Here is a 57,671-nt window from a genome sequence, read left to right as displayed (position 1 = left end):
ATTCACGCTCAACTATTTCTTTACCCAATACGTTCAGATTAAACACATCTCATTGGAACTACCTGTCTCTTTTCAACCAAGAAAAATACAATTCATTCTCAGTGGTTTCTAGCTATAATCTATGCTGTTCCACTTAATCTGGTAATCGGATATGACCCTAAAATTTGCAGATTGGCAAATTCACCAAAGTATCCCGATATCGTCGGGTTACAAGATGCAAAACAACTCCTATTCCAACTACTGTGGAATAAGAGCTCTAGTCTTTTTTATGTTAAGGGTCTTCTCTTGTTGATTCTTAAGTTATATATCTTTCTCCACTTTAATCTTCTGCTCCGGTCCCTTCAGTAACGGTTGATACATCATAATTGCATGATTCTCGGTAATGAATTGATCATCTATTAACTCTCTATGCTCATTGTACTTTTTACGATGAATAATATTATGCCGCATATACCCCCCCCACGGCTCAAGCGTAATCCGATGATCTCTCTCGTACACTTCATATGTATAAGGCTCCGGCTTCATTGCTCTCCATTCCCCTACTAAATCGTTAGCGTCCATGTATAGGCATAGTTGATATGGAACGTCAGTATCATTACGAATCTGAAGATCCAAATAATTATATGCACAAGTCGCGCCACTACCGAAAGGCTGCGTCCTTCTCGCATCTGGGAACACATCGTAACTATGTCGGTGTCTTTCCGTTATCGTTAACGAAGTATGTAATGTAATCCAGTAAATAAGGTTCGAGCATTGGCATAGTCCACCACCTACACCTGCTTTGAAATCCCCATAGAATAGTACCATTCCCTCTTGATAGCCCTTACGCTTGGTAGGTTTGCCAATCCGCTTCCAATAAGAGAATGTCTCTCCAGGCTGTAGGATAATGCCATTTAATTGCTTCAATGCAATCTTCAAGTTAATCACTTTATTATGCTGCAACCACATATCCACGTTCTTCAATTCTCTTAGTAATGGTGTGTTATGCGAACTCACTATGTATTCTAATCGTTGTAGAGATATCTTCTTTGCATATATTTCTCTTCCACACACCCACTTTAGATACCTTCGATAGACGAAATAGTGTTTCCCTACAAAAACTCTCAGTGGCGATCTTTTCTTGGGCTTCATCAGAGATCCTCCTCAGTTTAAAGTTTCCCTTTCTTCTCGCAACATCCCTATCATTCTCTACTCATCTTCCTACTAGAACTCATAAAAAATACTTTGATGATCTATATAAGGAAGGCAGTACTTCTTGCAAAATATCGGCATCCGTTCTCTCATCCAAGTATGCTTATCTTCATTTTCCATATGAAAGGCATAAAATCCAAGGATAAATAATATCATGAACCCTTCCAACAACTTCATATCCTTCTCGGTAAATACGGATGAGTTACTAGTGTACCCTGCTATAAAGTGATCTCGCTCTTCCGGCTTAAAGCTTAGCACACCTCCCGCTACATCAAAGAGATAATAGCCATAACCAAATAGACAAAAATCAATCATACCTATCCCATCTTGTGTTACAAGGAGATTACCTTTATTAATATCCGCGTGAATGATTCCCCAAGTATCCGAAGTCTGAGGGTAATTCTCTAATCTATTATTAAGGAGCTCAAAGAATCTTTTTAGATTTTTTAAATCATTCTTCTCAAAAATCCCCAACGAAACGCCCACTTCAAGTTGCTCCAGCATTGATACATTGTCCGAAATACTAGAGTACTTTGGTCGGAACTCGCACGTATTCACCCCTATTGTTCTTCCGAATTGATGCAATGCGCGCACCTGTTCTCCCAAATGAGTAATGTGTTCTTGGGAGATCACTTCATCCTTCTGTATATCCCTGCCTTCGATCCATTGTAACACCGTACATTGAATAACCTCATCTACTACTGTCACTGGAGTAACCCAATCTCCCGCAATGTTACGAACTGGAGTCTGCACAAGGATATCTGTTTCTCCACTCAATTCATCTAATAACATCATCTCCAGCTTAAGTCCTTCATAAGTATGTTGTATACCGCTCATAGCAGAAGTAACTGCTTTATGAATTCTTAAAAGATATGACATCTCACTTAATTCATCCGTCACTTTATAGGTCAGATTCTCGTTATGACGAATAAATACTATTGACGAAGCATGTATGGAATAGTGATCTAATATTTCACTAAGCATCTTGTCATTCAATTCTTATCACCTCCTGGTTTGTTTATTTACAATTTTACCATATAGCTTTGATTGTGCATCCATTTCATTCTTATAAGGTGCTAGAGGGTTATATTTTATTTAAAAAGAAGAAAATGGACTCTCCCATCAATCAGGAAAGCCCATTCATCTCATTCATTTATTTAAGGGTTGGTAAAGCAATTCATACTATTTTTTATTAGCTGAATTAATTGCTAGTTCCCACCGATTATCCCCTGGATAGGGGCACCTCTTATCCTTAAATTTAGCAATGACCGGTACAATACAACCACATAACGTACACGTATGATTATTCATCAACTTCGTACATTGATCACAGATTTGCAATCTTTCTTCGTAAACCGAATCGGTCACACATTGTTCCACCGTTAATTTCATTGAAGATAATATACGTTGAATTTGCTGGTCGGTTACTTGGTATTCTTCTCGGCATCCTTTACAAGTTGCGTCTTGTTCATTCATTCTGCAATGAGTTCCAACACCGTCACAGACATCGGTGCTAACTTCACTTGAATAGCTGTCTCCATTAAATCGAATGCCGTGAATTCAGATGGTGCTACGTTCTCAGGATGATCAAACGTATTATGCGCATCCATTGTTGAAGCTTTTAACTCTGTTCCAGTAACCTTCACCTGACTATCGGTTAATCCCCTCAGGTCAATCTTTAGATCCGCTTCGTCTTGATGGCTTAAGTTACACATACTAATGTGAATGACGCCGTTCTTATCTCTGGAAGCAGATACGGTCACTTGCGGAATTCTGTTACCATCCATCTCATAATCCGATGTCACTGTGTGGCTATATAAAAGTTCTGCATCTTGATGGACCTTGTACATATCAAATACGTGATACGTAGGTGTATGAATCATTTTCTCGCCTTCCGTCAATATCACAGATTGCAATACGTTCACGACTTGAGCAATATTCGCCATCTCCACTCGATCACAATGCTCATGGAAAATGTGCAACGTAAGACCTGCAACCAACGCGTCTCGAATGGTATTCTGCTGATACAAGAACCCTGGATTTGTTCCTGGCTCGACATCGAACCAAGTCCCCCACTCATCTACAATAAGACCGACGCGCTTCTCAGGATCGTGACGATCCATAATGGTTGAGTGTTTCGTTATGAGTTCATCCATCCATAGCGCTTTCTTTAAGGTGCTGAACCACTCTGACTCTTTAAATCCCGTAGCAGCTCCCTTTTCAGCCCATGATTCACTCGGAATGGTATAGTAATGCAAGCTAATAGCGTCCATATGACGATGTGCAGAAGACATCACTGCGTCCATCCAATGGTAGTCATCGACATTCGGACCACAGGCGATTTTGTGAATGCGATTCTCTCCATAATTACGAACATAGGTCTGGAATTGACGGTACAGGTCAGCATAATACTCTGGACGCATATTCCCACCGCAGCCCCAGTTCTCATTCCCAACTCCAAAGTATTTCACTTTCCATGCTTTCTCTTGACCATTCTCTCTGCGTAATTCTGCCATTGGAGATACGCCGTCAAAGGTCATATACTCCACCCATTCCGACATTTCCTGAACGGTCCCACTTCCAACATTTCCAGATATGTATGGCTCACATTCTAGCATCTCACATAATCGAAGAAACTCGTGTGTACCGAAGTGGTTATTCTCCACCACACCGCCCCAATGTGTATTAATCATCCGTTTGCGGTTCTCACTCGGTCCGATCCCATCTTTCCAATGGTATTCATCTGCGAAGCATCCTCCTGGCCAGCGTAAGACAGGTATCTTCAAATGTTTCAGTGCTTCAACCACGTCATTTCGAATTCCGTCTGTATTAGGAATACTTGAATCCTTCCCAACCCAGAATCCTTCATAAATACACCGCCCTAAATGCTCAGAGAAATGTCCATAAATGTTGCGGTTAATCGTACCTTTAGGTTGATCTACATGAATCGTTACTTGGTTTACCATATATGTGTAGCCTCGCTTTCTATTATTAATAATAATATTAAGATTTAATAACTCTATTAATAATAAGTTTAGTATGCATGTATATAGGTGTCAATAAGAAATTAAAGCGCTTTCTAACAGTGGTTGATCTCATCCCTTTCTATCCCTTTTTCAAGATCTGAAATAGACATGTTAAAATATATAAAAATTATCCGCTCGTTCTTGCTAAAAACTGCTAAAATAGTAACGTTAATGAGTAACCACTAGGAGGATTTGAATACAACATGCGTTATATACACCAGGTCAGAGAGGGATGGAATAACTTATCCCTGAATATAAAATTGTTCTTTCTCGCAAATGTGTTATTCCAGATTGGAGGCGGTATGTTCTCCGTCTTATATAATTTGTATATACAAGGGCTTGGGTACGGTGATGCAATGAACGGAAAAGTGGTAAGTATTCAATCCCTAGCTACAGCTCTCATGTTCATTCCCGTCGGCTTACTTGGAGATCGAAGCAGCCGCAAGCGATTATTAATGATAGGAGCTATGTTTAGCGGGCTCGCCTTCGTCGGTCGCTCCTTCTTAGATTCGGAGTTCAGTCTATTATCACTTGCTGTCTTATCGGGGTTATTCGCTTCCATCTTTCAAGTATTAGCTATACCCTTTCTAGCAGAGAGCATTCCCATGAAACAGAGACTCCGCATATTTAGTTATTACTCTTCTATAGTTCTAGCATCACAAGTTCTAGGAAGTATGGGAGGAGGCATGTTGGCGGATCTTTTTCAGACATTCGGTATGAGTCGTATTACAAGCTTACAGATTGTTCTGACCATCGGAGGGATTGCAACTTTCACAGCCTTCATTCCATTACTATTCATCGTTGAAGCTAAACGATCAGCATCGTCTAAAGAACGGATTGATACTAAGGTTGAACCATTCGCAGAGCCTAAGTCCCAGAGCCCAAGATCAGAATACAAAATAATAGGTCAATTCGCTGTTGTCCAGCTTATCATCGGTATAGGATCTGGGTTAGTTATTCCTTACTTAAATTTGTATTTCACTAACAGGTTCTCTGTATCCCTAAGTGCCGTTGGATTACTCATCTCTCTTGGTCAGATTATGACCATCGTATCCATGTTAATTGGTCCATCATTGGCCGCAAAAGTCGGTTCCGTAAAAGCCGTAGTCTGCTTCCAATTACTATCACTCCCATTCCTTCTATTGACGGGATTTACGAATCTATTTGCCATCGCTGCGATAAGTTTCCTATTTCGCCAAGCACTGATGAATGCGGCGAATCCCATTCAATCAACGGTCTTAATTGACCGAGTATCTGACTCAAGCCGCGGTATAGCCAATTCTATAACGCAGACTGCATTTATGTTAGGTTGGGCATTCATGGGACCCATACAATCTTACTTAGTGACTACATATGGTTATTATTGGGGTTATGCCATCACCTTCAGTATCACAGGCGTATTATATGTCAGTGCCGCCGCTCTGTATTTCATCATGTTTAGGAAACCACATCTACAAGTGAGGACCGAGTCCTCGATAGCTGCCGACTAAGCATAAACGGCTTCGCCGTCCTTTAGCGGCGATGAAACGTTTAGCGTTGAAATATAATCCTATGTATAAGCAGAACTACTTATAAATTCTTCATCAGACAACTCGTTCACGCTTATTTATCTTCCAAAAATAAATCGAACGATATACTTTAATGTCGCCAATATATAGTGTATGACCAAAGGAGGAATGACGGATGAACCATCAACAACAAGTTACCAAGCTCATTGCACTCACGCTAGCCGGCAGCCGTGAAGCCTACAGTGAGTTATACGAATTAACCGTTCATGATGTTTACAAAACCGTTCATTTCCTCCTTGGAGAACCATCTGATGTTGATGATGTCGTTCAGGAAATTTATATTCAACTGTACAGGTCTCTTGACCGATTTGATGTAAGTAGACCCTTCCGTCCTTGGCTGATGGGTCTCGTCATGCGCCAAATTCACGCTTATCGAAGAAAGAGATGGACGCATCTCCGGTTAACCAAAAAAGCTGAAGGATATGAACCACGCATGAACTATGACTTCACTCATGATGTCATTGATAAATTGTCAAATCGCTCGCTCCTAGGAAGTGTTGAATATCTCCCCTACAAATTGAAGCAAGTTGTGATTTTACATTATCTAAGTGAATATTCACAAGAAGAGGTGGCTAACATCATGGATATTCCCCTTGGAACAGTGAAATCTCGTATTCATGCGGCATTACAGAAGCTTCGTCGCAAGCAGAAAAACAACATTCTTATAAAAGGAAAGGTGGAGAACCTACATGAATCTTGAAGAACAATTACGATCAGCCTTCAAACAAGAAACAGCAGATTTATTGCCTCCACCTGAACTAAAAACAAGAATAATGGATCAAGTGACGGTTAAACAAGGAGGAAGACGAATGAAGAAATGGTTATTACCTTGTATTCTCGCTGCTGTACTACTCATTCCAACAGGAGCCTATGCTGCATATAATTACTTAGCTGACTCAATCTATGGTTCACAAGAAAATACCGCTCACATTGGGGGAACTCAACAGAAGTATGATGAGTTAGAAGCTAAACTTCAGGCAGCCAAACAAATATTCAATGCGGAAGAATTTGCTACCTTTATGCCCTTGTTGAAAGAACTAGGACCATATAATCTAAAGATTGCAGATTCGGAAGGAATTCTCCATCCTGAGCAATTAAATGCTGGGGAACAAGAGAAATATACGGCATTGACTGAAGCACTTGAGCCCTTCTTTACCAAATTAAACGATACAAAAGAACCAGGTACAGACATCGTTATTTCCGACTTTTGGGCAAGTACGCTTGATAAAGCCCAGAGTACTTTCAGTAAGGTTGAATTGGAGGACTACGAAGCCATTGTGATTGAATATCTGCACCAAGTCCAGAACTCCCAAGTACGGGATGAGGCAGCTATCAAGGTACTTCAACTAAAGTTAAACCCTTACTTGGATAAGTTGGACATTGTCATAAATTGGTAAGGTCAACTCCATAAATAGAAATCCTGGCTTCATAAACGTAGCCAGGATTTCATACATTTCCGCTCTATTGTAGTCAGTCTAGATACAGACCTCCGCTGTTCCTCCAAAGCACTTCGCAATCATTTCTTTTAAGACCATATTCTTAATAGGCTTGCTGATGTAATTATCCATCCCTGCCGCCAGACACTTCTCTCGATCGCCCTTCAATGCATTTGCAGTGACGGCAATAATGATTGGACACAATTCAGGTGATATCGTCTCTCTAATGATGGCTGTTGCCTCGAATCCATCCATTTCGGGCATTTGTACATCCATGAATATCATGTCATAACGTTCATATGCCAACGCCTGAATCACTTCATATCCATTACTAACAATATGCGTTGAATGCCCTTGTTTCTCTAGCATCCTCTTCAATACGAGTTGATTAATCTCATTATCTTCTGCAATCAATACTTTCAAGGAGGGCTCTACCTGTGGATGATCGCTGGACGCTACTTGGGTATCCGTAACTTCAACGATTTCTTGATTCTCTTTAAGAAGTATCGTGAATGTAAATGTAGCACCTACTTCATCTGACTCCTCCAAAGAGATCGTTCCCCCCATCAATTCTACTAACTTTTTACTAATTGCTAGGCCCAGTCCTGTGCCTTCATATTTACGCGTCATGAAATGCTCAACTTGATTAAAAGGCGAAAATAACTGGCTTATTTTATCCTTAGGAATACCAATCCCTGTATCTTTAATAACAAATTTAAGTTCTGTATTAGAGTCTGTGCGCGATACCACATCTACGTTAATTGTCACATTACCTGAGAATGTAAACTTCACTGCATTACCAATAAGGTTCGTTAATACCTGCTTCAGACGATCCGGATCCCCCATGAAAGAATGGGGTACGCTCGGATTCACATAGGAACTCATTTTAAGACCTTTCTCATCAGCTTTAGAAGATAGGATATCTAGTATATCTGCAATACAACTTCTTACGTCCAAAGGTTTCTCTTGCAAAACAATCTTCCCAGACTCAATTTTGGAAATATCTAAAATATCATTAATAATTCCTAGAAGACCATCGCCACTCTTACGTATAATTTCTAAATACTCCCGCTGTTGCGCATCAAGCTTGGTTGTCTCCAACAGTAGCTCTGCCATACCAATTACCCCATTCATGGGTGTGCGAATTTCGTGACTCATCATCGTTAGAAACTCGCTCTTGGCTTTATTCATATTCTCTGCTGTTTCTTTCTCGATCAATAACTTCTTCTGTTCTGTAATATCTTTGAGAAGAATATAGAATCCAACATTCTCTCTATTTATAATAATAGGGACAATGGTTGCCAATACCTCTACACGATGACCACTTTTATGCACGATACTATCAATATTGTTCTCCTTGTTCATATCACACGTGGTATACGCAATCATTCTCGCCACATGGTTACTTCCAATGATCTTAGAAATACTCATACCTGCCAATTCATTGACACCGTATCCTGTTAGATCTTGGGCTCTAGCATTGGAACTAATGATGACTCCTTCTAGATCAAGTGAGATGACAGCATCATAATTATACTTTTTAAGCGAAGTATAACGTTCCAACATCTCTTGAAGCTTCAATTCAACCATTTTTCGATCTGTGATATCTTGAACGGTCCCATTCATACGAGCATATTTGCCGGATTCATCCAATGCAATGACCCCACGAAGATGTAAGTACTGAGCCTCCCCATCCAACGGATGATTCTGAAACTCAAAACACAGATCACTTCCATCGCGTAACACCTTCGCAATACTCTCTTTAAATCGCTCCCGCTCACCCTCATGTACAAGGTCAAGTATGTCTAATGAATGCCGCTTAACTTCCTCTACGTTCCAATGATATACATCAACCAATTGATCTGAGAATACTAGTGAATGATTCTCTATTTCCCATTCCCAACTTCCTATTAAGGCAATGCGTTGGGATTCCGCGATGATGTGCTCACTTCTCTTTCGTTGTGTGATATCTCGGCCAACTACCATAATATTAATGATTCCTTGTTCATTAGGGCTTGATTTAAACGCACCTTCAAACCACAGATATTTGCCATTACGATGACGAACTCTAAATTGCTGAAGGCTCCTGTTGTACATATCCGCACGTCTTAATTCTTCCAAATCCTCAGGAAATATTAATTCTAATCCACTCATTTGTGTAATCTCTTCCTGAGAATACCCTAATATCTCTTGAAGAGATGGTGAACAATACACGTAGTTCCCCTCTGGATCACAGCAATAAATAATGTCCCGAGTATTCCCAGATACGAGTTGAAATAATTTCTGCGTGTTCTCAAGTTCTTGTTCTGCTACTTTCGTCTCAGAAATATCAATAATATGTATCGCATACAATGGAGCTTCATCTGTAGCGTTATCTCTCCAAGCTGAGAGATGGACGGAGGCCCAGAAGATTGATCCATTCTTATGAAGATAACGTCTCTCTAATGAACAAGACGGAGACTGCCCGTTAAATAATTGTTGTAGTTCTTTCTGTTCTACATTCCAATCCTCCGGATATGTAATATCCTTCAAACTTAGCTCCATTAATTCATCTATAGTATATCCGAACAATTGACACCATGAAGGATTGATATTGACCCATCTTCCATCCCTTCTAACCACGGCAATCCCTGTTGGAGCATTTGCAAATATATGCGCATATAAAGAATGTTGTTCCGACTGTTTACTATTCAAAACCGGACCCTCCATTCGCAATAATAAGTTAGTTCATTCATATAATAGTCATAATCGCAACAAAAAGCGATACATTTTATGCAACCTCCATTACCCTTTTTACCTACCTCTTCAACCATGTTCGAATATCTGATTCATCTCAACAGGAGCATCGTTATGATCGTTCAATGAAATAGTTATTAAGTCATAGTCACAGAAAACCTAGGTATATTATCACAAGTAAATGATGGTAATTATAGGTATATACCGCTATACTTATACAAGTCATAAACACTACAAGAGGAGTATTTACTGTATGAATCAATTTTCAAATGATTTAAATAGACCCCACAATAACTACCCACCACCCATGCAACCTGTAAAAACGAATGGCAAATCTATCGCCGCCCTAGTACTAGGCATTATTTCTGTTGGTACTCCTTATATTGGTCTACTGATCGGAATCGTTGCAATCATCTTCGCTAGTCTCTCTCTAAAAGAACTCAAATACAAAAATGAACAAGGACGTGGTCTGGCGATAGCAGGTCTGGTATGCGGAATTGTGGGTACGGTATTATACGCTATCATTATTGTAGTTATCATCATTGCATTAGTCATATTCTCTAATGCTGATCCTTATGGCGGATTTGGTGGATTTTAATATTAGCTACTCCTATACTCCAATTCTTAGCTACCTACATACCTAAAAAAACCCTTAATCCATCATTTCTGATGAATTAAGGTTTTTTACTGTAATCAGACACCCTCTCACATTTGGCGGCATTGACCATCTGAAAACTAGGATGACGACTTTATAATTATAGTGTCTCTTGTAGCGCAACGCCTTCCGGCATCACGGATAGGACATGCTCCCGCACTGAAGCCTTCTGTTGTAGTTCTTCACAAAGAATAGCAATGATTCCATGATCACCACGTGAACGGATGAGACGACCCATCCCTTGTCTTAAGCGTAATAACATATGTGGCAAATCTACCTCTTCAAAAGGAGAAGATGAAGCGTTACGTTTCGCCATAAACACTGGATCTTGAGGTGGAAATGGTAATGACCATATAATTACATTCGATAAAGATGGACCTGGTACATCCAATCCCTCCCATAGACTCACCGCACATAGAACGCTTGCTTCATTCCTCTGAAATGCCGAGATTAAATAACTAATCTCTTGATCACCTTCATAGTAGAAAGGTATGTCTGCACATCTTGGATCCAGTGTAATCTGTTGTTTGAACTGTTGTAACTCCTCATGTGTTCGGAATAGAATAAGTGCTCTTCCAGCTGTACGTTCTAGAAGTTGACCCGCAATCTCCATCTTCTCAGCGAAGCTTCCACCATTCGTTAACTTCGGAGCATAAGCTTGCATTTGATTCGTATAGTCATATGGCGAATTTACCGAGAAGGATAAGTAATGTTCCAACCCTAGACTATCTGCGACATATTGAAACGACCCATCAACAGATAATGTAGCGGAAGAGAACACGATGGGCATATTCGTGTTGAATACCCGTTCCTGCAATACTTCTTTAACCGTCTTCGGCATGATCGACAAGGTCAACCCATCTTCGCTATCTGTCACCCAACAGATCAAAGCATCCGAATTCTCAAAAAGACCCAACGCCTTCTGCATCATCTCAATATGTTCCTCAACAATACGAAGTTGATAATCATCTAGAGTATATAGCTCACTTTCAAATACAAGCTCTTCCTCTATCGCAGTTAAGATACTCCGGAAATGGTGTACCGACTCCAATAATTTGTCATTTAAATGAATCTGCTTCCGATCCGAACCCGGAATACTCTCACTATGCTTACCTAATAATTGAAACATCATCTCTGATTGATCAATGGCTTCATCAATAAGCACAGCAAGTGCCTCACGAACTTCACCCTGTAGCAAACGTAAAATCAATTCTTCGAATACCACATGTTTCATTTTGTATCCAAGTGCTTTCATCGCAGCTGATTCAAGTAAATGTCCTTCATCAAATACGACAGCACAGTGATCAGGTAATAGCGGAAGTTGTCCCTCGCGTTTTCTGCCTTCGAACGTCCATACGTGTTCCATATAGTAATCATGGGAGCAGATCACGAGATCTGACGAATGACGATAATAGTCTCTAGATAACGTCTGTCCACAACGATGTCTTCTGTCGCAAGTAAAACAATCCTGGAATGAATCCCAATTTATTTTGTGCCATTGTTCATCATTTAGATGTGGATAGTTCTTCCGATCACCATAAGCATGGAATGTCTGCATCGGTTTAGGACTATGAACGAACTCAGGAAGGTTCTCGTATAAATCCTCCCATTGTGCACCTTGTTCATCCTTAAATCTAGCTTCGTCTAGCTTCACTAGACATACATACTGATCTGGAGACTTACCCAGACGTGCATCTATAGCAAGGCTAAGGTGTTGAGCCAACTTGGCAATATCCCCCTCCGGCTTCACCAACTGCTCGATCAAGGACTCGTCAGCACAAGCAATGATCGCTGGCTTGCGTGTATATCGAGCATAACAAATAGCATATAACAAATAGACCAATGTCTTGCCTGTCCCAACTCCTGCCTCTGCAAAAATCGCCTTTTTCTCGGCAAAAGCACGTTCCAATTGAAATGCCATATATATCTGTTCGTCGCGAACTTCAAAGCCCGCTTCTGGTAATAGTTCATAGAATACATCTGCTACCCAATCGCCCACTTGCTGAATAAAGGGTTTAGAAGGGTCATGCTCAAAAGGATAACGCTCCACTATATCGAATACCTCCAAGAAGTTTAATGACAAAAAGCCCAATGTTTAAACATGAGCTAACGTTTCATTATGTCATAGGACAACAATAAAAGCAATGTATTCTTGTTTTTGTATGTACTTATTGTAGAGTTTGAATCAACTTTGGAGATATGACTAAAATTTCATATGATTACATACAAATTTCCAGTTCATGTTCATATCAGTTATACTATTTAAAACTAGCGCTGGAGGTTCCTACTACATGGAAAATTGGATTACGAGTTTCATGGAACAATTCGGATATTGGGGTATTTTTCTACTGATTGCTTTGGAAAATGTATTTCCTCCCATTCCATCAGAAGTTATTCTCACCTTCGGTGGGTTTATGACAACCCATACTAATCTAACAGCAACCGGCGTCATTGCAGTGGCAACGCTGGGATCTATCTTTGGTGCAGCTATTTTGTATGGTATTGGTTATCTAATTAATGTGGATCGGCTGGAGGCCATCATCGACCGATGGGGACGATACCTCCGCGTAAAAAAAGAAGACATCCGCAAAGCAGATGCATGGTTCGAACGATATGGATATTGGACCGTTTTCTTTTGCCGGATGATCCCTTTGATACGCAGTCTTATTTCAATCCCTGCAGGTATAGCTAAAATGAAATTCGGACTATTTCTACTTTATACAACGATTGGTACATTAATATGGAATGTTATTCTCGTCTCAGTCGGTGCTGCTCTCGGGGACAATTGGGAAAGCGTTGTTGAATTTATGGATGTGTATTCTAATATTGCTTATGCCATCATCGCTCTTGGAATCGTTGTAGCCTTATTCTTTTGGATACGAAGTAGAAGAAAACTTAAGAGATGAATCCAATCAGACTAACTGATCATTGAGATGGCTTGCCTTTCAATGGCGGTTAGTTGTTCTTGTACGCGCACAACTTCCCCAATAATAATTAATGCTGGATTCATTAATTCAACCCTTCTAGCAAGATCATGTATATCCGCTAACTTCCCAATGAATGTCCGTTCTTTCTTCGTTGTCCCATGTTCTATTAACGCAACAGGTGTTGCAGGGTCCTTCCCGTGTCTCAACAACTCCTCTCGAATAGATGCCAACTCACTAACGCCCATATAAATGACTAAGGTATCTACACTATGAGCAAGAAGATCCCATCTAACAGGTGATTGACCTCCATGGCATCGGCTACCGGTCACACAAGCGAACGAAGCTGCATATCCACGATGAGTCAACGGAATACCTGCTGAAGCCGCCGCCCCAATGGCAGAAGTGATTCCAGGTACGATCTCATAGGGGATTGAATACTGCGCTAATATGAGCGCTTCTTCCCCGCCACGTCCGAAGACAAAAGGATCCCCTCCCTTCAAACGTACCACCCGATGTCCTTCCAAGGCGTAGGTTAGCATCGTCTCATGAATCACATCTTGGGACATAGCATGCTCCCCTGGCTTCTTACCACAATATACGAGAATGGCATCACGCCGAGCGTAAGTTAGAATTTCTTCATTAACAAGTCGATCATACATAATAACATCTGCTGCTTCTATGCACTTCAATGCCTTGATCGTAAGCAATTCAGGGTCCCCAGGGCCTGCACCAACGATACTAACCTTACCCATCATACTCATAGGCTTTCTTCCATAGTCTTTGAATGTAAAGGCCTGTTATCTACACGTGTGTTGTGTTCACTAACAGTCGCAACTGCTAGCTTCACCCTGCTCACTTTTCGATGAGATAAATAAATGAATAGACCTGTAAATATTGCACCACCTACAAAATTTCCAAATAGGACAGGAATCTGGTTCCATATCCACCAATCCGCCATGCTTACATCTGCCCCAAGCATCATTCCCGCAGGAATGACGAACATATTCACCACTGCATGCTCAAACCCTTGCGCAAAGAAGATTAAGATCGGAAGCCACATCGCGATGATTTTGCCAGAAGTGGATTTGGAGGTCATGGCCATAACCACACCTAATGTTACCATCCAATTGCACAGCACCGCCTTGATCGTTACAAGAACCATACCGTCCATTCCCATCGACTTATACCCCAACGTTTTTGCTTCACTCGCTTGTATGATCGTCTGAATCAATGGATTGCTCATATCCGTACCCATCTTTGTAATGGTTAATCCATATAATCCGGCATAGACTGCGCACCCTATCAGATGTCCTACGATCACCCAACCGAAGTTAATTAACATCCGCTTAACGGACGTTTTACGTTCCAGAGCAGCTAATGGAATCAGTGCAAAACTCCCGGTAACCAATTCCAACCCCAATAAAATGATGATCACGAAACCTACCGGAAAAATAAGTGCACCCACAAGACCCAGCGACGTCTGTGCTGTGGCCGTATAAGCAAGTGTAGTAGCGAAGGCAAGAATGGCCCCACCCAGAAACCCTCTAATCAGCATTTGAAATCTACTCAATTCAGCTTTCGCAGCTCCAACCTCAATCATGTTCTCTAGCACTTCAGCAGGCTTCACATAATCCATCTATAACCTCTCCTTTATATGGTGATATAAATAGAGCCACTAGCTGCATCTACTTCTGTTTCATAGGTCGTTATACAACCATCATCTGGTTTATGCACTTCCCCACTCGAGAGGTCTATCTTCCAATCGTGTAAAGGACAGTGGACAGAAGAACCACATACCATACCTTCCGACAAGCGACCGCCCTTATGAGGGCAGCGATTCTCAACGGCTTTCACGGTTCCATCACTTAGACGAAATACCGCAACCTCTGTTTCATCGAACTGGATCGTACGCGATCCCAGAATATCAATATCAGTAATGAGTCCCACTTGTACCTTAGTCATTATCTTTCCTCCTATCCATTTACGGTCTGAACACCAGACAAAGGTTCGAAATTTTTGCGAAGTTCGTCATTATGAATAATCTCTTTCCAAGGCTCTTTCGCATAACTCAACGTTTCTTCAATTCGATCGACTAGTTCTCTCCGAGCATCCGCACTCTCTAATGCCTTCACAACAGAAGCTAGACCCACTCGTTCTATCCAGTTCGCTGTCCGTTCGTTCCAATTCGCATTCTCGCGGTAATATTGAAGGTAAGCAGCGGTCCACTCTATAACTTCATTTTCCGTCTTCACCGTGCACAGAAATTCAGATGCCCTAACCTTAACCCCGGCATTTCCACCGACGTAAATCTCCCATCCTCCATCGATTGCCACAACCCCAAGATCCTTAACCGTTGCTTCTGCACAGTTGCGGGGGCACCCAGAGACAGCGAACTTCACTTTTGCAGGTGTACTAATCCGTTCAAAAGCCTTCTCCATACGAATTCCCATTCCGATCGCATCCTGTGTACCGAATCGACAGAATGTAGATCCAACGCATGTTTTCACCGTACGTAGCGCTTTACCATATCCATGACCAGAAGGCATATCAAGTTCTTCCCAAATCTTCGGAAGGTCTTCTTTCTTCACTCCAAACAAATCTAATCGTTGACCGCCGGTAAATTTCACTAAAGGTACATCATATTTCTCAGCCACAGTAGCAATTTTCTTTAATTCCGTGGGTGATGTTACCCCGCCATATATTCGAGGTATAACCGAATACGTGCCGTCTTTTTGAATATTTGCATGGAATCGTTCGTTCGTAAATCGTGATTCCTTCTCATCTGCATATTCAGCTGGATATAGCATCCCTAAGTAGTAGTTCAACGCAGGTCGACATTTAGAACAACCCTCTGGTTCCCGCCATTCCAGTACATTCATAACTTCCTTCACGTTCATTAAGCGCATCGCCTTCATACTCTCAATGATTTCGTCACGACCAAGGCTTGTGCATCCGCAGATTCCCTCTTTTACCGGCTCGCCTACGGCATCTCCGGCATACAGATGCAACAATGCTTCCACTTGTGGTTTACATCCACCACACGACCCTGTCGCCTTCGTACACATTTTGATCTCACCAACGGTAGTGCATCCTTTTCCAATGACTTCAGCAATCGTTCCTTTGGAGACACCATTACAACCACATATAACTTCTTCATCTGACATGGTGGCAAGCTTACTTGCAGCTGATTCCCCCGCTTTATCGTTGGTGTACCCAAGTAGAAGTTCCTTCTCCCTACCCGTAATCGACTCCCCACTCTTGATTAAGGAGAATAATGATGCGCCATCTGTTGTATCCCCGAAGAGAACAGCTCCAATTAATCGATCGTCTTGAATCACTATTTTCTTATATACGTTATCTATATCATCCTGAAAGCGGAGTGAACGCATACCGGGTTCATCGTTGAAATAACCTGCTGAGAATACATCCACACCCGATACTTTTAGCTTGGTAGATGTCACCGAACCTGCATAACCTGATGTCTCAACGCCAACTAATCTTTTCGCTAATACCGCACCTTGTTCATACAGCGGCGCTACGAGACCGTAGGCAATCCCTCGATGCTCCGCACACTCACCAACGGCATATATCCCTTGTATACTCGTCTCCATGAAATCATTAACAACAATGCCTCGATTCACTTCTAGACCTGCCCGTTTAGCCAGTTCTACATTCGGTTTAATCCCTACGGCCATGACTACAAGATCAGCATCGATCTGACTTCCATCCGTGAAAGATAAGCCTTGTGCACGACGTTTACCATCTATGCTTGCTGTATTTTTCTTAAGCAGAAATTTCATTCCCTGTTCTTCCAGATCTCTCTGTAACATCATCGATGCGGATTGATCAAGCTGACGATCCATTAAGTGTTTATTAATGTGAATAACATGGACATCCATCCCTAGATTAAGTAGCCCTCTGGCTGCTTCTAAACCCAGTAAACCGCCCCCAATAACAGCCGCCTTCTTATAGGTCTTAGATGTCTCCATCATGATCTGACAATCTCTAATATCCCGAAATCCAATAACACCCTCTTTGTTCACCCCCGGAAGTGGAAGCATGAACGGATTGGAACCCGTAGCTATAATTAATATGTCATATGAAACCTCAATCCCAGACTCAGAAATCACCCTTCGCTTCACCGAATCAATACTTTTTGCCGCATCCCCTGTGTAAAGCTTGATATTGTTCTCCGTGTACCAATCCCAGTCATTTATAACAATATCCTTCATATCAGATCCACCGGCTAACACCGACGATAACATGATCCGATTATAGTTAGGATGTGGTTCAGCACCAAACACTGTAATGTCATAAGCCTCTGTTGAGAGCTTTAGAACGTGCTCAATCGTACGTATACCCGCCATTCCATTTCCGATGAGTACCATTTTCTTCGCTTGATTCATAACGGTGTTCTCCTCCCTTGAATAAACATAAAAAGGCCTGCTACGCTCAGGGAAAATAAAACATTATTCCCTACATAAGAGCGAAGACAGGCCTCGTTGCCGCTTCTATACGAATACGTCAGTGTATCCGTGAAAGATATTAGATTGTTATTTGTTGAAACTAACTATATAAGACGTTTTGCCCTGTGTCAATATACTTAACATAAATAAATTTTTAAATTTGTAAAATCGGGGTATTCAATCTTTATAATTAACAATATGTTACATTACATAACACACAAGCCGACTTAATCATTTACTACCCTCTGATTAAAATTTAAATTATTATTGCTTTTTTTCTTGAAAATTGTGAAAATAACTAATAAACATTTTTTTCTTACGGAATTAACGTTTAATTTCCCTATTTCATCCCTGAACTTCTCGCTTTTAGTTCCTAAAAGCTTATTATTCTATCCACGATTCCCATGTTAGGTTTAGTTCCTATAATTGCCTTTAAAATCGCTATGTTTATGGAGGTGTTATCTGTCGATGCGCTTCTTATTGGTTGTTCGTGATCCTTTTAATACCGCTAGTGTTGATCAGAATGGGATCTCTTCGTCTCCAGAAATACAACCAGAAGCTCTATTAGAATCCAATGGTTATCAAGTATTGGCTTCATCTAGCGTGGAAGATATTCAACCCATCATTAGAGAAGTGGATGCTGCCGTACTCCATTTACCTATAGGGGAAATTAAGAGTTGGGAGGACACGCTGCAACAATGGAAATCTCTCCCCCTTCTATGGTGGTGTGGCTCGGCTGTAGCGACGTCCTCCATCAATTCATGTGAAGCAGACGTAAGTATTGATGGCATCCTAACACCAAGCATGAATGGTCAGGAACTGCACTGGGCTCTCCATATCGGTGCGAAACATTTCTATGACCGTCAGCACTGGCAGGACGAACGTCTACAACTATTATCCCGACTTGAAGAGCGTAAGTGGATTGATATGGCTAAACAAATTCTCAGTGACATCAACCGTATTTCAGAAGCAGAGGCTTACGATATACTCCGTAAGAGAGCTATGAATGAACGTAAACGCATGGTTGATATTGCCACCTCGATCGTAAAAGCACATCAATCATTAAAGGCATAGTAACGAAGGAGGACTTCATAATGATGATAGACATATTGAAAGAAGTCGCCCGCGGCAAACGGGGATCCCGTGACTTGACCTATGAAGAAGCATGGGTCGCAGCCGAGGAAATACTAGGATGCAAGGCGTCCCCAGCACAAATGGGTGCATTCTTCGCTGCTGAACGGATTAAGATGGAAAGTATGGAGGAGTTGGAAGCTTTTATAGCTGTATGCCGTACCTATGCCTATCGCTCCCCTATTCAGGCTGGTCTTGATATTGCGGGGCCTTATGACGGAAGGAGGAAATCCTTCATCGCTACCTTCGCTACTTCATTCGTATTAACAGCGGCGGGGCTTCCCGTCACCATGCATAGCACTTCCTCACTCCCTCCCAAATGGGGTGTCACTCTCATTGATCTTCTACATGAGATGGGTATCGGTGATGAACTACTCACGAAGGTTCAGACGATCCAAGTTGCCCGCCATACAGGGTTATTATGCGTTTCTTCCGAGCAATGGTGTCCACCCCTCAAAAACCTACGTTCTATCCGTGAAGAATTAGGCATGAGAACGATCCTGAATACAGTAGAGAAACTGTTAGACTATAGCTATTCTCCTTACCTCGTATATGGCGTATTTCATAATACATTCTTCGAACGTATGGCCAAAGTGATTCACAAATTAGACTATAACCGGGCGCTCATCGTACAAGGCACCGAAGGTTCCGAGGATGTATATATCGATCGACCTACTCGCACCTACATCGTGGAGAACGGTGAATTCCGAATGCAAGTCGTAGATCCCGAAGCTTATGGTCTAGACACCCCCGTTCCTGATGTAGCTTGGAACGCAGTTGAACAGTTACGTGTAACGGAGGAAGTACTTCGTGGAGAAGCCCATATGGCATTCTATAATCAGGTGTTACTGAACGGAGCCGTCCGGCTTCACCTCGCCAAACGTGTGGATTCTATTGAAGAAGGCGTATATACTTGCAAATCACTACTAGACAATGGAACCGCTTGGGCTAACTATCTGAAATGGCGAGACACCGCGCTTAATATCAACGTAGCCATTTAACACTTACTTCACAAGAACAATACGCTCCCCAGCTTATGAATAGCCGGGGAGCGTATCTATGAATTAACCATTCTCTATTTAACCGAGCCCGTCATACCCGCTACGAAATGCTTCTGCAATAGGAAGAAGACTAACGCCGTAGGTAACGTAGCAATCACAATGGCCATCATAATCACACCATAATCCGGTGCATAACCCGCACCCAGATTCGAGATTAAGAGTGGCATCGTCTTCTTCTCTGGTGTCTGCAATACAATTAATGGCCACAAGTAACTGTTCCAACTCCCCATGAACGTAATAATACCAGCCGCAGCATACGTTGTTTTCATCGTCGGCATGAAAATTCTGATGAAGATCCCAATCTCACTCAGACCATCCATTCTACCCGCTTCAAGCATTTCCTTCGGAAACATTTTGGTACTCTGCCGGAAGAAGAAAATCAGGAAAGCTGTCGTTGCGGTTGGTACAATAACAGCCGATACCGTATTAATCCCGATTCCAGGCAGAAACCGTGATATATCTGCGAATAATCGATATAAAGGGACCATTAGTGCTGCAAATGGAATCATCATCGACAGTAGCAAAGTATTAAATACAGCATCTCTTGTCTTATTTCTAAATATTTCGAATCCATACCCTGCGAGTGATGCAATTATCATCGCCAATACCGTAGTGACGATAGCAATGACAGCCGAGTTATATAATGCCTGCAACAACTCTGTTGAATCCATCAATTTCCTTAGATTATCCATGAAAAAATTACCCGGAAGCAACTTCCCCTTCGTTACGTCAACAGACGGATTCGTTGCACTAATGATCATCCATAGAAATGGGAATATCGAGACGAAAGAAATAACACTCAGAAATAGATATATTATCACTCTTTTCATTTTAGCCATTTTTCTCACCTGCCACTTTGAACTGAATGAAGGCTAATACAATAATCATAATTACGATGGAGTAAGATACGGTTGCGGCATACCCAAAGTCCGCAGCATATTTAAAGGACAGATTATAGATGTAGTGAGAAATACTCATTGTGGCATTCCCTGGTCCACCCTTCGTGATATTCACGATTTCATCAAAGAGTTGAAGCGTGCCAATCGTTGATGTGATGGATGTAAACAAGATAATGGGCTTCAATAGAGGTACTGTGATTTTGAAAAATTGTTGTATGGATGATGCACCATCTATTCTTGCTGCTTCATAAATAGAGTTATCAATGTTCTGTAGGGATGATAAGTAAAAAATCATGTTATACCCTGTCCAGCGCCAGGTAATCGCAATGATGATCGTGACCTTAGCCCAGAATGGATCCGTGATCCACTCGATCGGCTGACTTATCAAATGAATATTCAAGAGCAAGGAGTTCACCAAGCCATCTCCTGCAAATAAATACTTAAATATAATCGAGTACGCAACGAGAGATGTGACACATGGAAGGAATATCGCTGTGCGGAAGAACCCTCTGAATTTGAGATTGCTATCATTTAAAAACACCGAAATAATCATAGCTAGAATAATCATCAAAGGTACCTGTATGATCAAATAAATGAACGTGTTCTTCACAGCTGTACGAAACGTAATGTCACTGAACAATCGAATATAGTTATCTAAGCCTGTGAATGTTAAATTAGCTCCAGTACCTGTCTTGAAAGACAGTATGAGCGATTGAACCATGGGGTAGAAATAAAAGACAACGATCATAACCACAGATATTAGAATAAATGACCACCCTGTGATTCCATTTCTTCGATCTAAGCTTAAGTGTGACTTCCCTTGCTTCATACCGTCCCACTCCTCTGCTGGATGTCATATTAAATAGAACCTTAAAGGATGAACCGTTCTCCTCCAATCTTTCATTTTAGGCGAAGGAGCCGTTCAACCCTCAAGGCTCTAGGTTTATGGTGAAACTATAATTTATCTAATTTGTGTCTCTGCTTGGCTCTGTGCATCCTTAAGAACACTATCAATATCCTTACCGTTCAAATAATTCTGCATTTCAACGATCAGAATATCTTCAATGGCATACGTGTGCATGCCATAATTCACATTCGGAATTTTTTCAGTCCAAGTCGCGAAGTCAGCATATACCTTTTGTCCTGAGAAGAATTCATCTGGCTGTGCATACGCCTCTCCTGTAGATGCGGCTTTAAACGTACTTACAACCCCGATATCTTTAAGTAAATTTTGATACATTTCTACATTACTACCGAATGTGGAAGCTAAGAAATCTGTTGCCGTCTCTGCTCCTGGCACATTCATAACGTACCATGAGCTTCCACCAAGGTTAGAGGCATTCACAGAGTCTGCATTGCCTGGAAGCGCAGGGAACGGAGCGACTGCCCATTTACCAGACTGTGAAGCTTCTTGTTTAATCGAAGGTGTAATCCAATTTCCTATAGGAACTGTAGCTACCGTTCCTTTATTAAGAGCTGCAATAAATTGACTCCAATCCGAGTGGATATTGACAATATCAGCTTCCATCATTTTTTTATAAATCGTGAATGCTTCCTTCAATGCCACATTTGTAGCAATATCCGGTGTCTTACCATCATCAGCCAAATACCATGATCCTGCGGTTTGAATCATTGAACGAATCAGCCCTAGGTCATTCGGATCCAACGTAATCAATTTATTACCTGTTTTATCTTTAACCGCTTTACCGATCTCAATATATTGATCCCAATTCAGGTTATTCATATCTTCTGCTTTATAACCTGCTTGCTCTAAATAGTCCGTTCTGTAATACAATCCCGTTGCACCTGAGTCAAAAGGAACACCATATTGCTTGCCATTCAGACTTGTTGGCCCTAGCTTGTAATCAGCGAAATCCTCAGGCTTAATGCTGTCTCCTAACTCATGGAATGCATCCGGGTAAGCACTAAGGAAACCCTGAGCACGATAATCTTCAATTAGGACGATATTCGGAAGTCCGCTCGTCGTACCCGAGTTCAGTCCCGTATTCAATTTCTGAATAATGTCCGCTTGCGCATACTCGATGACATTTACCTTCACATCAGGATTTGTAGCACTGTACACTTTCTTGGCAGCTTCAAGCGCTGCAATGTTAAAGGCCGGGTCCCATGCCCATACTGTGATTTCATCACTTTTCCCAGCTGCTTCACCACTACCTGTGTTTGCTTCATCTGATTTCGAGGAACATGCACTTAGCATCAGTACACTTGCCAGTAGAACAGCACCTAACTTCTTCACTTCATCAACCCCCGTTGAGTTTTTTTGGATGACAGTTATTGAAAGCGGTTGCTTTCTGTAAAAACATCTTACCTTGTCTCCAGAATCGACTGTTAGGAATATCTTTACGATCACTTGTCATATTTTCGTCACATTGTAACCGCTTTCCTAGATGATTTGTATTATCTTTGGTTTCTAATACTTTTTTTATATTTTGATCAACGGTAACTTCATTTTCACCCTTGTTCCTTCTCCAGTTTCACTGACAATGGTGACTCCATACTCTTCTCCATATAACAGCCTAATCCGATCATGAACATTCCTGATTCCTATCCCACTAAATAGTTGTCGACTGCGCTTTGAATGAACAAGACTATTCTCAGGAGGAAGATCCTTGATCCCATCCCCACTATCCACTACCTCACAATAAAGAGCCTGTGTATCATTGGACACTAATACATGAATGTAGCCGCTAGGTTTTATGTTAAATCCATGGAAGAATGCATTCTCGATAAAAGGCTGGATAATCAGCTTCGGAACGTGATAATCCATACTCAAGGGTGCAACGAAGTAGCTCACCTTAATCCGGTCTCCATAACGAGCATGATTAATAAACACATAGTGTTTCAATATTTCGAGCTCTTGCTCCACCGTAATCGTCTCATTAACATTGCTGATCGTATTTTGGAGCACTGATATTAATGAATGAATGGTTTCCGTCGCTTTCCCCTTACTCCCTTGTTGTACTAATGTTTTGACGGATGCTAACGTATTGTACAGAAAATGGGGGTTAATCTGCCTTTGCAAAGCTGCCAATTCTGCATTCCGTTGCCCTTTTTGCGTCTCCACCAGCTTGTCCACGTACTCATGTAGTTCATCAAGCATATAGTTAAAAGCCTGACCGAGTTCTCTTATTTCATACCCCCCGGTCACGGTAATATGATTACCAAATTCATTGCGCGTCACATTACTCATCTGTTGAACAAGTGTCGTTAGTGATTTACTAATCTGTCTAGTCATGAGAAATACGATCAGTAATGCCATGCTTACAATAACAATACAAATCAACGTTAATGTCCTCACATCAATCATTTGCCCAAGAGCCATTTCTTTATCAATAGCATTCACAATATAGAAGTCATACGTGGGGAGATTATCTGATATCACAATACTGTCCTTGCCCTGTACACTTATATTGATGTAATCTGATGGATCTTTAGCCAATTTCTCTGCATATTTCAACAGTTCCTTACTCTGATATCCAATCCGATCTTCTCGATTGCTTGATACAATAACGCCATCCTTATTAAGGATGAACACGTCATTCCCATTGCTCGTAAAACTATCAAATACTTGACCGAAGTCTCGTTCCTTCATAGCAATATATATCGTTCCATAGATGTAACCTGTTGACCGATCCAATAATGCCTTGGATGCAACAATGATTTGCTCTCCCTTACCATTCAACTGTTTGTAATCTTGATACATCAATCGCTTAGGTTCTTTATGACTATTTAATGTAAGTGGATGCCGCTTCAGCTCTTTATCATCCATCGGCAAATAAGAGCGATCGGTTGAGTACACTCGACCGTTCACTCCTGTAATCGTGATTCCAACCTCATATGCTTCCAAATTAGATTGAAGTTTCTTCATCTGTTCTGTCATGCTGAAATACGACTTCGCTGTGCTTATGGAATTCGTATTGCCTTCCGTTAAGAAGTTCTTCATCGCCCCGCTCTGATTCGCGTTAGTCACTACCGTTACGACAGAATCATGGTAGGATTCAAATCCCGTCTTAATCTGATTAAGCACTTTCGTATTCGTAATGCTAAATGTCTGCATAAACAACTCCGTCGACATATGGATGATGGTCCATGATATCGCTATAGCGACAGCAATAATGCTGACAACCATGATCATGAACATTTTGGTAAACAGCTTTACGTTTTTAATTCTATCTAATATAATCCTCATGGATTTCACTTCTCTTGCTTCTTATATTTTTTGCGACGATAAGCACTTGGAGAATCCCCGGTAAACTTCTTGAATACTTTACAAAAGTAACTGTGATCGGAATAGCCTACTCTACCACTAATTTCAGAAATAGTGATGGTACCGTCATTTAATAGTTCTATCGCTTTTTCAATTCGAATTCTGTTTATATATTCACTGAAACCTTCCTTCATATGCGCTGAGAAGTAACTCGATAAATAAGACATATTGAAATGGAAATGCTTAGATAACTCCGCCAGAGTTAGCTGTTCCGCATAGTTCTCATGCATGTAATCAAGTAGCTGCTGTAGCCGATGGCTGTCTTTATCTTTAAGATCTGCCGATACGACCATAAGCGTCACTTTGTCTAGAAAGGACTGTAACAATGCAACCGCATCTCTCGCATATTTTGCTTCATCCATCTTTTTGAAATAACTATATTTCTCCTCTTCCAGAAGCGCCGTGTCTATCTTCGTACTATCTAGTAACGTGATAATCACAAAAATAATATTACTCAGAAATGACTTGAACTCGAACACATCGTTCTTATACTGACCTGCCAGTACCTCAACATGCTCCTGCAAATATTTAAAAGCTATATCTGTATGCTTGCGCTTCAGCTCATCCGTGAAATGATTCATACTAAACTTGATATCTATCTTTGGAATACTAGGTAACTCACTTCCGATAATAAGTGCCCGATCTGGTAAAAAGAATGCATAATCCATCATTTTCAAGAAGGATTCACGGTATATGTTCCCTAATTGATTGATATCTCGGAACTCATCTCCAATAACCCAGCACACTTCTGAATCTTGCTGATCTATTGCTGTTATCATGGCTCTTACCCTTTCTGCGACATGTGCCAATCCCGATTGCCCGAAGTTGAACAACACAATAAACATGGTAGGTTCCGTTTCAATCAGCTGATAACACACATTATTTGAAGATATATAGCGAGCTACTTCCTTTAGTAAATTAGACTTAACGAAAGAAAGCTCATTCTGATCCTGGTGGGGTATATATTTCAACGAACATCCACACAAGCAAAAGCTGTCCCAGGGCAATGTGTCATGAATGATACTTGCATCAATATCCGTCTCATAACCAGAGATAAGCTTATCTATCATGCTGTCTAGGGAAGGACTGAAGCTACCGGAAGACCGATTTCTTCCATTCATTGAAGGTATTTTATCAGCGGTGGTCCTAAGCACATGAAGTAATCCCTCCGTTTCAAGCGTAGGCTTCAATACATAGTCAGCTACACCATTCTGAAAGGTAGATTTAACATACTCAAATTCACTAAAGCTACTTAGCACTATAATTTCGATATCAGGAAATGCAGACTTTAACTTCCGAACGAATTCTTCTCCATCCATCACAGGCATAACGATATCAGTAATGACAATGTGAGGCTTCAACAAGCTCACCATTTCCAGTGCTTCCTTACCATTGCCTGCTTCTCCTACCATTTGGAACCCTTCTGATTCCCAATTCAGAAGATGTTTGATTCCCTGTCTTACTAAATATTCATCATCTACAATCAGTACTTTACACAGATCGTTCAAACATATCCCTCCTGTATAGGTGTTTAGGATGCAATTAGGTATATTACATCATATCGTCGTTACTTTATATAGCGCTTTCAATAGTAGATCATGTGTTAATCTCGTTTGTTTACTTCTAATTTAATTCATATTCTACTGATTCAGAACTCACTTGGATACGTATATCATTATATTTCACGAAAAAAAGAACCCTACAGATCAAGTCACCAATCCGGAGAGTTTATCGCGACTAATAGGGCTATTTTTGACACAATTACATATTCATTTTATGATAAGTTCATATGATCTACTCAATAGCCATTATATTCTCCCATCCATATGTCAGCGGAATGCTTCTTCAACAATCTACATAAATGAGGTGCTTTAACAAATTATGAATGATATCTTCACGTTACTGAAGTATGCCTTCTTGGGCCTGGTACAAGGTATAACCGAACCTATTCCTGTTTCCTCCAGTGCTCATGTCATTATTGTGCAACATCTTTTCGGATTAGAAATTGAAGGTCTAGGGTTTGAGGTTCTCGTCAACTTTGCTTCCTTGTTAGCCATACTACTTATCTATAAGAATGATTTAATAGAGTTAATTAAACACGCCTGGTTATACGTCACCAAGAAAGAAGAACAATTCAAAAAGGATTTCCACTTCATTCTATATCTTATCATTGCCACTATCCCTGCGGGATTGATTGGATTCCTGTTCAATGACCTGATCTCTGATGTCTTCAAAGGGATGCTGACCATTGCGATCTCCCTCATGATTACAGGTATTGCACTTTGGTTAATCCGTAATCTACGTGGACGAAAGAATGAGGCCGGGCTCCGACTTAAAGATGCTATCATTATTGGATTTGCTCAAGTGATTGCCTTAATTCCTGGCATTAGTCGGTCCGGTTCTACCATTGTGGCGGGGATGGGACTGGGACTCAAGCAATCGACTGCCCTTAAGTTCTCATTCTTCCTCTACATTCCTATCAGTATAGGCAGTATGATTCTCGAAGGATCCAATCTTATTCATGATCCAGAAATAGGGACGTTAGCTCTACCCTACTTACTAGCTTTCATCTGCTCGTTAGTGACTTCCTACTTCTCCATGAAGTGGTTCATGGGAATTATGGAACGCGGTCAACTGAAGTATTTCTCTTGGTATTGCTTCCTATTGAGTGCATTCATCTTACTATTTATGCTATAAACTATACATGGCATTAAAAAGGGGCTGTCCCATAAGTCAAAAATGACTAGGGGCACCCCATTAGTTTTTTATAGGAGAAAGTTAGATGTTCTGAAAGGACCTCCGCGGACGGACCGTTTCTCCAATCGCTGTGGTCCAAATCCTCTTTCATGTTCTAATGCTTAGAGACGAGATGCTTCAATTCTGATATCAGTTGATCCAGCTTCCCGTAATCTTCAACAATCGTATTTATTTTATGATCTTGTGTCTCCATACTTCCATACATTTCTTGCACAGCTGCCATGTTCTGCTCCGTTGTTGAAGCAATATTCGTCATATCATCAGATATTCCACTCTGCTGTATATGAAGACGGTTCGCAGAATCGCTAGCAATGTCGGAATGGATCTTCACTCGATCCGTGTTCTCATGGATACGCTGAATGAGTTGGCGAACCTCTCGCGACACCTCACTGCTCGCTATTACGCCCTCCTGTCCACGCTGCACCTGATCATCAACCGCGTTGATCTGTTTACGTATTCCAGATAGAATCTCTTCAATTTCATTTGCAGCATTGCGGGAACTATCAGCTAGCTTACGAACTTCACCCGACACAACCGCGAATCCTTTACCATGTTCACCTGCACGTGCAGCTTCAATCGCTGCATTAAGTGCTAGTAGATTCGTCTGCTCCGAAATCCCACTGATGGATCCAACAATCGTGCTGATCCGTTCATTCTCCTTATTCAGAACCTTCATGATCTCCACAGTATGATCGATAATTCCTCTTACACTTTCAACTTCTGATGATAAGACTTCCATCTGTGTACTACTCTGCTCCGTCAATGCGGCATTATCTTCAGAGTACTGTTGCAACTGGGTTGTTCCATCCATCAATTCTTTCACATTATCTTTAATGATCTGCGTCGTCTCACTAATATTCATGACATTGCCCGTCTGTTTCTCAATGGCTATTGCCATCTCTGAGAAGGTTACCGTGACCTCTTTCGAAATATCCCCTGTAACACGAACGTTCTCTTGTTGTCTCTCACTGAACTCATTCAACATTAGGATAGAACCTTTTAGCTTATCAAGTAACGCATCCGCCGTATTCTTAGCTACAAGCGTATCCTCTTGTTCTTTGAGCACCTGACGTTGCAACTTTTGACTGAATTTAGCTGAGAAGGCAAGAGCCGCCGTAGCAAAAGCAAGATACAAATAGATATAGACTAAGGATTCACCTGGAAACAACTGCTCTCGTAATGAAGGTTCTAAGAAGAGATATGTACTTACAGCTGCACCTAGAATACCCGTGAAGATAATTGGCTTATGATCTTGATATAACGTCATCATTGCTAAATTAACATAGACTAAGAAATATGTACTAATAATAGGATTGGGATCTGAGATAATTAAAAAGAGTACGATTAAGGTGATTATACTCGCTACAAAATATTTTATGTATGATGCCCCAATTTGACGATAGGTCAAAAAAGTTGCCCCAGCACAGGCAACTCCCCCCAAAACTGCAAGCATTAGAATCATTTGAATATCAAGCCCGATTGCGAGATCCGTCACGATACCAAGCGCTAACATTCCCCATAAAATTTTAATAAACAAGCGATTACGTTTATCAAGTTCTGAAATGATCACTCTTTCCATAAAATATCCCTACCTTCAGCTTAATGTTAAATTAACTTATCTAGTTGTTAGCCGCATATCCTCCAATCTCTGTGAATAATTTTTAATCCATGAATACTCTTCTTTATTAGTGTACATCTCCTCTATATCGATAATAACGGGGACAACATAATCACCCTTATAAAATACTTTATCTCCAACCTTCTCGAAGGGTACTTGGAACGAAATACGGAGGGCTCGCAAAAATATAGGCTCCATCATCGCCACATAATATTTTATTTTCTTTCTCTCGCCATAAAGAACAGAACCTGCTAGAAGATCATCAATAAAATGTCCTCGATATTGATTAAGCACCGCAATCTTATCAATTTCAGCCACGGTACCCTCTTCTGCCTGACTAATTTTCGGATGATCGGCAAAAGGTGCAGACTGATTGATTATACCTTCGCGGATATTATAAGGTTTAATTTCCGACGTACCCACATAGTTCCCTTCCTTCGAAATAACCACAAATCTTTCTAGCACCTGCTCGGAGAACTCAAGCTCAAACCCCTTCTCAAGCCAAACGGTAGTCCAAATACTATTAAAGCGAGCTAAATCCAATTCGGTTTCCACAACTTTAAACATAACCTTTTCTACTCCCTCTCTCTACAGAATCTACGATAATTCATCCTGAATGAATGAAATATATATATATTCATATCGGAATAAGATGGTAAAAAATGTAGGTATTGTTATGTTTTTATACTGTAGAATGGGTTTATTTGTAAACAAAAAGTACCCATTATTAATATATTTCCGTACAAATAAGACCCCAATAAATTCCTCTCTAACAAGGAAATCATCTCAACAATACAATAAAGTCCCGTTAGATCGGATGTGATCTATCGGGACTTTTTATTTTATCTACTTATAATCTTCACACCAATCCACTACAACTCCACGGATGTCTTCATTTCATTCCAAGCAGCTTGTCCTATAATGCCAATCCGCCAGATTGCAATTCCCTTGAGATCATACCGCTTAGCGAGTCCAATCTTGGCATTAACGGATTGCGCGTTCTCACTACCTAAAGATATGCCTAGAATCAGCTTGTCCTTATCCACTTCTTTTAAAGCTAAAGTAATGGCTTCATCTACTTTCCCAAGTGGCTCTGGACTTTTCTCATCTTCAAAGGCATATCCCATAATGATCAGGTCATCCGCAAGACTACTGAGCGTTTTATAATCATATCCCGTATAAGAACTATTTAATGGATGAAGGACAATACTCAATTTAAGACCCGCTTGAGAAGTCTTCGCGGCTAGCTTCTTAATAAATGCATTGTAGTCTGCACGTGCTTTCGCTTTATCTCCACTCCAACCTAATCCCTCTAAATCAAGGACTACTCCTTTAAACCCCTTCTGAGAGGCGGTATCTACAATACCCGTAATCGTCTGATTCTGAAGTGCCATGTCTTCTAAGTTTTTGGTAAGTTCCAACCCACCATCAACGGAGTAAACCATCAAATATGGTGTTGTCCCCTGCTGGTCCGTTTCTTGGATAATAGATTCAGGTGTTACCGCCCCTGCGGCCTGAGGCCATCTATATTCCTTACCCTCTGTTGTAAACAGTCCATCTTTGTCAATTCTGCTCCATCCAAATGCAACAGAATCGAAAGAAGAAACCATCGACCGCTCGTCAAAAGAGGATAATGCATAAAATCCCATCGTATATATATCTTCTTTCGGTGATGTAATAGATACCGTCTTCGTCGCCTGATCCCATGCAACAATCGCACCAAACTGACTACTGAAGAAGCTTAATGGAATCATTGTACTTCCGCTGATCGTCTGTGGAGAAGCTATCAACTTCACAACCTGACCATTGACGCTCGCATTCTTGCTTCCCATTGTCAGTACGACTTGTTTGGTGCCCTCTGCATCTGGCTTAGTCGCTGTAATCTCCTGTTTAGCTTGATTCCATCCCACTGTAACACCTAGCGCTTCAGATATAGCCCGAAAAGGCACCATTGTCGTCCCCTTGATAACCGCTGGCTGTACAGGAAATGGAAATGGATATCCGTCTAACATAATACTAACCTTAGGAGTCGCAGCTGCCGCCTCACTTACAGTTGAATTCATAGCAGCCATACCGCTCATAGCAATAGCCGAGCACAATAATAGTTGAGCCATTCCTTTCATTATATGTCTCCTTTTCTATGAAAAATAAAATAGACTTACTCTTACTAGATACTTCGTATCTGCCCCTCTCATACTACCTCAATATGGTAGAGTTATCTATAATATGAATATCTTATATGGAAATAAATAAGTACAAAAGCAAAGACTTCGTGAGCTTGAGTACGCTACGAAGCCTTTGTTTATTCTAGTATCATGACCCGATGAAACATAATGATGTCTTTGATCATTCTACAATATAAATTTTCATTTCTAATTCTTTGACATACTCCTTAATTGGCCAACCCTCCTTATCTAGCAAGAATTCACCGGCATTTTTATCCTTGTATACGTTTGTATATGGCTTAATTGTGAAAAAGGTAGAAGTTGTGCTTAACGGCTCATATAAGAGATCTGTATATGCGTAACCGCCTTGACCACTTAATTCTTTTAATTCATTTCCTTGATCATCATATACATCGTAGCTCAATGACAACATGCTGGAACCAACATACGTATATTTTTTAGGTATTTTTCGAGAAGTGCCATCTAGAACAAATGCTAATCTTGTTGCCACAGGACTAAGTTCCACCTTTTTCAGAGTTATGGTTACATAGTCATGTGATTTAGTCACATCTGGTGTCAACACGATACTGTTCTTCAACGTATTCTTCACGGGAATATTAATGATATACGGTGTATTAATCCCTTCCAACGTTATCTCTAGTGTTAATTCAAATTCAGATGGGAGGGGCGAATAATCTGGACCTTGGTTTGATAAAAAATCAATAATAACAGAATTATGATCAGCGCCGCCTTTCATATTAAATCCACTACCATAAGTCTTTCCGTCTATGGATATGTTAGTGTCTTTCAATGTGCCCTTTGTGCCTTCAGGCTCAAAGATAACGATATCCTCTGGAGTAACATAGTTTCCTATAAGATAGCTAGTTATGCCTTGTGCCTCCCGTTGAACAGCAATGGATACGCGATTTCCATCATACATCACTTGAGGTACGCTTAAGGTCACACCATCATGTGTATCACTGAGATTAACTTTTGTGACCAGACCCTTTTCCTCGGCGGCTTGCAGTCCCAAATCCCCTGCTAGCTTGAATATGCCGCTTACCAGTGGTATTTGTTTCAGAGAATCTGCCATAGCAGGAGATACAAATCCACTTCCAATAACGCAAATGCCCATAATTAATGCCGCTGAAATAACAAGAAGTGTGCTACGAACTACCTTTTGTTTACCTGACTTCATAACGGTATGTAACGGTATATCGTCTAACGATGCGTATATTTCATCCTGCCGTATTCGTATGAGATCAGGGAGTTGTTGAGGCATCTCCCTATTTCCCCTTTTCAATTCCATATCCAGATTAAATGGGCTCACAGATCATCTTCCTTTCAAGGGAATTTTGATACCATTCCGCTAAAATACCTCGTGCTCGATGAAGACGCGTTTTTATGGCACCTTCGGAAATCTCCAGAATACTTGCGATTTGCTTAATCGGCATGTCCTGATAATAATACAAGGTAATAACAATTCGTAGCGATGCGTCCAGGTGATCAACTGCCACCTGAAGGTCGACCTTATCATAGTTCTCGAAGTACCTCGGAGGTAAGTAAGATACTTCTTGAGGATCTGCCACAGTTAATTCCTGCTTCCGGAGTAACTGGTTGCATTCGTTAATCAGAATTCGAATGACCCATGTTTTGAAAAACTTAGGCTGTTTGAGGGTGGATAGCGCCTTGTATGCCTTCAATGTAGTCTCCTGAAATACATCAGCACAGTCCTCATCCCGTTTGACAATGGACTTAGCCAATCCATACAGGTCTAGTTCTATACTTCTAAATAATCGGATAAAGGCCTCTTTATCTCCGCGCTGGGCTTTCTTTACCTCTAGTTCCATTTGCACACGAATGTTCCTCCCCTTTTTTTATCCTTTATAAGATTAGATGGATAAGATGTATGAAAAGTTATATTTTAGGAAAATATTTTTTTGTGGAAGTTATTGATTATCTTTGGTCCACTGAACAAAGGTTAATTTAAATATAATTTTTACCGATATAAAACCATATCCAATATTTGAAACAGATAACGAAAAGGGGTAACGAATTGAAACCAACATCAAGAATACTTACGTTTTTGTTCTTAGGTCTTATGATTTCTACGATGAAGTATGAGACCGTTCATGGGCAAGATGTGCAGCAAAGTGTCACGCAAAGAACGAAAGAAACCATTATTCAGAAGTATCAACAATATTTGCCGCTTAAACAAAGTTCAGCTTATATGAATTCGAACACGATATTTGAGAATGTTCCTAAATATACCGCTCCTTACGCAGAGGGGAAATTGAAAAAGGATATTATATTAGATGGCATCCACGCGGTGAATTGGGCTAGGTATTTAGCAGGAGTTCCAGATGATATTGAGCCGAATTGGAGCTTAGAGCAACAAGAACAAGCCGCTGCTCTTGTAAATGCCCTCAATGGAGGATTAAGTCATAGCCCTTCCCAACCCAAGGGTATGACTCAATCTCTATTTAATGCTGGCTACAAAGGTGCTGGCTCTAGTAATCTATCTTACGGACGTCTTTCATTATATGATACTGTCCTGTTCGGTTATATGTCAGATAATTCAGCAAGTAACATTAATCGCGTAGGACATCGAAGATGGGTAATCAATCCTTCTATGACAACAACCATGTTCGGTTATGTATTTAAAGATGAGAAAACTAAGTCGCCTTTCAGTTCCATGTACGCTTTTGATCAAACACGCGCGAAGGATCAAGTCACCTATGATTATATTAGTTGGCCTTCTGCTGGCTACTTCCCAGATGACGTATTTGCTACCAAGGATCCATGGTCCGTATCTCTAAATGTATCTAAATATGATAATAAGCGTACAAAAAATGTCCGTGTCGTTCTCACAAGAATCTCAGACAATAAGACTTGGAATTTCAGTTCTAGTGATAACGATACAAACGGTAAATACTTTAATGTCGAAACGTCAGGTTACGGCATACCCTACTGCATTATTTTTAGACCTAATGATATTAAAGATTGGAAAGAAGACGATCGGTTCAAAGTAGATATTCGAGGAATTTACAATATTTCTGGGCAAGAAACCAGCCTTTCCTATGAAACCACATTTTTCAAAAATGTACATGATATAAAGGAAGTAACCACTACGGAGCAAGTCAGTGCATGGGCGATAAGTGATTACACGAAAGCTAAGAACAATGGGATTATCGACAGTCGTTACGACAGAAATTATCAACAACCTATTACTAGACAGACCTTCACAGTAGCCGGGTTAAAAGTATACGAGCATGTGCTAGGGAAACAAACTGGAACGGTAAACAATCCCTTTAAAGATGTACAAGAACAACAAATCGCTTATGCCTACCAATTAGGCCTAATCAAAGGGACATCGTCAAATACCTTCTCTCCTCAAAAAACGTTAACCCGACAAGAAGCCGCAACCATCTTAGTTACGATTTATGAACAAGTCAACAAGATCAAACAGTCTAATAAGGCGACTCTTGCGGTAGCTAACCCTTTTAAAGATGATGCAAAGATCAGCGCATGGGCCAAAGAGAATGTCTATAAAGCCGTAAATCTAGGACTCATGAGTGGACTAAGTAATCAACTGTTTGGGCCTTCCCAGCAAATTACGCATGAACAAGCCTATGTGACTCTTCAGAGACTCTTGGAGAAGCTAGAAACAGAGTAATCAACATAAAGGTGGCCTTTCGTTATATCAGAGAGGTCACTTCTTTTTAATTAGGTAACCTTTTATTGGTTTTAAAGTCTTATTACTTACAGGCGACATGAAAATTAACGAACTACAACGAAGACACCTGACCAAACCCCATTAGAAAAGAGGGTCAAAGAGGTGAAGTTACTACGTTATTTCTCTTTACTTAGCGTTTCAATTTGTGCATTTTCAACTTTCGGGTTGCATTCCGTTAGCGCCGGGATGGTGATGGAGAACCGAAACAGCTGGATACGGTAAGCGTAATCATAGACGATACACTTATGGTACCCGCACGATTTATCTCCGAAGTGTTTGGAATTAAAGTTAGTTATAACCAAACAACAAACGTTGTTCAGCTAACGGATCCAAGAATCCTTAGCTCAGAAAGGCTTACACCCATTGATGAAATGCAAAATATAAATGAATCCTTTAACGACTTGATCGTACCTACAAATGTGATATTTTCTACTCATCCCACAGACGACGACAATAATAAACTAATGATAGAAGTATTCAATCACTCTTCTCAAACCGTGGACAAAGGCCGCTTAAATAGTAATGTTCTCTTCTTCGCAAGTAAATCAAACATATCTTTTATCGGTAAACACCATTGATGATGAGCCCATTCGTTATGTATTTTGCAATTATTTTGTAACACGTTGAGTACCGTTGTGTGGTTATTCCTATCAATAAACAAAGACAAAGAGGAGCTACTCCGCTGAAGTAAGCTCCTCTTCTATATTTAAAGTCTTTCAATGAAATAGATTACTCCCCCAACACATCTGCTCTTAATTCGCTTGCAACTTCCGTCATGATGGGAATCACTGCTTCATTCGTGCCGGAAACATATATATCTCCCTGATAGTGTCTGAATGGGATCTTAGTATCATTGTAGCTCCACATGAAGAAATCCCCTTCAATGGACATGCTTGTAGCTCCTGTCACGGTAAACACAGGGGTATATTCAAAATCCGGTTTAGACGCAAAATACTGTTTACACTCGTGTAAGGATATGGTCTGTTCTGAAATGCCATTCTCCTGAAGTGATCTTGTAATTCGATAGCGTTGACTCATTGTAATGCCTCCAATGTTAATAATAATTTCATAATTCTTTTGTCATAAATACACTGTATGGGTCTTCCACGTAATTTGCAAATGGTTCACAATATTGAAATCCAACACTAAGGCCCATTTAGGTCATCTATTTTTATTTCCAAAAAAATCACTCCACCATCTCTATAATTTCAATCATTACTTTTATTTTAACATCTACACTTCTATACAACATGTTGATCTATTAAAAAATTCAAGAGTAGTCGATTAAATAATTGAGGCTGACATAGATTACTTGGGTAAATGGCATCATCTACAATCTGGAGTTGTGCATAGGGAAACGCAGCTTCTATGTTCTTCATATGCTTTAGACCCCATTCATTCTGACTGCCAGCCACGCATAATATAGGCACCTGATATCGGGCTGATTGACGACACAAATCGATCTGTCGTAAAGCCATGCGCTGTTTGATTAATTCTGTTGGTCGCTTGTTCAGTAGGTCTTCTCGCATAATCCTATAAGCAGGTGTCCAATGATGGTAGGTCAGTTTAAGTGTACGCAGCAACAACTCCGCTGGTAAATAATACGATAGCCAACTGAAGGTCTCAAATACCTCCCATAGCTTATTCGTCTTGCCAGATAAGTAGCTATCCACTAGCACTAGAGCTCTCACCCGTTCCGGATAGAGATCAGCAAACCTCCCAGCTAGGACCCCCCCACTAGAACAACCGACGAGTGTCACCTTCGAAACGCCTAGTATATCTAGTAACTCTCTCAAATCTTCACATTGTGTGTCAATAATCCGATTAACTTCAACATCCACTTTTCCCGACTGACCATTTCCCCTCAAATCTAGTACGATCACCCTTGCTCTTGTACTAAAGTATTCCACTTGCGGATCAAACATATGGTGTGAGGACAGATGATCATGAACAAAGACTATGGGTACACCATTTCCATGTATCTCATAATATAAAGAAGTGCCATTCAATAGAATCTGGGGCATAATTTCAACGTTCCTTCTCTCCGTACGCTTACGAGGTTAGCTGACGGATTCGGGCTCAAAGAGTAACCCTACTCGAATATTTCGAGATTCACCCCAAGTGAAGAGACGATCACACATTACATCTTCACAGTTGGTTCCCCCGCTCCCTAATGGGAACTCAGCGATATAATTTTTGCAGAATAATAATGTATTCATTAATGACTTCGTTGTTCCTTTTCTTGTTCCAAGGCAATCATCATCATTTAACTATATATCTTAAAAAAATGCAAAAGGAGCCCGCGGTTGACAGGCTCCTCCAGTTGAACAAGTATCCAATTACATCGAATTATATCGTTTCAGATGAAGGCTGTAAAGTGAGTGAGCTATACTCATATCTTTTTCATTTTGTACTCTCTTATTAAAGATATAACCGCAAGAAAAGCAATATACAAAGGAAACCCAATTAATAATATGGCATACAAATCTCGTGTCGCAGTATATGACGACGTAGAAAATCCTCTAATAATTAACTGCCCTAAAAGATAGGATACCGGCAAAAACAACATTTTCATGGTCAAATTAATCACCCTTTTATGGCTACGGAACAGAGCCATAATTAATCCACAAATGACAGTTAAACTCATGGCAATAAGCGAATAATATGATAAGAATAATCTTGGTAAGGTAACTATTCCTCCACTTGGATTGATATCTTTACCATATACCAAAATATCTTCATTTCCATCTGTTAGGTTATAATATACAGCAGCTACATTTTCATCATTCGGATTTAAAATAGTATTATTTATACGAGATTTATTAATATTCCTGTTCCATATGCTATCCCATGTCGTTATATGATAAACATACCCTGTATTGTCCTCTGTAGGATATCTATTAATATCATATCCAGACACTGTATCCTCAAATATAGCAAGTACAGATCCATTATCCATTTCATTTATTGATACACTTTCCTTACTAAACGGAATGTACTCTGGTGCAGTCAAGAAAGCAATTGCTATAACACCAATTACAACCGTAAGCATTATTGAAAATATGGCTGTCTGAATTTTTTTCTTGCGTAATGTAGATTTTATCTTTAATAACGGAGAAGTATCAATATCTGCAGGTAGTTTATAAAAGGCCTTCATCTCATCAAGACAATTCCTACACTCCTCACACTGATCAATATGTTCTTCAAGCATAGCGCATGAGTCATCACTAGCTATATTCTCTATATATAAAGGTAAAATATCTCTAATAATATTACATGTTATTTTCATCAATAATCCCTCATTTCCTCTCTAATTTTATTTTTTGCCCTATGGAAAGTAACACAAGCCCAATTATCTGTTTTGCCAAATAAGTTAGCAATCTGCTTAAAGCTTAACTCTCCAAAGATACGCAGTGTAAAAACTTCCTTATACGGTTCAGAAAGGCCGTGGAGAATCTCATGAAGTTTAGTTGCCTCCTCAGATGAATATAATATTTTCTCCACATCAATATCACTTTTCTCTTCAGGTACTGTATCAAAATTGACCGTTTTTTTATTTTTTCGTAAATATGATATATATGTGTTTTTTGCTATTTGACATAACCACACCCGAATATCACAATTTCCCTTGAAACTATCAATTGATTTTATTGCCTTCAAAAATGTATCTGATGTTACATCTTCAGCGATATGTTTATCTCTAGATAAACTATATACAAATAAGTACACATCCTTAAAATATTTATTATATATCTCCTCAAGCTCTGTCACTCTCCCACCTCCTACCAATAAGACGCATGTAATGTGATAATCTTACAAATAATTTTAAAAATGTTCCAGAAATAATCCAAATAAAGAAATGGAGTAAAAAAAGCCTTGATATACCTATAAAGATGGTAAATAACGAGCATTAATAGGACACGTCTGACCAAATCACTCATTGGTTATACTAGTATTATTCGCTAATCATTAGGGGGAATCTAACAATGACTTATGAGGATATATATAACCTACACTTTCAACTTCTCAAAATATATGAGGACAATGAAAAGGTTCCTACTCCTTATCAAAGTGAAATAGATCACTTTAAACGGCAGTTAAACCTTTTTACTGAGGATATCGTTCAAAGGATTTTTGTTCTAAATCAAATACTTAAAATATATGAAAAGAATAGACAAACAAAAATCAAATGGTGCTCTGAGATGTACTTTTAATCTCGTAACCACACTAAATAACCATCCAACAAAAAAGCCTTGATAGACCAAGGCATCTGGTCATCAAGGTTTTAAATATTTGTCTCAGACTAAATCTTATAAGCCTTCATCGCTTTACGAAGCTCTTTCATCGTCGGACGTTTACCATACATCAGTACACCTGTACGATAGATTTTGGCAGATAACCAACCGAAGGCCAAAATGGAAACCATAAGAATGAGTATAGATACCCATATTTGCCATACCGCTATTTCTCCTAGACCAATCCTTACAATCATGGTCGTTGGCGATATAAATGGTATGAATGAAGCCACTTTCATCAAGGTCGAATCAGGGGCATTTATACTGAAAGTTCCAATGTAAAAGGCCGCAAGCGATAACATCGTAATTGGCATGACTGCCTGACCTAAGTCTTCTGTACGGCTCACGATCGAGCCAATCGCTGCAAATAATACTGCATACAGGAAGTATCCCAAGACATAGAAGATGAATCCATAGACCAGAACATCCGTACTGACTTGCGATAAATCAATATTGAAATCTGCTAGTAATTCCTTGTTCTGTGGCATGAATAGATTCCCTAGGATCACTAGGACAAATATAGCGATCTGAGTTAAGCCCACTAAGAACATGGCGATAACCTTTCCGAACATTTGAGTTAATGGCGATACACTGGTAATGAGGATTTCCATGATCCGTGAACTCTTCTCTGTTGTAACTTCAGACGCGATCATGTTACCTGTTGTCATAGAAGTAAAGAAGAAGAGAATGATCAGGATGTAGACTACAGCGAAATTCATAGGATTGATATCTTTCTCTGCACTGGCTTCTGTTCCGGCTTCACTATCGTGATTTGGATCTACGTTCTCAGTGTTAAACTGCACAGGTGTTTTTAGCTCCGCGATTTGTTCTGCTGTAAGAGAATCCTTCACGATATACTGTGTCTTAACCGCCTGCAATGCACCTGTAAGATCTGCCTGAACGACAGGATCCAATCCATCATCTTCGTCAGAAGAATAGATAACAGCAGGGAATAACGTTGACTGATCTCCCGAGAACTGTAGATAGCCGTCAATTTTGCCCTCTTCCATATCTCTCTTTAAGACACCTATATCTGCTGTATCATACTTCACGAAGGAGAATTCATCACTGTTCTGTGCCTTCCAGTACGTATCTAGTTCTCCAGCTACTTCTGCCTGTTGAGCATATACGAGACCTACCTTCGTTTCCCCTGACTTTAAATCTTCCCCCGTAAATAACTGAATGAAATAAGGGATATTGATAGCAATAGACATGATAATAGCTAATACTAAAGTTGTTATGAGAAAGGCCTTCGTCTTCACCTTATTGCGAAAAGTAAACCCAATAACAGTACTCATTTTATTCATGAGACTCACCTACCTCTTTAATAAAGATTTGATTAAGTGTGGGTTCCTTGATCTCGAACTTCTCTACAACACTTTGCTGCATGGCTGTCTGCAAGATCTGTTGAGCAGCAGATAGTTCTGTAATGGAGATTAGGTAACCACCTTGCTCCTGAACCGTCACTTTACTTACACCTGGAATATCTGCTAATCCAGTGACTTCACTTGTCGTTCCCAACGCAACTTGTTCGCGTGGATATCTTCCTTTGATTTCTTTGATACTACCCTGAACAATTGGATTGGAGCGGTGCATGATTGTTATATGTCTGCATAGTTCTTCAACATGTTCCATACGATGGGTAGAGAACAGAATACTTGTCCCTTGATCACGCAATTCCTTAACGGTTGATTTCAATAGCTCTACATTTACAGGGTCTAACCCACTGAATGCCTCATCCAGAATGAGAATCTGAGGTTTATGCACGACAGCTGCGATGAACCCAATCTTTTGCTGATTCCCTTTAGATAATTCTTCAATCCGTTTATCGTAATACTCAGGAACCTCGAATCGTTCTAACCAATAGCGAAGGCTCTTATCCGCATCCTTATGCGACATACCACGAAGTTGAGCCAAGTAGCTAAGCTGATCACTCACTTTTATCTTCGGATACAGACCTCGCTCTTCAGGCAAATAACCCATGATTCTCCGAAGTTCATCATTATGTGGTTTACCATTGTAACGTATACTTCCTCCATCGGGATATATTAGCCCCAATACCATACGCATGGTCGTTGTTTTACCTGCCCCGTTTGCTCCCAAGAGTCCATAAATCTCCCCCTGCTCCACTTGTAGAGACAGTTCATTAACTGCGGTCTTATCTCCAAATTGCTTAACTACCTTCTCCAACTTTAAAGATTCCATATTATTCTCCCCCCTCCGACTGCGCTGTGGCAGCCTCATCTCTTTGTATCCATAGACTTAATATTTCATCAAGCTCCAACCCACGTGTCTTCATTAGTTGTATGCCTGAAGCATGTAAGAGATTCTCTAATTGCTTGCACTCTGTAGTAATCATTCGTAACACACCCGCAGACTCCTGTTGCGCATCCACGATTGCAGGTAAATCTTCTAGAATTGAACGATCACTTTTAACCCATACTTCTTTCCAATTATCCAATAGACTATCTTTCTCAACCGTACCGAGGATTCGACCATGATGTACAAGTATAATGAAATCAGCAAGTCTCTTAATCTCATCTACAATATGAGTAGACATCAGGATCGTAGAATCTCCTTGTTCCATATAATCATGAAGCTCTTCAATCATTCTCTTCCAAGCAAAAGGATCAAGTCCAGAAGAAGGTTCATCTAACAAAAGCAATTTTGGGCGTGGTGCCAGTGCTACCGTAATTTCTAACTTTCTTCGTTCTCCCTTGGACATCTTATTTAACTTCGTATTAGTAGGAATGTTAAAAGCCTTCATTAACCTCTGGAACAGCTTGTCGTCCCAATTCGGATACCAATAAGAGCGAAATTTAGCAATTTCCTCGGCAGTCATATGATCCTCTTCGATGTTAGATTTCTCCGAGACATACCCGATCTGTTGCTTAACCTCTGGTGGAATACCCTTAGGATAGGACTGACCGAACCAAGTGATATCCCCTTCGTCTGGTATGACCGTCTGCATTAGCATATTCATCAATGTACTTTTGCCAGATCCATTCTCTCCCACGATGACAACGACATATCCTTGTGGGATAGACAGATCAAGAGGTCCTATTACTTTGTTCCGTCGTTTCTTCTTAACACCCACCATATTAACGACCATCTGCTCCATATAACGATTACTCCTTCCCATTCTTGGGATGATATTTACGCGTTACGATATCTAGAAACAGCCTCTTGATCTCTTCTTCACTACACTGAATCGAAATCCCAGTGTCTACAGCCTTGCCTAAAGCATCCTCGACAGATTCACGTTTAAAAGATTCCCGTTTAGACTCTCCAACCTTTGCAACAAAGGTTCCTGTTCCTTGTTTCGTTCTGAGTAGCCCTTCACTCTCTAAATCCTGGTAGACTCTTCGAACCGTAATAACACTGCAATTTAATCCATTCGCAAATTCCCTGATTGATGGTAAAAGTGTATTTTCCTCGATTTGCCCATTTATGATAAGCGATCTTAGTTGAGTCTCTATTTGATAATACAGCGGCTCAGCACTATTCTCGTCAATTTGAATTGGAATCCACACCTTTCACACCTCATTCCTGACTTATCTTGTGATTTGAATTATAGAAGATCTCTGTTTTGTAATTTACTCAGTGTGAACTTGCCTAATACAAACAAACAGAGAATTCCAATACCTAATGTACCCCACATAACTGGCGATAGAATCCCCCTCTCTTGGCTTGCTTTAACGGTATATAACAACAGATTGCCATCTAGTAACCTAATGACTATTCCAGCAATAATAGCGGTACCCATGAGCATCATGGTCATCCAAAAATATCGTGTACCACTATACATAAATTCTAAATAAATATATATCCCTGTTATAGCCAGTGCATATCCAATCCACGTTAACGCGAAGCATATGTAAGTACCTATAGACATTTCCAATCTCAACTGATGGCTCATACCATACATAACACTGAATAAGATCACACCATTAATGATAAATGCCATTAACATTTGAAGGTGTCTGTAGCCCATGATCACTTTAGGGGGAATCGGCAAGCTACGTAGATAGATCAACATTTTTGTGTAAGAGTCCTCTGTTAGGTATTTAAAAGACCTCTTCGAGAAATAAAAACCTAACATCGGCATAAATGTTAACAGGAAGATATCACTTACTGGAGATAATTCATTCGGGTCTCCCAGCTGATCTTCAATAGGGACGCCGACCATTACCCCCAAATACCCCATGAATAATACAGAGACCAATAGTATATACTTCTCAATTTTTAAATCCCTTTTGAAAATAACCCAAGCATCTCTTATTAACATATTCATATCGTTCCGCCTCACTTTGAATATTGTCATTTCCCATTATTATGGTCAATTCAATATGGCTGATGTCTCTGTGTATACTGTATATATCTTTATACACAGTATAATGTGTGCTCAATCTTCCGTCAAGATAAATTTTGAACTTTTTTCCATAAAAAAAGAGATCTTCAGTTAAACTGACAGATCTCTTTGCTGCGTTACTATGATCTTGAATCCGCTTGGTTACTACATTCCAAATATAGCATCTAACATCGGTTTCGTATGTCCACCTGGATATAGAAGATATAGAAGCGTGTATACCGCAACACCTGTAATCGCTGTGAAGAACCACATGATGGATGTTACCTTCCCCCATTTACGATGCTTCGCATACTTTGCTTTAAACCCAAGCGTAAGTGTTGTAATCCCAAATACCGCAGCAACCGTTGCCAGGGTAATATGGAATATCAAGAATACACGATAATAAATTTCAAGATCATCAGGACCACCCCACGCGGTATTACCCACGAATATGGTACGTGATGTGTAAATGATGAAGAATATCAACGCCGCTATAGCTCCGCTAATCATCACTTTCTTATGCGCTTCCCTCTTACCCTTAATAATAAGGATCCAACCAATAGCCACTAACACTGCACTAATGACTATGAACGATGTACTGATTGTTGGCAGTATGAAATACAAATCCATGTATATCCTCCTAAAAGTTTTTTAAATAGCAGCGCTTCTTGAAATACTTCGTTAAAAAACTAGCATCGGAAGCGTTACTAAAAGTTTTTTAGCATTACTTCGTGTATAGCTTCGGAAAAACTTACTTCGAAAGCGATACTAAGTTATTTAAATAGCTTATTTACGCACGATTCAAGGATTGATCACTGAGCTCATCAGCTTCCAAATCATCTTCTTGATTCTCTCTCTTATACCAACCATAGAATACATAAGCTAACATCGAGGCGAAGATAATCTCCTGAATGAACTTCATCAGTATACCCCCTACCTGTTGATCAACAAGTGGAGACATTAGACTAAAGAACGTCGGCCCTCCGAAATTACTCAGAAGTAACGTGGGATCCCCACTAATACAATACCCCATCGCTTTGGCCCAGATGTTTGGATCACTGTAAGTCGCATACATTGGTGATGATGCAAAAATAATTAATCCGCACGCTGGAGTTAATAATACCATATTCAAAAAAATATATCCCATTTTGCCAAGACTTGATCCTTTCGAATTCTCAGGCAAAGGATTAAGAAGCGTCCACCACATCAGCATGGATGTTATGAATAATACAATGTAGTATAGCCGATGCACGTTAAAGTGTAGCATGACGTAGTCATGTATGGCAGGAATATGATAGAGGGAGAATAAGCCATTAAATAGGACAGCTGCCACTACGGGTTTAGCTAAGAATCTCAATTTGCGGAAAGGATTCACCTTCAAGAGTGCTCTCCATAGCCAAGTAGGTATTCCCAGCATAATTAAAGGAGGTGCCACTAAATAGGACAGCGCCATCGTTAACATGTGGAAGGAGAACATCATGTGCCCGAGCAGACTCACTGGACCTCCCTGTGCTAAATACAGCATGAACATTCCTATGATAAATGTGCTCTTCTTCATCCACGAGACGGGTTCAGCACCTATAATCTTCTCACTTAATGGACCCACAACTAGCAAATATCCTATAGTGATAAGTAACATAAACACCAGAAATAACGGACTCCATAAGTCTGCCATACTGAAGTATTCTAATCCCAGCATCTAATAACCTCCTACACAACCGGGTTTCTTTTTTATCTAAATTCATTCCATTAATTTAAAAAAGAGGTGGCCCAGGCCACCTCTTCTCATCCCCACCACATCCAGTACAATGCAGTAACAATAGCCGTACTTGCTACAAAGAATCCACCTAGCATGAATATAATGGGCATTAGATGTCCCTTATCCTTCAAATGCATCCAGTATCCCATCTGTACAAATACTTGTAAGACTGCCATCACCAATAATATAAGGATGGTAAAGGTTGCGTTCACTCCTCCTGCGGTTACTGTTGCGAAAGCAATCAACGTCAGGACAATGGAGAAGATAAACACTACAATGTGTTTCTGTGGACCTTCGTGCCTATGCTTCTGATTCACTAGCTGATGCTTATTCTGCTCATCTACTGTCATGCATTAGCCCACCTTTCCAAGCAAGTAAACGACCGTAAAGATAAATACCCATACTACGTCGATAAAGTGCCAGTACATAGCGGATACGTAAATCTTCGGAGCCGTCACGACTGTTAGTCCTTTTGTAAACAATTGTCCTATCAGAACACCGATCCATAATACCCCGAAAGCAACGTGAGCCCCGTGAAATCCGACCAATGTGTAGAAGGCTGAACTAAAAGCACTGGTTGTCATTCCGAAGTTTTCCTGTGTCACGTACTCATAGAATTCGTAAATTTCAAGACTTAGAAATCCAAGACCTAGAAGTACGGTAATGCTTAACCAAAGTTTCAATGAAGCTAAGTTATGACGATGCATCGCTTGGATCGCGAACACACTAGTTAAACTACTTACTAACAAGATAAACGTTGCTGCCGCTGTCAGTGGTAAACCGAAAAGTTCAGCTGCCGTAGGACCTTCATTCGTCTGGTTTCGAAGTGTAAGGAAGGTAGCGAAGAGCGTACCGAAGAGCACCGCCTCCCCACCAAGAAAGAGCCAGAATGTAAGAATTTTGTTGCGACCTTCAAGCGTCGCCTTCTCCGGATAATGCGGTAATTGACCTTTATCCGGTTGTGCGTGTGCTGTAGCCATACTTATACCCCCTCCTCTTCCAATTCCTCTGGTTCAATATGCCAGCCATGATCATCAAAGAGAGAACGTAGCAACATAGATCCAAAGGTGATGAGAAGTCCCAATCCACACACAATCCAGTTGTTAAATATTAAACTCATAAATGAATTGGAGAATTCTTCTCCGCTGAACATTAAACCTAGACCTGCAATAAAAATACCCAAGGACATGATGAAAGGAAGAATCGTAGGTGAAGGCATATGGATCGGTCCTACAGGTTCTGCAGGCGTCATCTCCTTGTGTCCAGCCATTTTTTCCTTCCAATAGGCATCCAGACCTCGAACAAGTGGTATTTGTTTAAAGTTGTATTCCGGTGGTGGAGAAGGAATCGTCCATTCTAAAGTACGTCCATCTTCCCATGGATCATTAGCGACACCACTTGGCTTCCTGAATGATTGAATAATATTAATTGCGAATATAATTACACCTACACCCATTAATAACGCGCCAATGGTACTTACTAGATTCAGTGTATCAAACCCTTGATTCCGTCCGTACGTAAATACACGACGTTGCATTCCCCAAAGACCCAAGAAATGCTGTACAAAGAATGTCATGTGGAACCCGATTGCGAAGGTCCAGAAAGTCCATTTCCCTAGTGCTTCGTTAAGCAAACGTCCGAACATTTTGGGCCACCAATAATGAAGTCCAGCCAATAGTCCGAACACCATACCACCGACGATAACATAGTGGAAATGGGCAACTACGAAATACGTATCGTGGAACTGAAAGTCCGCAGGTGCAGATGCTAACATGACACCTGTTACGCCACCCATGGTGAATGTTGGAATGAATCCAACGGCGAAGAGATTAGCTGCTGTAAACTTCACTTGACCACCCCACATGGTGAATAGCCAGTTGAATATTTTAATTCCCGTAGGAACCGCAATTAACATCGTCGATATCGAGAACAACGCATTCGCGACAGGCCCGAGCCCTGTTGTAAACATATGATGCGCCCATACCATGAATCCTAAGAACGCGATCAAGATCGTTGCAAATACCATAGAGCTATATCCGAATAGACGCTTACGTGAGAATGTAGGAATAATTTCTGAAATGACACCGAACGCAGGTAAGATCAGAATATAGACCTCAGGGTGCCCAAATATCCAGAAAATATGTTGCCATAGAACTGGGTTTCCTCCTCCATCAACATTGAAGAAGTTTGCACCTAATATTCGGTCAAATGTTAGTAGTACCAGACCAACCGTAATAGCTGGAAAAGCGAACAAGATCATAGCCGAAGTTACAAATGATGTCCAAGTAAACATAGGCATACGCATGTAAGACATCCCTGGCGCTCTCATCGTTATGATCGTTGCCAGGAAGTTAAGACCCCCAATTAGCGTACCTAGTCCCGCAATCTGTAACCCAACCGTATAGAAATCCACCCCGTGTGAGGGACTATACATTGTATTAGATAACGGTGTATAAGAAGTCCACCCCGCGTCAGGAGCGCCACCCATCACCCAACTTAGATTAAGTAGAATTCCCCCGAACAAGAATGTCCAGAAACCTAAAGAATTTAGAAATGGAAATGCGACATCACGAGCACCAATCTGAAGAGGAATAATAGCATTCATAAGTGCGAACACGATTGGCATGACGCCTAAGAATATCATTGTTGTACCATGCATTGTGATTAACTCATTAAAAGTCTGAGCCTCTAGCATGTCATTCATAGGTTTGATCAATTGAAGACGAATTAAGATAGCTTCGAAACCACCAATTGCAAAAAATAATCCTCCGGCTAGTAAATACAGGACAGCTATTTTTTTGTGATCGACAGTCGTTAACCAATCCATTAAGCCCTTGTGACGCTTAACACTGTGAGCGTGTGCCAAGGTTGTGTACCCCCTTTAGAGTCCTTGCTGATTAATATACTAATTTGTAATTAGCTAAGTATTCTGCAATGCCATCAATTTCTTCGTCGGTAAGTCCCATATCCTCTTTAGGGGAAGGCATCTTGTTTCCTGGTTTCACTGATTGTGGATCAGTAAGCCATTCCTTCAAGTTATCCTTAACGGGATTTCCTTCATCATTACTCTCCGAATTCAGCAACATACTTGCGACGGATTCCTTCGAACCCATACCAGTAAGACTTGGTCCACCTACACCGCCTTGATCACCAACAGCATGACAAGTTAAACATTGGTTCTTAAATGTTTCAGCTAGTGCAGCATCTTCAATAGCTATCATAGGTTGTTTCATAGCGGCAACCCAATTCTCAAAGGATTCCGGACTTACGGATTTCACTTTGAATTCCATGAAACCGTGGGAAGGTCCACATAATTCTGCACATTTACCACGATATACCCCTTCATTTGGAGCGCTAAAGCTGAAACGGTTAATCGTCCCATCGGGGTTCGTATCCATTTTCCCGGATAGTGATGGTACCCAGAAAGAGTGAATAACATCTTCAGTCTTCAGTTCAAAAGCAATGTTCTTATTCGTTGGAATAATCAAATCCTGTGCTGTCGTAATATCATACTGAGGATATTCAAACTCCCACCAGTATTGATGTGAAGTCACCTTCACTTGGATCGCTTCCTTATCATTGGAATGATCTTCACCAAATGCAAATACCTCTTTTACCGTAGGTACTGCAAGGATAAGAACCAATATTAAGGGGATAACTGTCCAAATAATCTCCAGTTTGAAATTACCTTCTACTTGCTTAGGCATCTCTGTCTGTTCAGCTTTTCTTCTGAATTTAATGAGGACATACGCTGTAATAGCAAACACAACGACCAACACAACAAACATAATCGAGATAGAAAGCTTAATTAAATCGAATTGACCTTGTGCCACAGGCCCTTGTGGTTTCAATACGGACAAGTCCTCGCGGCCACAACCCGCTAAGAGCAAGGAAAACATTGCTAGCATTGGAAGAAGTCGTTTCATAACCTGCCACCGTTTCATAAATGATCTACCCCACTTCTGTTACGATTTTACATATTTTATAAAACATTATCACCGTAAAAGCTTTGTTTTTACGCAAAATATCGATCTGTCAATTACAATAATCACCTATTTTAATATAAGTTTAAGGTACTACTTTGTCAATGATTGGAACTAAGTTCACAAAATGTTCAAATATTAAAAAAACAGCATCACACAAGCTTTTGTAACCGATTTCAAACTTTTGAAATATCTAAAATGACTTAGAATCTAGCTACCAAAATTCCTTACACTAAGGCTTTTTTTCTGTATATTTGCCCATTTTGTGTCTGCTAATCTTTTACAAATCTATTATTATCCTATTCATTTCCAGTAAATTTAACGCATAAAAAAACCGTATTCTACGGTTCGTAACCGCAGAAAACAGTCTATAAAGGTAATTCATTATGTTCAATTCATTACATCTATGAAACGGATGAATTTATACGTCCCAGTTCATGTTCAACCACTGAGGTCAATTCCTCTTCGTATCCTCCCATAATATGATATTTCCGGACATAATCCTTTACAAATTTCTTAGGATCCTTGGGCCGGAATATTCGCGTCATTTCCCTCAGACTTTCCTTGACTTCGTTATGACCTTTACTTGCCATAATTGTTCCCTCCCAAAACGCTGAATGAAAAGCACGGGTTAAGAGAATGCCGAAAAGATCTTCCTTAAAACATCGTGAAGTAGTATACAATATGAGGTGGATAGAAAGCTCTTCGATCACCGCTCGGGCATCTAAAAATATAATTACCCTGAACCAGTGTAGCTGAATCACTCATCCACATTATATCATACTTCCCAATAACTTGGTTCATTTGATTCTTTTTTCTTTTTTTATAATCTTTATTCATCGCCCTATCCTCATGCTACTTACTCGTTCTACTGTCATGTTATGCTGCTTCACACCATTTCAACCCTACCATCTGCCGACTATATAATAATCCACTTCCATTAAAAAACTTGCTCATAACTTGTCTTCTATCTACATAGGGTAAAAGGAAACAATGGGTCTAGATAATAAGGAGCGTGGTCTAATCATGTCCCCATTCAAATCTTCCTCTGGTTTACCTGAGAATATTGCAGCCGCATTATGTTACTTGTTTTCTTTCGTTGGTGGAATCGTCTTTCTAGCTGTAGAACACCGCAGTCGATTTGTTCTATTTCATGCGTTGCAGTCCGTTATATTCTTCTGTGGCATATTAATTGTGCATGTGATTGTTGGATTGATCCCTCTTATTGGTCCCCTGATCGCTTCAATGTTATCCATTTTTACTATTATTATGTGGGTGCTCTTGGTAGTGAATGCCTTTCAAGGGAGATGGTTTAGAATACCGTGGATTAGTGAGATTGCGGAAAGCCAGCTGCGGCACTTTTAGAATTACCATAATTTGCAGTTTCTTTTTCTCTATTTTCTTTTTAAAATGGAATGATCCATTACTTGGAGGAGAAGAAATGTATCTATTCGTTATAAATAAAAGGTCTGGTAATGGAAATGGGTTACGTACTTGGCTCAAGGTCCGCTCCATACTTCAATCAGATCAGATTGAATACCGCTATATTTTCACAGAGAACTCGGATCAAGCTGTAGACTTAATCTCAGAAATGTTGCAACAACCTGAGCCTTGGAGAGCCGTTGCCGTTATCGGTGGGGATGGTACCCTTCATAGTGTGTTACCTATTCTAAAAGAAACCGGAATACCCTTAGCGATCATCCCTGCTGGTTCGGGTAATGATACAGCCCGCAGCTTCGGCATTCCCTTTGACACGGTTGCTTCGTTAAACATTCTTCTTACAGGTCAATCTCAGGCCATTGATCTGATCTCAACCTCAGGAACCTTAACATTAACAGCGTTAGCCATTGGCTTTGATGCTCAAGTGGCAGCTAACGTCAATGATAGCTCCTATAAGAAGTGGTGTAATACACTTAGAGTGGGTAGAGTAGCTTATGTTATTGGTATTCTGCATACCCTGCTTACATTTAAACCTGGAAGGGTTAGCGTTACCTGTGACGACCATACCCTAACGTATGACTCGACATGGATGACAGCGATCTCGAATATGCCTTATTATGGCGGTGGGTTTAAGATTTCCCCTCAAGCCCATCCGAATGATGGAGAACTAGACATCTGTGTCGTTCATGGCTGCACGCGGTTACAGTTACTGCGTTTATTTCCTACAGTTCTTATTGGAAGACACGTCAACCTTCCATTCGTCACGATGCTACGGGGACGTCAAATTTCCATTAAAAGCGAGATGAAACAACTTGCCCTTGGTGATGGAGAAGATATGTCCAACCTTCCTCATCATTCTATCGTGTGTCCTGGCATGTTACAGATGATGGTTCCTCTTGCCAAATCGTTAACGAGTTGAATCAAGCATAAACGGCTTCGTCGTCCTTTAGTGGGGAAGAAACGTTTAGCGTTGAAATATAAGCCTATTTATAGAAATACTTATAAATTCTTATATTTGAACAAAAGGGGCTTACGCCAGAAGATCCATATAGATCTTCTGGCATAAGCCCCTTAAATATTTAGCCTGAGTTAAGGTTCGACAGATTGATTATCGTGCCGGACTGCACCTTTTAACCCGTTGAAAATAAGATTCATTGCAATAGCCGTTACGCTACCCGCAACAATACCATTATCTACGAGAATACGAGCCCCATTAGGTAATTGCGCAAATAAGTCTGGCACTACCGTAACTCCAAGACCCATACCGACTGAACATGCAATAATGAATAAGTTCTCATAACGATTCAGATCTACTTGCTCACCAAGCATACGAATACCAGATGATACCACCAGACCGAATAAAGCGACCATCGCCCCGCCTAGAACAGACGTAGGTACTAACTGCGTTAGCGCTGCAATCTTGGGCACAAACCCGATCACAACAAGAATGCCACCTGCCACGACGATAACATCACGCGTCTTAACGCGACTCATTTGTACGAGTCCTACATTTTGGGAATAAGTCGTATATGGAAAGGAATTAAATACTCCTCCTAGCACAATAGCTAGTCCCTCAGCACGATACCCACGAGTCAGATCCTTAGAAGTTAGATCTTTATCCACTATTTTACTTAGTGCCATAAAAACACCCGTAGATTCCGCGATACTCACAACAGCGACCATGATCATCGTTAAGATAGCAGAAGGATGAAAGGTTGGTTTACCAAAGTAAAAGGGTTGAATCGAATGGAACCAACTCGCTTCTCTAAATGGTGTCAAATCAACTTGACCAAACATCGCTGCTACTAACGTCCCTACCACTAACCCAATAAGAACGGAGATCGATCTAAGGAACCCATTGGTGAAACGATTCATTAGAATAATAAATACCAGTACACCGAATCCAAGACCTAGATTTGTCAGACTTCCGAAGTCCTCCGCTCCTGATCCCCCACCAAGATCCGTTAAAGCCACTGGAATAAGCGTCACTCCAATGATCGTTACAACCGACCCCGTGACAACGGGTGGAAATATAGCAATTAACTTACCAAATAGACCTGCGAATAAGAGTACAAAGATACCTGATGCAATGATGGCGCCATATATCGCAGACACACCATACTGCAGTCCGATAGCAATCATTGGAGACACAGCTTGAAACGCACATCCTAACATGACCGGAAGTCCAATTCCGAAGAATCGATTTCCCCATACCTGCAACAATGTAGCCACACCACAAGCCAGCAAATCAATACAAATGAGATACGTTAATTGTTCTGTAGAAAGTCCCAGTTGTCCTGCTACGATAAGAGGAACAATAACTGCACCTGCATACATGGCAAGCACATGTTGAAGTCCTAGCGAGAATGTTTGTAATGGATTTCTATTTTTTTGAAAAATAGGTTCGTGACCTTGATCATGCTGTTGCATTTACTTGTGTTACCCCCCAGGAACTTAGTCAATCTTACCACTTAAGCTTGAATTTCCTCTTCTTCTACAAAGGTCACTTTCTCATCATCTAACGCAGCAACACGTACAAGCGATTCTACACGATAGCCTGCATCAAGCAATAATTGACGTCCGGGTTGGAAAGATTTCTCGATAACAATCCCGATTCCCACAACCTCAGCCCCTGCCTGTTCAACGATCCGAGCTAGTCCAAATGCTGCTTCCCCATTAGCTAGAAAATCATCAATGATCAATACACGATCCGTTGGTTGTATGAATTTCTTAGCTACAGTAATCTCATTGGTTTCTTTTTTGGTGAAAGAATATACCTTCTCTACATAAATATCGTGTTTCAGCGTTAATGACTTCTGTTTACGAGCAAAAATCATAGGCACATTCAATTCAAGCGCCGTCATAATCCCTGGTGCAATGCCGGATGATTCAATCGTCAACACCTTCGTAATGGCCTGATCTTCAAATCGACGAGTAAACTCCTTACCCACTTCCTTCATCAATACTGGATCCATTTGGTGATTCAAGAAGGAATCCACCTTTAATACTTGATTACTCAGGACGATGCCTTCGTCTATGACTTTTTTTCTCAATAATTGCATCTTATATCCCCCTTAGTTAGTTTACCTGTCCTTATACCATTACAAAAAAAGCCCTTCGTCACCGCTAACTTTAAGCGAGAATCGAGGGCTTTAGATTAACAAATATACCATGCTACGCTATGATTCACAGTCAAATAAACCGATCACAAAGATGGAATGGATATTATAGTGTTAACCCGTAGTCCAATCATTCCGGTGATCGGGTAGAGACATGCAGGCCTATTCCTGCACCTATACGAGAGCAATATAATCATAATCATATAAAATGTAACTTGAGAAAGTATACCTCATTACATAGCATAAAATAAAGAGGAAAATGCTAGGGTGACTCTCCCGCCTATAAGAAATTGCTTAAAATAGACTTAAGTTCTCTATCTTCCGTGTACTTATCTTCACCCATGTCCAGTTCAGTAATTCTGATAGATAGGTAATCTGCAGCTGGATCAATTGGCTTAAATACTAAATCGTCAGGTTTGGACACCATGACCATGTAACCCATGTCCTTAAACATTTCTAGAAGTTGTTCATTACCTGGCTGTTTTTTCTCATCAAGAAAGATTAACCCTCTTAATTGCTTGACCTCTTCTTTATGTTTCACCTCAAAATAAACTAAACATTCTTTCATATCATTACTCCTCCTGTTCCTATAGTGATTCATTATTTTCTGACTTATCCGATTGTTGCAATGTACTGTCTATATCCTTATTCTCCATGCTCGTATCTGCACCCACGTACTTATTGAGGATCTGCTCATAATGGGGGCCATAACGATCTGTTAGTACGTTGCCCATATCATTCTCCATTTCATACAAGACCATTTCTTGTGTGAAATGGCTAAGCAGTAGCTCGGTCATGACTGGATGTGCCGTTACCATGGCAACCGTTGAACAATGATCTCCACGTACACCCAGCATGCACCAGCTTCGATCGATAACAAATGAGAATTTACGACCTTCTGTTGCAGATGTTTCCTTGAAAGAGGAATCCCACCCTGGCCATAACATGTGCCGACTTAGTGAGGTTTCTCCTCCATCTGTTGACCAGAGTAGCTTCACTCCTCTACCTTCAGCACGTTCTAGTTCATTTCGTAATAGTGCCGCTTCCTCATGCCACACATCAATGACAATTTCGCGCTCTGCACGCTCCAATTCTTTCGCAAGTGCCGTTAGAACATGGTTATCTCCTTCGACAGAATAGAAAGGTGGATGATCTGATTCTGATCTGGGCATTTGACTCTCAACGAATGATAGCGATTCGCGCATCTGACCTGAGATCATGTGCGTTAACTCTTCAGTCTTTAGCATATTGTAACGTACAGGCTCTCCATGACTACTATGTAGAAAACCCTGTTGGGTTAACCGTTGCAACGTCGTATATACATTGGAACGCGATACGCCCAACCTTTTGGCTACCTCATAGCCCGATGAAGGGCCACTTCCAGCCAATTCAACCATCACTTTGGCTTCCATCTCCGTAAATCCTAGATTCCGAAGGTGATGTAATAACTGTTCCATTCTTCTGTCCTCCCAAGTTGCATGAACGTGTTCCACTTCTGAACCCATTAGTTAACCTATGATTATTAAATCTGTTCTGCACCACACCGAGGGCACCATTTAGAGCCTACTTGTAGGTCAACCGCACAAATCTGACATTTAAACGCTTCTGTAGAGGACTCTTCCTCTTCCTCCATACTAATTTCGGTATGTGTACTATCCTTCCAGTATCGGATACGACGGTCAAGTTCCAATTGTCTCTCACGCTCTCGTTCTAAATCTGCGGCTTGTTTGCGCTCTCTCTCTGAATCCATTGGCTCATCATCCATAGTGTCTACAGATTCTTCTTCATTAACCGAATCGTTGTACACAGGATTAAGTATCTCCAAATCTTCAGGCGGTATAGTCTTCTTCTCTGTGAAGGCTACCTTTCCCTTTCGTTGCTCCGGCTCACCTTCTGACATTTTTGTGCCACAATGAGGACAGAAATTAACATCCAATGTCACTACATGGCCACATTGGCACAGTATCTCATTCTTCAACTCTGCAATACGTCCACGAAGTCCAGCTATTTCTCCACTCAGGTTATCACAGGCCTTCGACAACTTCACCATCTCTGTCTCAGCAACTCTCATATCCTCTAATTGATATCCTTCATAGAATACTTTTCCCATATCTAAGAAATGAATATCCATCTCCTGTTCAATCTCCGTAATTTGTGCCTTTATTTTGTTCACTTCTACCATATTCTGAGCCTTACCCGTAGCGCGGTTCGCCCCATTCTTGATACGTTGTATAATATTCATAAATATCATTTCTCCTCCTCGTTAATTACAATACTTTCCGATTTCATTCCTATAATATCCCTATGATAGTAAGCAGGGATTATACTCACGGCTGTTGGAAAAAGGAATTGTTGTCTTCACCCTTGTCATTAGCGTTATAATATTAGTTACGAGTTGTTTAACTACTCACATTTGAACTAACCATATGTCTTAATATATTGTATCTTACTCTATCATACCAAATTTATAGAGGGATTGTGAAAGGGGATATCCCAAACAATTCCGAAAGGTAGGCCGAAATTGCACCAATCTACTACTAGATTTCAAACGCATCCGAGCAGTATACCTATAATTACACCATTGCCACAGACTGCATCCGCTCCTACAACAACAAGTAAAGATCTCGTTCACTCGTCCATGGAAGATGCTTTTTACTTCCGTGCGCTTGAGGAAGAAGGCATTCTCCTAAATGGTCCGCAAATTGATGCCGTGCGGCACGGACAGGGTCCTTTACTCACACTTGCTGGAGCTGGCTGTGGGAAGACTACCGTTCTAGCAGCACGTACAGGCTATCTGATCGCCGTTCGAGGGATACCTGCATCTCAGATCCTATTAGTCACTTTCACTAGTAAAGCCGCTTCAGAGATTAAAGGACGGATTGCTCGTATTCCTTGCATTACATCTAGTGCAGCACGTACGGTTCAAGCGCGAACATTTCATTCATTCGGTCTAGCTCTATTACGTCAAGCTGGACAACATGAGCAAATTCTCAGTGATTATACAACTCGACATACGATCATGAAGATTATATTACGTCGGTTAAAGGCAGGTGAAACTTATCAA

General features: G+C 40.6%; 53 protein-coding genes, 2 pseudogenes and 2 riboswitches (1 of these 57 cut by a window edge). Of the genes and pseudogenes, 13 read left to right on the top strand and 42 right to left on the bottom strand.

Annotated features, from left to right (window positions below; all coding sequences use genetic code 11):
• Positions 1-300: 300 nt before the first annotated feature.
• The 4 genes from AC1D69_RS09800 to AC1D69_RS09785 all read right to left on the bottom strand — a co-directional run bounded on the left by AC1D69_RS09800 (position 301) and on the right by AC1D69_RS09785 (position 4,157).
• A complete protein-coding gene (locus tag AC1D69_RS09800) occupies positions 301-1,131 on the bottom strand; it encodes a VanW family protein (RefSeq protein WP_495455953.1) in 831 nt (276 codons plus the stop codon).
• Positions 1,132-1,203: 72 nt separating this feature from the next.
• Positions 1,204-2,187, bottom strand: a complete 984-nt coding sequence (locus tag AC1D69_RS09795) for a phosphotransferase enzyme family protein (RefSeq protein ID WP_495455952.1) — start codon at positions 2,185-2,187, stop codon at positions 1,204-1,206.
• Between the two features lie 186 nt (positions 2,188-2,373).
• Positions 2,374-2,667 carry a DUF6171 family protein gene (locus AC1D69_RS09790; RefSeq protein ID WP_495455951.1) on the bottom strand — a complete coding sequence of 98 codons (294 nt, stop codon included), beginning with the start codon at positions 2,665-2,667 and terminating at the stop codon, positions 2,374-2,376.
• The gene (locus AC1D69_RS09785; RefSeq protein WP_495455950.1) at positions 2,664-4,157 is read right to left on the bottom strand and encodes an alpha-N-arabinofuranosidase; all 1,494 of its coding nucleotides are present in this window, start codon (positions 4,155-4,157) and stop codon (positions 2,664-2,666) included. Before AC1D69_RS09785 ends, AC1D69_RS09790 begins: the two co-directional genes overlap by 4 nt.
• 263 nt (positions 4,158-4,420) lie before the next feature.
• On the opposite strand from AC1D69_RS09785, the gene AC1D69_RS09780 reads away from it, so the two are divergent.
• The 3 genes from AC1D69_RS09780 (at position 4,421) to AC1D69_RS09770 (ending at position 7,182) form a co-directional block, all read left to right on the top strand.
• On the top strand, positions 4,421-5,707 hold the full coding sequence (locus tag AC1D69_RS09780) for an MFS transporter (protein WP_495455949.1): 1,287 nt from the start codon (positions 4,421-4,423) through the stop codon (positions 5,705-5,707).
• Between the two features lie 193 nt (positions 5,708-5,900).
• Positions 5,901-6,485 (top strand): sigma-70 family RNA polymerase sigma factor, encoded by a 585-nt coding sequence (locus AC1D69_RS09775; protein WP_495455948.1) that lies wholly within the window; start codon positions 5,901-5,903, stop codon positions 6,483-6,485.
• Positions 6,475-7,182 carry a DUF3600 domain-containing protein gene (locus AC1D69_RS09770; protein WP_495455947.1) on the top strand — a complete coding sequence of 236 codons (708 nt, stop codon included), beginning with the start codon at positions 6,475-6,477 and terminating at the stop codon, positions 7,180-7,182. Before AC1D69_RS09775 ends, AC1D69_RS09770 begins: the two co-directional genes overlap by 11 nt.
• A 78-nt stretch (positions 7,183-7,260) precedes the next feature.
• Here the strand turns inward: AC1D69_RS09770 and AC1D69_RS09765 are convergent, their stop codons facing one another.
• Positions 7,261-9,915 (bottom strand): PAS domain S-box protein, encoded by a 2,655-nt coding sequence (locus AC1D69_RS09765; RefSeq protein ID WP_495455946.1) that lies wholly within the window; start codon positions 9,913-9,915, stop codon positions 7,261-7,263.
• A 295-nt stretch (positions 9,916-10,210) separates the two neighbouring features.
• On the opposite strand from AC1D69_RS09765, the gene AC1D69_RS09760 reads away from it, so the two are divergent.
• Complete coding sequence (locus tag AC1D69_RS09760) at positions 10,211-10,555, top strand: DUF4190 domain-containing protein (protein WP_495455945.1); 345 nt, start codon at positions 10,211-10,213, stop codon at positions 10,553-10,555.
• Positions 10,556-10,712: 157 nt separating this feature from the next.
• Here AC1D69_RS09760 and AC1D69_RS09755 read toward each other — a convergent pair whose 3' ends face one another.
• The gene (locus tag AC1D69_RS09755; protein WP_495455944.1) at positions 10,713-12,662 is read right to left on the bottom strand and encodes an ATP-dependent DNA helicase; all 1,950 of its coding nucleotides are present in this window, start codon (positions 12,660-12,662) and stop codon (positions 10,713-10,715) included.
• Between the two features lie 241 nt (positions 12,663-12,903).
• Between AC1D69_RS09755 and AC1D69_RS09750 the strand changes: the two genes are divergently transcribed.
• Complete coding sequence (locus AC1D69_RS09750) at positions 12,904-13,518, top strand: DedA family protein (RefSeq protein ID WP_495455943.1); 615 nt, start codon at positions 12,904-12,906, stop codon at positions 13,516-13,518.
• An 11-nt stretch (positions 13,519-13,529) separates the two neighbouring features.
• Here the strand turns inward: AC1D69_RS09750 and cobA are convergent, their stop codons facing one another.
• The 4 genes from cobA to nirB are packed head-to-tail and all read right to left on the bottom strand — an operon-like array spanning position 13,530 to position 17,945.
• Entirely contained in the window at positions 13,530-14,294 is a 765-nt protein-coding gene (gene cobA / locus AC1D69_RS09745; RefSeq protein WP_495456070.1) for a uroporphyrinogen-III C-methyltransferase, read from the bottom strand.
• 2 nt (positions 14,295-14,296) lie between these two features.
• The gene (locus AC1D69_RS09740; protein WP_495455942.1) at positions 14,297-15,175 is read right to left on the bottom strand and encodes a formate/nitrite transporter family protein; all 879 of its coding nucleotides are present in this window, start codon (positions 15,173-15,175) and stop codon (positions 14,297-14,299) included.
• Between the two features lie 14 nt (positions 15,176-15,189).
• On the bottom strand, positions 15,190-15,501 hold the full coding sequence (gene nirD / locus AC1D69_RS09735; RefSeq protein ID WP_495455941.1) for a nitrite reductase small subunit NirD: 312 nt from the start codon (positions 15,499-15,501) through the stop codon (positions 15,190-15,192).
• A gap of 11 nt (positions 15,502-15,512) precedes the next feature.
• Positions 15,513-17,945, bottom strand: coding sequence for a nitrite reductase large subunit NirB (gene nirB / locus AC1D69_RS09730; RefSeq protein ID WP_495455940.1), 2,433 nt, complete (start codon positions 17,943-17,945; stop codon positions 15,513-15,515).
• A gap of 528 nt (positions 17,946-18,473) precedes the next feature.
• On the opposite strand from nirB, the gene AC1D69_RS09725 reads away from it, so the two are divergent.
• Positions 18,474-19,079 carry an ANTAR domain-containing response regulator gene (locus AC1D69_RS09725; protein ID WP_495455939.1) on the top strand — a complete coding sequence of 202 codons (606 nt, stop codon included), beginning with the start codon at positions 18,474-18,476 and terminating at the stop codon, positions 19,077-19,079.
• A 17-nt stretch (positions 19,080-19,096) separates the two neighbouring features.
• Positions 19,097-20,137 (top strand): anthranilate phosphoribosyltransferase, encoded by a 1,041-nt coding sequence (locus AC1D69_RS09720; protein WP_495456069.1) that lies wholly within the window; start codon positions 19,097-19,099, stop codon positions 20,135-20,137.
• Positions 20,138-20,211: 74 nt separating this feature from the next.
• On the opposite strand, the gene AC1D69_RS09715 is transcribed toward AC1D69_RS09720, so the two are convergent.
• From AC1D69_RS09715 to AC1D69_RS09695, 5 genes are all read right to left on the bottom strand, one after another.
• Positions 20,212-21,036: a carbohydrate ABC transporter permease gene (locus AC1D69_RS09715; protein WP_495455938.1), complete on the bottom strand. Its 825-nt coding sequence runs from the start codon at positions 21,034-21,036 to the stop codon at positions 20,212-20,214.
• Complete coding sequence (locus AC1D69_RS09710) at positions 21,029-21,925, bottom strand: carbohydrate ABC transporter permease (RefSeq protein WP_495455937.1); 897 nt, start codon at positions 21,923-21,925, stop codon at positions 21,029-21,031. The genes AC1D69_RS09715 and AC1D69_RS09710 overlap by 8 nt, the downstream gene beginning before the upstream one ends.
• Before the next feature lie 132 nt (positions 21,926-22,057).
• Positions 22,058-23,353 (bottom strand): ABC transporter substrate-binding protein, encoded by a 1,296-nt coding sequence (locus AC1D69_RS09705; protein ID WP_495455936.1) that lies wholly within the window; start codon positions 23,351-23,353, stop codon positions 22,058-22,060.
• Positions 23,354-23,539: 186 nt separating this feature from the next.
• On the bottom strand, positions 23,540-25,306 hold the full coding sequence (locus tag AC1D69_RS09700) for a cache domain-containing sensor histidine kinase (protein WP_495455935.1): 1,767 nt from the start codon (positions 25,304-25,306) through the stop codon (positions 23,540-23,542).
• 5 nt (positions 25,307-25,311) lie between these two features.
• Positions 25,312-26,892 carry a response regulator transcription factor gene (locus AC1D69_RS09695; protein WP_495455934.1) on the bottom strand — a complete coding sequence of 527 codons (1,581 nt, stop codon included), beginning with the start codon at positions 26,890-26,892 and terminating at the stop codon, positions 25,312-25,314.
• A gap of 373 nt (positions 26,893-27,265) precedes the next feature.
• Between AC1D69_RS09695 and AC1D69_RS09690 the strand changes: the two genes are divergently transcribed.
• Positions 27,266-28,081, top strand: coding sequence for an undecaprenyl-diphosphate phosphatase (locus tag AC1D69_RS09690; RefSeq protein WP_495455933.1), 816 nt, complete (start codon positions 27,266-27,268; stop codon positions 28,079-28,081).
• Between the two features lie 154 nt (positions 28,082-28,235).
• On the opposite strand, the gene AC1D69_RS09685 is transcribed toward AC1D69_RS09690, so the two are convergent.
• The 5 genes from AC1D69_RS09685 to AC1D69_RS09665 all read right to left on the bottom strand — a co-directional run bounded on the left by AC1D69_RS09685 (position 28,236) and on the right by AC1D69_RS09665 (position 33,774).
• Complete coding sequence (locus tag AC1D69_RS09685) at positions 28,236-29,720, bottom strand: methyl-accepting chemotaxis protein (protein ID WP_495455932.1); 1,485 nt, start codon at positions 29,718-29,720, stop codon at positions 28,236-28,238.
• Positions 29,721-29,756: 36 nt separating this feature from the next.
• Complete coding sequence (locus AC1D69_RS09680; protein ID WP_495455931.1) at positions 29,757-30,326, bottom strand: GNAT family N-acetyltransferase; 570 nt, start codon at positions 30,324-30,326, stop codon at positions 29,757-29,759.
• A gap of 305 nt (positions 30,327-30,631) precedes the next feature.
• Positions 30,632-31,882, bottom strand: a complete 1,251-nt coding sequence (locus tag AC1D69_RS09675) for a stalk domain-containing protein (RefSeq protein WP_495455930.1) — start codon at positions 31,880-31,882, stop codon at positions 30,632-30,634.
• Positions 31,883-32,105: 223 nt separating this feature from the next.
• The gene (locus tag AC1D69_RS09670; protein WP_495455929.1) at positions 32,106-33,206 is read right to left on the bottom strand and encodes a DUF4179 domain-containing protein; all 1,101 of its coding nucleotides are present in this window, start codon (positions 33,204-33,206) and stop codon (positions 32,106-32,108) included.
• A 34-nt stretch (positions 33,207-33,240) separates the two neighbouring features.
• A complete protein-coding gene (locus AC1D69_RS09665) occupies positions 33,241-33,774 on the bottom strand; it encodes a sigma-70 family RNA polymerase sigma factor (protein WP_495456068.1) in 534 nt (177 codons plus the stop codon).
• Between the two features lie 206 nt (positions 33,775-33,980).
• On the opposite strand from AC1D69_RS09665, the gene AC1D69_RS09660 reads away from it, so the two are divergent.
• Both AC1D69_RS09660 and AC1D69_RS09655 read left to right on the top strand, forming a co-directional pair.
• Positions 33,981-35,600, top strand: a complete 1,620-nt coding sequence (locus AC1D69_RS09660; RefSeq protein WP_495455928.1) for an S-layer homology domain-containing protein — start codon at positions 33,981-33,983, stop codon at positions 35,598-35,600.
• Between the two features lie 263 nt (positions 35,601-35,863).
• Positions 35,864-36,238, top strand: a pseudogene (locus AC1D69_RS09655) (stalk domain-containing protein); the annotation flags it as partial.
• Positions 36,239-36,389: 151 nt separating this feature from the next.
• Here the strand turns inward: AC1D69_RS09655 and AC1D69_RS09650 are convergent.
• The 17 genes and pseudogenes from AC1D69_RS09650 to AC1D69_RS09570 form a co-directional block, all read right to left on the bottom strand.
• The gene (locus tag AC1D69_RS09650) at positions 36,390-36,698 is read right to left on the bottom strand and encodes a hypothetical protein (protein WP_495455927.1); all 309 of its coding nucleotides are present in this window, start codon (positions 36,696-36,698) and stop codon (positions 36,390-36,392) included.
• Between the two features lie 28 nt (positions 36,699-36,726).
• Positions 36,727-36,807 (bottom strand): annotated as a pseudogene (locus AC1D69_RS09645) (GNAT family N-acetyltransferase); the annotation flags it as partial.
• A gap of 94 nt (positions 36,808-36,901) precedes the next feature.
• Positions 36,902-37,684 (bottom strand): alpha/beta fold hydrolase, encoded by a 783-nt coding sequence (locus AC1D69_RS09640; RefSeq protein ID WP_495455926.1) that lies wholly within the window; start codon positions 37,682-37,684, stop codon positions 36,902-36,904.
• Between the two features lie 11 nt (positions 37,685-37,695).
• Positions 37,696-37,857, bottom strand: a riboswitch (cyclic di-AMP (ydaO/yuaA leader).
• Between the two features lie 195 nt (positions 37,858-38,052).
• Positions 38,053-38,949: a zf-HC2 domain-containing protein gene (locus AC1D69_RS09635; protein ID WP_495455925.1), complete on the bottom strand. Its 897-nt coding sequence runs from the start codon at positions 38,947-38,949 to the stop codon at positions 38,053-38,055.
• The gene (locus tag AC1D69_RS09630) at positions 38,949-39,431 is read right to left on the bottom strand and encodes an RNA polymerase sigma factor (RefSeq protein ID WP_495455924.1); all 483 of its coding nucleotides are present in this window, start codon (positions 39,429-39,431) and stop codon (positions 38,949-38,951) included. The genes AC1D69_RS09635 and AC1D69_RS09630 overlap by 1 nt, the downstream gene beginning before the upstream one ends.
• Positions 39,432-39,963: 532 nt before the next feature.
• Positions 39,964-41,262: an ABC transporter permease gene (locus tag AC1D69_RS09625; protein ID WP_495455923.1), complete on the bottom strand. Its 1,299-nt coding sequence runs from the start codon at positions 41,260-41,262 to the stop codon at positions 39,964-39,966.
• Positions 41,255-42,160 carry an ABC transporter ATP-binding protein gene (locus tag AC1D69_RS09620; RefSeq protein ID WP_495455922.1) on the bottom strand — a complete coding sequence of 302 codons (906 nt, stop codon included), beginning with the start codon at positions 42,158-42,160 and terminating at the stop codon, positions 41,255-41,257. The genes AC1D69_RS09625 and AC1D69_RS09620 overlap by 8 nt, the downstream gene beginning before the upstream one ends.
• Position 42,161: 1 nt before the next feature.
• Positions 42,162-43,076, bottom strand: coding sequence for an ABC transporter ATP-binding protein (locus tag AC1D69_RS09615; RefSeq protein ID WP_495455921.1), 915 nt, complete (start codon positions 43,074-43,076; stop codon positions 42,162-42,164).
• A 7-nt stretch (positions 43,077-43,083) separates the two neighbouring features.
• Positions 43,084-43,488: a GntR family transcriptional regulator gene (locus AC1D69_RS09610; RefSeq protein ID WP_495455920.1), complete on the bottom strand. Its 405-nt coding sequence runs from the start codon at positions 43,486-43,488 to the stop codon at positions 43,084-43,086.
• A 38-nt stretch (positions 43,489-43,526) separates the two neighbouring features.
• A complete protein-coding gene (locus AC1D69_RS09605; protein ID WP_495455919.1) occupies positions 43,527-44,249 on the bottom strand; it encodes a hypothetical protein in 723 nt (240 codons plus the stop codon).
• A gap of 222 nt (positions 44,250-44,471) precedes the next feature.
• Complete coding sequence (locus AC1D69_RS09600) at positions 44,472-44,936, bottom strand: DUF420 domain-containing protein (protein ID WP_495455918.1); 465 nt, start codon at positions 44,934-44,936, stop codon at positions 44,472-44,474.
• Between the two features lie 160 nt (positions 44,937-45,096).
• Entirely contained in the window at positions 45,097-46,005 is a 909-nt protein-coding gene (gene ctaG / locus AC1D69_RS09595; RefSeq protein WP_495455917.1) for a cytochrome c oxidase assembly factor CtaG, read from the bottom strand.
• Positions 46,006-46,091: 86 nt separating this feature from the next.
• On the bottom strand, positions 46,092-46,415 hold the full coding sequence (locus AC1D69_RS09590; protein ID WP_495455916.1) for a cytochrome C oxidase subunit IV family protein: 324 nt from the start codon (positions 46,413-46,415) through the stop codon (positions 46,092-46,094).
• A 3-nt stretch (positions 46,416-46,418) separates the two neighbouring features.
• Positions 46,419-47,045, bottom strand: a complete 627-nt coding sequence (locus AC1D69_RS09585) for a cytochrome (ubi)quinol oxidase subunit III (RefSeq protein ID WP_495455915.1) — start codon at positions 47,043-47,045, stop codon at positions 46,419-46,421.
• Positions 47,046-47,047: 2 nt separating this feature from the next.
• A complete protein-coding gene (gene ctaD / locus AC1D69_RS09580; RefSeq protein ID WP_495456067.1) occupies positions 47,048-48,892 on the bottom strand; it encodes a cytochrome c oxidase subunit I in 1,845 nt (614 codons plus the stop codon).
• Between the two features lie 70 nt (positions 48,893-48,962).
• A complete protein-coding gene (gene coxB / locus AC1D69_RS09575) occupies positions 48,963-50,009 on the bottom strand; it encodes a cytochrome c oxidase subunit II (protein WP_495455914.1) in 1,047 nt (348 codons plus the stop codon).
• A gap of 443 nt (positions 50,010-50,452) precedes the next feature.
• Positions 50,453-50,641 (bottom strand): hypothetical protein, encoded by a 189-nt coding sequence (locus AC1D69_RS09570; protein WP_495455913.1) that lies wholly within the window; start codon positions 50,639-50,641, stop codon positions 50,453-50,455.
• Positions 50,642-51,074: 433 nt separating this feature from the next.
• Between AC1D69_RS09570 and AC1D69_RS09565 the strand changes: the two genes are divergently transcribed.
• Both AC1D69_RS09565 and AC1D69_RS09560 read left to right on the top strand, forming a co-directional pair.
• Positions 51,075-51,413 (top strand): DUF4870 domain-containing protein, encoded by a 339-nt coding sequence (locus AC1D69_RS09565; RefSeq protein ID WP_495456066.1) that lies wholly within the window; start codon positions 51,075-51,077, stop codon positions 51,411-51,413.
• 76 nt (positions 51,414-51,489) lie between these two features.
• A complete protein-coding gene (locus tag AC1D69_RS09560; RefSeq protein ID WP_495455912.1) occupies positions 51,490-52,407 on the top strand; it encodes a diacylglycerol/lipid kinase family protein in 918 nt (305 codons plus the stop codon).
• A 170-nt stretch (positions 52,408-52,577) separates the two neighbouring features.
• On the opposite strand, the gene AC1D69_RS09555 is transcribed toward AC1D69_RS09560, so the two are convergent.
• From AC1D69_RS09555 to AC1D69_RS09535, 5 genes are all read right to left on the bottom strand, one after another.
• Positions 52,578-53,918 carry a nucleobase:cation symporter-2 family protein gene (locus AC1D69_RS09555; protein WP_495455911.1) on the bottom strand — a complete coding sequence of 447 codons (1,341 nt, stop codon included), beginning with the start codon at positions 53,916-53,918 and terminating at the stop codon, positions 52,578-52,580.
• A gap of 41 nt (positions 53,919-53,959) precedes the next feature.
• Positions 53,960-54,550 (bottom strand): xanthine phosphoribosyltransferase, encoded by a 591-nt coding sequence (locus tag AC1D69_RS09550; RefSeq protein ID WP_495455910.1) that lies wholly within the window; start codon positions 54,548-54,550, stop codon positions 53,960-53,962.
• A 159-nt stretch (positions 54,551-54,709) separates the two neighbouring features.
• Positions 54,710-54,809: riboswitch (purine riboswitch) on the bottom strand.
• A 78-nt stretch (positions 54,810-54,887) separates the two neighbouring features.
• The gene (locus AC1D69_RS09545) at positions 54,888-55,175 is read right to left on the bottom strand and encodes a hypothetical protein (RefSeq protein ID WP_495455909.1); all 288 of its coding nucleotides are present in this window, start codon (positions 55,173-55,175) and stop codon (positions 54,888-54,890) included.
• Positions 55,176-55,194: 19 nt separating this feature from the next.
• A complete protein-coding gene (locus AC1D69_RS09540; protein ID WP_495455908.1) occupies positions 55,195-56,064 on the bottom strand; it encodes a TrmB family transcriptional regulator in 870 nt (289 codons plus the stop codon).
• A gap of 65 nt (positions 56,065-56,129) precedes the next feature.
• Complete coding sequence (locus tag AC1D69_RS09535; RefSeq protein WP_495455907.1) at positions 56,130-56,849, bottom strand: zinc ribbon domain-containing protein; 720 nt, start codon at positions 56,847-56,849, stop codon at positions 56,130-56,132.
• 279 nt (positions 56,850-57,128) lie between these two features.
• On the opposite strand from AC1D69_RS09535, the gene AC1D69_RS09530 reads away from it, so the two are divergent.
• Positions 57,129-57,671 carry the start of an ATP-dependent helicase gene (locus tag AC1D69_RS09530; RefSeq protein ID WP_495455906.1) on the top strand. The gene runs 1,542 nt beyond the window's last position, so only the first 543 of its 2,085 coding nucleotides appear in the window; the start codon lies at positions 57,129-57,131; the stop codon falls past the right edge of the window.

Source organism: Paenibacillus sp. Y301, from assembly GCF_059445505.1.
This window is presented reverse-complemented; position numbering and strand designations above follow the sequence as displayed.

Excerpts from the sequence above, each read along its gene's own strand:
- AC1D69_RS09800 (WP_495455953.1), bottom strand. The coding sequence starts at position 1,131 with ATGAAGCCCAAGAAAAGATCGCCACTGAGAGTTTTTGTAGGGAAACAC.
- AC1D69_RS09790 (WP_495455951.1), bottom strand. The coding sequence starts at position 2,667 with ATGAATGAACAAGACGCAACTTGTAAAGGATGCCGAGAAGAATACCAA.
- AC1D69_RS09785 (WP_495455950.1), bottom strand. The coding sequence starts at position 4,157 with ATGGTAAACCAAGTAACGATTCATGTAGATCAACCTAAAGGTACGATT.
- AC1D69_RS09780 (WP_495455949.1), top strand. The coding sequence starts at position 4,421 with ATGCGTTATATACACCAGGTCAGAGAGGGATGGAATAACTTATCCCTG.
- AC1D69_RS09775 (WP_495455948.1), top strand. The coding sequence starts at position 5,901 with ATGAACCATCAACAACAAGTTACCAAGCTCATTGCACTCACGCTAGCC.
- AC1D69_RS09770 (WP_495455947.1), top strand. The coding sequence starts at position 6,475 with ATGAATCTTGAAGAACAATTACGATCAGCCTTCAAACAAGAAACAGCA.
- AC1D69_RS09760 (WP_495455945.1), top strand. The coding sequence starts at position 10,211 with ATGAATCAATTTTCAAATGATTTAAATAGACCCCACAATAACTACCCA.
- AC1D69_RS09750 (WP_495455943.1), top strand. The coding sequence starts at position 12,904 with ATGGAAAATTGGATTACGAGTTTCATGGAACAATTCGGATATTGGGGT.
- cobA (WP_495456070.1), bottom strand. The coding sequence starts at position 14,294 with ATGATGGGTAAGGTTAGTATCGTTGGTGCAGGCCCTGGGGACCCTGAA.
- AC1D69_RS09740 (WP_495455942.1), bottom strand. The coding sequence starts at position 15,175 with ATGGATTATGTGAAGCCTGCTGAAGTGCTAGAGAACATGATTGAGGTT.
- nirD (WP_495455941.1), bottom strand. The coding sequence starts at position 15,501 with ATGACTAAGGTACAAGTGGGACTCATTACTGATATTGATATTCTGGGA.
- nirB (WP_495455940.1), bottom strand. The coding sequence starts at position 17,945 with ATGAATCAAGCGAAGAAAATGGTACTCATCGGAAATGGAATGGCGGGT.
- AC1D69_RS09725 (WP_495455939.1), top strand. The coding sequence starts at position 18,474 with ATGCGCTTCTTATTGGTTGTTCGTGATCCTTTTAATACCGCTAGTGTT.
- AC1D69_RS09715 (WP_495455938.1), bottom strand. The coding sequence starts at position 21,036 with ATGGCTAAAATGAAAAGAGTGATAATATATCTATTTCTGAGTGTTATT.
- AC1D69_RS09710 (WP_495455937.1), bottom strand. The coding sequence starts at position 21,925 with ATGAAGCAAGGGAAGTCACACTTAAGCTTAGATCGAAGAAATGGAATC.
- AC1D69_RS09700 (WP_495455935.1), bottom strand. The coding sequence starts at position 25,306 with ATGAGGATTATATTAGATAGAATTAAAAACGTAAAGCTGTTTACCAAA.
- AC1D69_RS09690 (WP_495455933.1), top strand. The coding sequence starts at position 27,266 with ATGAATGATATCTTCACGTTACTGAAGTATGCCTTCTTGGGCCTGGTA.
- AC1D69_RS09685 (WP_495455932.1), bottom strand. The coding sequence starts at position 29,720 with ATGGAAAGAGTGATCATTTCAGAACTTGATAAACGTAATCGCTTGTTT.
- AC1D69_RS09680 (WP_495455931.1), bottom strand. The coding sequence starts at position 30,326 with ATGTTTAAAGTTGTGGAAACCGAATTGGATTTAGCTCGCTTTAATAGT.
- AC1D69_RS09675 (WP_495455930.1), bottom strand. The coding sequence starts at position 31,882 with ATGAAAGGAATGGCTCAACTATTATTGTGCTCGGCTATTGCTATGAGC.
- AC1D69_RS09670 (WP_495455929.1), bottom strand. The coding sequence starts at position 33,206 with ATGCCTCAACAACTCCCTGATCTCATACGAATACGGCAGGATGAAATA.
- AC1D69_RS09665 (WP_495456068.1), bottom strand. The coding sequence starts at position 33,774 with ATGGAACTAGAGGTAAAGAAAGCCCAGCGCGGAGATAAAGAGGCCTTT.
- AC1D69_RS09650 (WP_495455927.1), bottom strand. The coding sequence starts at position 36,698 with ATGAGTCAACGCTATCGAATTACAAGATCACTTCAGGAGAATGGCATT.
- AC1D69_RS09640 (WP_495455926.1), bottom strand. The coding sequence starts at position 37,684 with ATGCCCCAGATTCTATTGAATGGCACTTCTTTATATTATGAGATACAT.
- AC1D69_RS09635 (WP_495455925.1), bottom strand. The coding sequence starts at position 38,949 with ATGAAAATAACATGTAATATTATTAGAGATATTTTACCTTTATATATA.
- AC1D69_RS09625 (WP_495455923.1), bottom strand. The coding sequence starts at position 41,262 with ATGAATAAAATGAGTACTGTTATTGGGTTTACTTTTCGCAATAAGGTG.
- AC1D69_RS09620 (WP_495455922.1), bottom strand. The coding sequence starts at position 42,160 with ATGGAATCTTTAAAGTTGGAGAAGGTAGTTAAGCAATTTGGAGATAAG.
- AC1D69_RS09615 (WP_495455921.1), bottom strand. The coding sequence starts at position 43,076 with ATGGAGCAGATGGTCGTTAATATGGTGGGTGTTAAGAAGAAACGACGG.
- AC1D69_RS09605 (WP_495455919.1), bottom strand. The coding sequence starts at position 44,249 with ATGAATATGTTAATAAGAGATGCTTGGGTTATTTTCAAAAGGGATTTA.
- AC1D69_RS09600 (WP_495455918.1), bottom strand. The coding sequence starts at position 44,936 with ATGGATTTGTATTTCATACTGCCAACAATCAGTACATCGTTCATAGTC.
- ctaG (WP_495455917.1), bottom strand. The coding sequence starts at position 46,005 with ATGCTGGGATTAGAATACTTCAGTATGGCAGACTTATGGAGTCCGTTA.
- AC1D69_RS09590 (WP_495455916.1), bottom strand. The coding sequence starts at position 46,415 with ATGACAGTAGATGAGCAGAATAAGCATCAGCTAGTGAATCAGAAGCAT.
- AC1D69_RS09585 (WP_495455915.1), bottom strand. The coding sequence starts at position 47,045 with ATGGCTACAGCACACGCACAACCGGATAAAGGTCAATTACCGCATTAT.
- ctaD (WP_495456067.1), bottom strand. The coding sequence starts at position 48,892 with ATGGATTGGTTAACGACTGTCGATCACAAAAAAATAGCTGTCCTGTAT.
- coxB (WP_495455914.1), bottom strand. The coding sequence starts at position 50,009 with ATGAAACGGTGGCAGGTTATGAAACGACTTCTTCCAATGCTAGCAATG.
- AC1D69_RS09570 (WP_495455913.1), bottom strand. The coding sequence starts at position 50,641 with ATGGCAAGTAAAGGTCATAACGAAGTCAAGGAAAGTCTGAGGGAAATG.
- AC1D69_RS09565 (WP_495456066.1), top strand. The coding sequence starts at position 51,075 with ATGTCCCCATTCAAATCTTCCTCTGGTTTACCTGAGAATATTGCAGCC.
- AC1D69_RS09560 (WP_495455912.1), top strand. The coding sequence starts at position 51,490 with ATGTATCTATTCGTTATAAATAAAAGGTCTGGTAATGGAAATGGGTTA.
- AC1D69_RS09555 (WP_495455911.1), bottom strand. The coding sequence starts at position 53,918 with ATGCAACAGCATGATCAAGGTCACGAACCTATTTTTCAAAAAAATAGA.
- AC1D69_RS09550 (WP_495455910.1), bottom strand. The coding sequence starts at position 54,550 with ATGCAATTATTGAGAAAAAAAGTCATAGACGAAGGCATCGTCCTGAGT.
- AC1D69_RS09545 (WP_495455909.1), bottom strand. The coding sequence starts at position 55,175 with ATGAAAGAATGTTTAGTTTATTTTGAGGTGAAACATAAAGAAGAGGTC.
- AC1D69_RS09540 (WP_495455908.1), bottom strand. The coding sequence starts at position 56,064 with ATGGAACAGTTATTACATCACCTTCGGAATCTAGGATTTACGGAGATG.
- AC1D69_RS09535 (WP_495455907.1), bottom strand. The coding sequence starts at position 56,849 with ATGAATATTATACAACGTATCAAGAATGGGGCGAACCGCGCTACGGGT.